The 56,095-nt window shown below is 50.5% G+C and carries 59 protein-coding genes and 1 tRNA gene (2 of these 60 cut by a window edge); 24 read left to right on the forward strand and 36 right to left on the reverse strand.

Features of this window, described 5'->3' with window-relative positions:
* Together B9G79_RS16460 and B9G79_RS16465 are read right to left on the reverse strand one after the other, a co-directional pair.
* Positions 1–577, reverse strand: the 5' portion of a protein-coding gene (locus tag B9G79_RS16460) for a hypothetical protein (RefSeq protein WP_088566460.1). Its footprint begins 515 nt before the window's first position; 577 of the gene's 1,092 nt are visible here — the first part of the coding sequence; the start codon lies at positions 575–577; its stop codon lies off the left edge, out of view.
* A 169-nt stretch (positions 578–746) separates the two neighbouring features.
* Positions 747–1,403: an O-methyltransferase gene (locus B9G79_RS16465; protein WP_088566461.1), complete on the reverse strand. Its 657-nt coding sequence runs from the start codon at positions 1,401–1,403 to the stop codon at positions 747–749.
* A 112-nt stretch (positions 1,404–1,515) separates the two neighbouring features.
* On the opposite strand from B9G79_RS16465, the gene B9G79_RS16470 reads away from it, so the two are divergent.
* The 4 genes from B9G79_RS16470 to B9G79_RS16485 all read left to right on the forward strand — a co-directional run bounded on the left by B9G79_RS16470 (position 1,516) and on the right by B9G79_RS16485 (position 5,049).
* On the forward strand, positions 1,516–2,031 hold the full coding sequence (locus B9G79_RS16470; protein ID WP_088566462.1) for an OmpA family protein: 516 nt from the start codon (positions 1,516–1,518) through the stop codon (positions 2,029–2,031).
* 26 nt (positions 2,032–2,057) lie between these two features.
* Positions 2,058–2,720, forward strand: coding sequence for an HAD family hydrolase (locus tag B9G79_RS16475; protein WP_088566463.1), 663 nt, complete (start codon positions 2,058–2,060; stop codon positions 2,718–2,720).
* Between the two features lie 95 nt (positions 2,721–2,815).
* Positions 2,816–3,673 (forward strand): PilZ domain-containing protein, encoded by an 858-nt coding sequence (locus B9G79_RS16480; protein ID WP_088566464.1) that lies wholly within the window; start codon positions 2,816–2,818, stop codon positions 3,671–3,673.
* 245 nt (positions 3,674–3,918) lie between these two features.
* The gene (locus tag B9G79_RS16485; RefSeq protein WP_088566465.1) at positions 3,919–5,049 is read left to right on the forward strand and encodes a hypothetical protein; all 1,131 of its coding nucleotides are present in this window, start codon (positions 3,919–3,921) and stop codon (positions 5,047–5,049) included.
* Here B9G79_RS16485 and B9G79_RS16490 read toward each other — a convergent pair.
* The 4 genes from B9G79_RS16490 to trxB form a co-directional block, all read right to left on the reverse strand.
* The gene (locus tag B9G79_RS16490) at positions 5,046–6,779 is read right to left on the reverse strand and encodes a S8 family peptidase (protein WP_232468824.1); all 1,734 of its coding nucleotides are present in this window, start codon (positions 6,777–6,779) and stop codon (positions 5,046–5,048) included. The two genes, B9G79_RS16485 and B9G79_RS16490, sit on opposite strands and share 4 nt — an antisense overlap.
* Positions 6,766–7,503, reverse strand: a complete 738-nt coding sequence (locus B9G79_RS16495; protein ID WP_088566466.1) for a hypothetical protein — start codon at positions 7,501–7,503, stop codon at positions 6,766–6,768. Before B9G79_RS16495 ends, B9G79_RS16490 begins: the two co-directional genes overlap by 14 nt.
* Before the next feature lie 181 nt (positions 7,504–7,684).
* Positions 7,685–8,182 (reverse strand): response regulator, encoded by a 498-nt coding sequence (locus B9G79_RS16500; RefSeq protein ID WP_011162963.1) that lies wholly within the window; start codon positions 8,180–8,182, stop codon positions 7,685–7,687.
* Between the two features lie 7 nt (positions 8,183–8,189).
* Entirely contained in the window at positions 8,190–9,134 is a 945-nt protein-coding gene (trxB, locus tag B9G79_RS16505) for a thioredoxin-disulfide reductase (RefSeq protein WP_088566467.1), read from the reverse strand.
* Positions 9,135–9,241: 107 nt separating this feature from the next.
* Here trxB and B9G79_RS16510 point away from each other — a divergent pair, with 107 nt between their 5' ends.
* A complete protein-coding gene (locus tag B9G79_RS16510; RefSeq protein WP_088566468.1) occupies positions 9,242–9,529 on the forward strand; it encodes a 2Fe-2S iron-sulfur cluster-binding protein in 288 nt (95 codons plus the stop codon).
* A gap of 3 nt (positions 9,530–9,532) precedes the next feature.
* On the opposite strand, the gene B9G79_RS16515 is transcribed toward B9G79_RS16510, so the two are convergent.
* From B9G79_RS16515 to B9G79_RS16530, 4 genes are all read right to left on the reverse strand, one after another.
* The gene (locus B9G79_RS16515; RefSeq protein WP_232468826.1) at positions 9,533–9,841 is read right to left on the reverse strand and encodes a hypothetical protein; all 309 of its coding nucleotides are present in this window, start codon (positions 9,839–9,841) and stop codon (positions 9,533–9,535) included.
* 251 nt (positions 9,842–10,092) lie between these two features.
* A complete protein-coding gene (gene trmB, locus B9G79_RS16520) occupies positions 10,093–10,791 on the reverse strand; it encodes a tRNA (guanosine(46)-N7)-methyltransferase TrmB (protein WP_232468828.1) in 699 nt (232 codons plus the stop codon).
* Positions 10,760–11,797, reverse strand: a complete 1,038-nt coding sequence (locus tag B9G79_RS16525) for a cation diffusion facilitator family transporter (RefSeq protein WP_088566469.1) — start codon at positions 11,795–11,797, stop codon at positions 10,760–10,762. The genes trmB and B9G79_RS16525 overlap by 32 nt, the downstream gene beginning before the upstream one ends.
* 44 nt (positions 11,798–11,841) lie before the next feature.
* A complete protein-coding gene (locus B9G79_RS16530) occupies positions 11,842–12,840 on the reverse strand; it encodes a GGDEF domain-containing response regulator (RefSeq protein WP_232468830.1) in 999 nt (332 codons plus the stop codon).
* 502 nt (positions 12,841–13,342) lie between these two features.
* On the opposite strand from B9G79_RS16530, the gene leuS reads away from it, so the two are divergent.
* Together leuS and speA are read left to right on the forward strand one after the other, a co-directional pair.
* Entirely contained in the window at positions 13,343–15,733 is a 2,391-nt protein-coding gene (leuS, locus tag B9G79_RS16535) for a leucine--tRNA ligase (RefSeq protein WP_088566471.1), read from the forward strand.
* An 83-nt stretch (positions 15,734–15,816) separates the two neighbouring features.
* Entirely contained in the window at positions 15,817–17,721 is a 1,905-nt protein-coding gene (gene speA / locus B9G79_RS16540) for a biosynthetic arginine decarboxylase (protein WP_088566472.1), read from the forward strand.
* A 65-nt stretch (positions 17,722–17,786) separates the two neighbouring features.
* Here speA and B9G79_RS16545 read toward each other — a convergent pair whose 3' ends face one another.
* The 5 genes from B9G79_RS16545 to B9G79_RS16565 all read right to left on the reverse strand — a co-directional run bounded on the left by B9G79_RS16545 (position 17,787) and on the right by B9G79_RS16565 (position 23,240).
* Complete coding sequence (locus tag B9G79_RS16545; protein ID WP_088566473.1) at positions 17,787–18,665, reverse strand: hypothetical protein; 879 nt, start codon at positions 18,663–18,665, stop codon at positions 17,787–17,789.
* Positions 18,666–18,772: 107 nt separating this feature from the next.
* Positions 18,773–19,366, reverse strand: coding sequence for a hypothetical protein (locus B9G79_RS16550; RefSeq protein ID WP_088566474.1), 594 nt, complete (start codon positions 19,364–19,366; stop codon positions 18,773–18,775).
* 157 nt (positions 19,367–19,523) lie between these two features.
* Positions 19,524–20,543, reverse strand: coding sequence for an ABC transporter permease subunit (locus tag B9G79_RS16555; protein ID WP_088566475.1), 1,020 nt, complete (start codon positions 20,541–20,543; stop codon positions 19,524–19,526).
* Positions 20,540–21,571 (reverse strand): ABC transporter permease subunit, encoded by a 1,032-nt coding sequence (locus B9G79_RS16560; protein WP_232468832.1) that lies wholly within the window; start codon positions 21,569–21,571, stop codon positions 20,540–20,542. Before B9G79_RS16560 ends, B9G79_RS16555 begins: the two co-directional genes overlap by 4 nt.
* A 52-nt stretch (positions 21,572–21,623) precedes the next feature.
* Positions 21,624–23,240 carry a peptide-binding protein gene (locus B9G79_RS16565; protein ID WP_232468833.1) on the reverse strand — a complete coding sequence of 539 codons (1,617 nt, stop codon included), beginning with the start codon at positions 23,238–23,240 and terminating at the stop codon, positions 21,624–21,626.
* A 154-nt stretch (positions 23,241–23,394) separates the two neighbouring features.
* Here B9G79_RS16565 and B9G79_RS16570 point away from each other — a divergent pair, with 154 nt between their 5' ends.
* Both B9G79_RS16570 and B9G79_RS16575 read left to right on the forward strand, forming a co-directional pair.
* On the forward strand, positions 23,395–24,450 hold the full coding sequence (locus B9G79_RS16570) for an agmatinase family protein (protein ID WP_088566477.1): 1,056 nt from the start codon (positions 23,395–23,397) through the stop codon (positions 24,448–24,450).
* Complete coding sequence (locus B9G79_RS16575; protein ID WP_088566478.1) at positions 24,443–24,802, forward strand: arsenate reductase family protein; 360 nt, start codon at positions 24,443–24,445, stop codon at positions 24,800–24,802. Before B9G79_RS16570 ends, B9G79_RS16575 begins: the two co-directional genes overlap by 8 nt.
* A gap of 27 nt (positions 24,803–24,829) precedes the next feature.
* On the opposite strand, the gene B9G79_RS18170 is transcribed toward B9G79_RS16575, so the two are convergent.
* The 5 genes from B9G79_RS18170 to B9G79_RS16590 form a co-directional block, all read right to left on the reverse strand.
* Complete coding sequence (locus tag B9G79_RS18170; RefSeq protein WP_157678802.1) at positions 24,830–24,979, reverse strand: hypothetical protein; 150 nt, start codon at positions 24,977–24,979, stop codon at positions 24,830–24,832.
* Positions 24,980–25,046: 67 nt separating this feature from the next.
* Entirely contained in the window at positions 25,047–25,217 is a 171-nt protein-coding gene (locus B9G79_RS18175) for a hypothetical protein (protein WP_157678803.1), read from the reverse strand.
* Positions 25,218–25,430: 213 nt separating this feature from the next.
* Positions 25,431–26,501, reverse strand: coding sequence for a DNA polymerase IV (gene dinB, locus B9G79_RS16580; RefSeq protein WP_088566479.1), 1,071 nt, complete (start codon positions 26,499–26,501; stop codon positions 25,431–25,433).
* 32 nt (positions 26,502–26,533) lie between these two features.
* Positions 26,534–27,370: a lysophospholipid acyltransferase family protein gene (locus tag B9G79_RS16585; RefSeq protein ID WP_232468834.1), complete on the reverse strand. Its 837-nt coding sequence runs from the start codon at positions 27,368–27,370 to the stop codon at positions 26,534–26,536.
* Entirely contained in the window at positions 27,334–28,209 is an 876-nt protein-coding gene (locus B9G79_RS16590; RefSeq protein WP_088566480.1) for a GNAT family N-acetyltransferase, read from the reverse strand. Before B9G79_RS16590 ends, B9G79_RS16585 begins: the two co-directional genes overlap by 37 nt.
* A gap of 103 nt (positions 28,210–28,312) precedes the next feature.
* Here B9G79_RS16590 and B9G79_RS16595 point away from each other — a divergent pair, with 103 nt between their 5' ends.
* The gene (locus B9G79_RS16595) at positions 28,313–28,864 is read left to right on the forward strand and encodes a hypothetical protein (RefSeq protein WP_198298024.1); all 552 of its coding nucleotides are present in this window, start codon (positions 28,313–28,315) and stop codon (positions 28,862–28,864) included.
* Here the strand turns inward: B9G79_RS16595 and B9G79_RS16600 are convergent.
* From B9G79_RS16600 to B9G79_RS16630, 7 genes are all read right to left on the reverse strand, one after another.
* The gene (locus tag B9G79_RS16600; RefSeq protein WP_088566481.1) at positions 28,861–29,877 is read right to left on the reverse strand and encodes an L-threonylcarbamoyladenylate synthase; all 1,017 of its coding nucleotides are present in this window, start codon (positions 29,875–29,877) and stop codon (positions 28,861–28,863) included. The genes B9G79_RS16595 and B9G79_RS16600 overlap by 4 nt on opposite strands.
* Positions 29,878–29,923: 46 nt before the next feature.
* A complete protein-coding gene (locus tag B9G79_RS16605) occupies positions 29,924–32,473 on the reverse strand; it encodes an ABC transporter permease (protein WP_088566482.1) in 2,550 nt (849 codons plus the stop codon).
* Positions 32,473–33,138, reverse strand: a complete 666-nt coding sequence (locus B9G79_RS16610; protein ID WP_088566483.1) for an ABC transporter ATP-binding protein — start codon at positions 33,136–33,138, stop codon at positions 32,473–32,475. Before B9G79_RS16610 ends, B9G79_RS16605 begins: the two co-directional genes overlap by 1 nt.
* Positions 33,135–33,734 carry an arylesterase gene (locus B9G79_RS16615; protein ID WP_088566484.1) on the reverse strand — a complete coding sequence of 200 codons (600 nt, stop codon included), beginning with the start codon at positions 33,732–33,734 and terminating at the stop codon, positions 33,135–33,137. Before B9G79_RS16615 ends, B9G79_RS16610 begins: the two co-directional genes overlap by 4 nt.
* A 66-nt stretch (positions 33,735–33,800) precedes the next feature.
* Positions 33,801–34,157, reverse strand: a complete 357-nt coding sequence (locus B9G79_RS16620; protein WP_088566485.1) for an RNA recognition motif domain-containing protein — start codon at positions 34,155–34,157, stop codon at positions 33,801–33,803.
* Positions 34,158–34,284: 127 nt separating this feature from the next.
* Positions 34,285–34,770 (reverse strand): YajQ family cyclic di-GMP-binding protein, encoded by a 486-nt coding sequence (locus B9G79_RS16625; RefSeq protein WP_011162934.1) that lies wholly within the window; start codon positions 34,768–34,770, stop codon positions 34,285–34,287.
* A 197-nt stretch (positions 34,771–34,967) separates the two neighbouring features.
* Positions 34,968–35,441, reverse strand: coding sequence for an FKBP-type peptidyl-prolyl cis-trans isomerase (locus B9G79_RS16630; protein WP_088566486.1), 474 nt, complete (start codon positions 35,439–35,441; stop codon positions 34,968–34,970).
* A 160-nt stretch (positions 35,442–35,601) separates the two neighbouring features.
* Here B9G79_RS16630 and B9G79_RS16635 point away from each other — a divergent pair, with 160 nt between their 5' ends.
* From B9G79_RS16635 to B9G79_RS16675, 9 genes are all read left to right on the forward strand, one after another.
* Positions 35,602–36,135 (forward strand): HNH endonuclease, encoded by a 534-nt coding sequence (locus B9G79_RS16635; RefSeq protein ID WP_088566487.1) that lies wholly within the window; start codon positions 35,602–35,604, stop codon positions 36,133–36,135.
* A complete protein-coding gene (locus B9G79_RS16640) occupies positions 36,132–36,587 on the forward strand; it encodes a GNAT family N-acetyltransferase (protein ID WP_088566488.1) in 456 nt (151 codons plus the stop codon). Before B9G79_RS16635 ends, B9G79_RS16640 begins: the two co-directional genes overlap by 4 nt.
* 22 nt (positions 36,588–36,609) lie before the next feature.
* A complete protein-coding gene (locus tag B9G79_RS16645) occupies positions 36,610–38,253 on the forward strand; it encodes a hypothetical protein (protein ID WP_088566489.1) in 1,644 nt (547 codons plus the stop codon).
* Positions 38,250–39,590 carry an AmpG family muropeptide MFS transporter gene (locus B9G79_RS16650; RefSeq protein ID WP_088566490.1) on the forward strand — a complete coding sequence of 447 codons (1,341 nt, stop codon included), beginning with the start codon at positions 38,250–38,252 and terminating at the stop codon, positions 39,588–39,590. The genes B9G79_RS16645 and B9G79_RS16650 overlap by 4 nt, the downstream gene beginning before the upstream one ends.
* Before the next feature lie 176 nt (positions 39,591–39,766).
* Entirely contained in the window at positions 39,767–41,038 is a 1,272-nt protein-coding gene (locus B9G79_RS16655; RefSeq protein ID WP_088566491.1) for an NAD(P)/FAD-dependent oxidoreductase, read from the forward strand.
* A gap of 44 nt (positions 41,039–41,082) precedes the next feature.
* Positions 41,083–42,192 (forward strand): 3-oxoacyl-[acyl-carrier-protein] synthase III C-terminal domain-containing protein, encoded by a 1,110-nt coding sequence (locus B9G79_RS16660; protein WP_088566492.1) that lies wholly within the window; start codon positions 41,083–41,085, stop codon positions 42,190–42,192.
* Positions 42,189–42,695 carry a hypothetical protein gene (locus tag B9G79_RS16665; protein WP_088566493.1) on the forward strand — a complete coding sequence of 169 codons (507 nt, stop codon included), beginning with the start codon at positions 42,189–42,191 and terminating at the stop codon, positions 42,693–42,695. The genes B9G79_RS16660 and B9G79_RS16665 overlap by 4 nt, the downstream gene beginning before the upstream one ends.
* 78 nt (positions 42,696–42,773) lie before the next feature.
* Positions 42,774–42,864: transfer RNA gene (locus tag B9G79_RS16670), tRNA-Ser, on the forward strand.
* A gap of 202 nt (positions 42,865–43,066) precedes the next feature.
* Positions 43,067–43,462, forward strand: coding sequence for a four helix bundle protein (locus tag B9G79_RS16675; RefSeq protein ID WP_088566494.1), 396 nt, complete (start codon positions 43,067–43,069; stop codon positions 43,460–43,462).
* Here the strand turns inward: B9G79_RS16675 and B9G79_RS16680 are convergent.
* Genes B9G79_RS16680 through B9G79_RS16690 form a run of 3 tightly spaced genes read right to left on the reverse strand, consistent with a single transcriptional unit; the run spans position 43,437 to position 46,158 of the window.
* Entirely contained in the window at positions 43,437–43,769 is a 333-nt protein-coding gene (locus B9G79_RS16680) for a nuclear transport factor 2 family protein (protein WP_088566495.1), read from the reverse strand. The two genes, B9G79_RS16675 and B9G79_RS16680, sit on opposite strands and share 26 nt — an antisense overlap.
* Positions 43,769–45,406: a CRTAC1 family protein gene (locus B9G79_RS16685; protein ID WP_088566496.1), complete on the reverse strand. Its 1,638-nt coding sequence runs from the start codon at positions 45,404–45,406 to the stop codon at positions 43,769–43,771. The genes B9G79_RS16680 and B9G79_RS16685 overlap by 1 nt, the downstream gene beginning before the upstream one ends.
* Positions 45,403–46,158, reverse strand: a complete 756-nt coding sequence (locus tag B9G79_RS16690) for an SDR family NAD(P)-dependent oxidoreductase (RefSeq protein ID WP_088566940.1) — start codon at positions 46,156–46,158, stop codon at positions 45,403–45,405. Before B9G79_RS16690 ends, B9G79_RS16685 begins: the two co-directional genes overlap by 4 nt.
* 149 nt (positions 46,159–46,307) lie before the next feature.
* Here B9G79_RS16690 and B9G79_RS16695 point away from each other — a divergent pair, with 149 nt between their 5' ends.
* The 3 genes from B9G79_RS16695 to B9G79_RS16705 are packed head-to-tail and all read left to right on the forward strand — an operon-like array spanning position 46,308 to position 48,101.
* Complete coding sequence (locus B9G79_RS16695; protein ID WP_088566497.1) at positions 46,308–47,165, forward strand: class I SAM-dependent methyltransferase; 858 nt, start codon at positions 46,308–46,310, stop codon at positions 47,163–47,165.
* 37 nt (positions 47,166–47,202) lie between these two features.
* Positions 47,203–47,751, forward strand: a complete 549-nt coding sequence (locus B9G79_RS16700; protein WP_088566498.1) for a glutathione peroxidase — start codon at positions 47,203–47,205, stop codon at positions 47,749–47,751.
* Positions 47,752–47,753: 2 nt separating this feature from the next.
* Positions 47,754–48,101, forward strand: a complete 348-nt coding sequence (locus tag B9G79_RS16705) for an ArsC/Spx/MgsR family protein (protein WP_088566499.1) — start codon at positions 47,754–47,756, stop codon at positions 48,099–48,101.
* A 9-nt stretch (positions 48,102–48,110) separates the two neighbouring features.
* Here B9G79_RS16705 and B9G79_RS16710 read toward each other — a convergent pair whose 3' ends face one another.
* The 3 genes from B9G79_RS16710 to B9G79_RS16720 are packed head-to-tail and all read right to left on the reverse strand — an operon-like array spanning position 48,111 to position 52,568.
* On the reverse strand, positions 48,111–49,496 hold the full coding sequence (locus B9G79_RS16710; protein WP_088566500.1) for a sigma-54-dependent transcriptional regulator: 1,386 nt from the start codon (positions 49,494–49,496) through the stop codon (positions 48,111–48,113).
* Complete coding sequence (locus B9G79_RS16715; RefSeq protein WP_088566501.1) at positions 49,496–51,292, reverse strand: sensor histidine kinase; 1,797 nt, start codon at positions 51,290–51,292, stop codon at positions 49,496–49,498. Before B9G79_RS16715 ends, B9G79_RS16710 begins: the two co-directional genes overlap by 1 nt.
* A gap of 46 nt (positions 51,293–51,338) precedes the next feature.
* Positions 51,339–52,568 (reverse strand): DEAD/DEAH box helicase, encoded by a 1,230-nt coding sequence (locus B9G79_RS16720; protein ID WP_088566502.1) that lies wholly within the window; start codon positions 52,566–52,568, stop codon positions 51,339–51,341.
* Between the two features lie 183 nt (positions 52,569–52,751).
* Between B9G79_RS16720 and B9G79_RS16725 the strand changes: the two genes are divergently transcribed.
* Together B9G79_RS16725 and B9G79_RS16730 are read left to right on the forward strand one after the other, a co-directional pair.
* Entirely contained in the window at positions 52,752–53,336 is a 585-nt protein-coding gene (locus tag B9G79_RS16725) for a dihydrofolate reductase family protein (protein WP_232468835.1), read from the forward strand.
* A gap of 78 nt (positions 53,337–53,414) precedes the next feature.
* Positions 53,415–54,662 (forward strand): NAD(P)/FAD-dependent oxidoreductase, encoded by a 1,248-nt coding sequence (locus B9G79_RS16730; RefSeq protein ID WP_088566504.1) that lies wholly within the window; start codon positions 53,415–53,417, stop codon positions 54,660–54,662.
* Between the two features lie 34 nt (positions 54,663–54,696).
* Here B9G79_RS16730 and infA read toward each other — a convergent pair whose 3' ends face one another.
* The 3 genes from infA to B9G79_RS16745 all read right to left on the reverse strand — a co-directional run.
* Complete coding sequence (gene infA / locus B9G79_RS16735) at positions 54,697–54,918, reverse strand: translation initiation factor IF-1 (RefSeq protein ID WP_011162918.1); 222 nt, start codon at positions 54,916–54,918, stop codon at positions 54,697–54,699.
* Positions 54,919–54,982: 64 nt separating this feature from the next.
* Positions 54,983–55,288, reverse strand: a complete 306-nt coding sequence (locus tag B9G79_RS16740) for an RNA recognition motif domain-containing protein (RefSeq protein WP_088566505.1) — start codon at positions 55,286–55,288, stop codon at positions 54,983–54,985.
* A 256-nt stretch (positions 55,289–55,544) separates the two neighbouring features.
* Positions 55,545–56,095: the final stretch of a DEAD/DEAH box helicase gene (locus tag B9G79_RS16745; protein WP_232468836.1), read on the reverse strand. It continues 805 nt past the right edge of the window; only the last 551 of its 1,356 coding nucleotides appear in the window; the start codon falls outside the window, past its right edge — the gene reads right to left on this strand; the stop codon is at positions 55,545–55,547.

A 56,095-nucleotide genomic window follows, 5' to 3' on the forward strand; every position in this document is an offset into this window, starting at 1 on the left:
ACATGTCTATAGTCACAATGTCCTTACCCTGATAGGAAAGCTCAAATGTTTCAGAAACCGACTGCACCACCGTCGTATTCAAAGCACCCACAAGGCCCATGCGACCGTCTTCATCCAGCTTTTCACTTTTCACGAATTCCATCATCAGCTTGTGTACAATCTCGGTGGCCTCTTTCACGTCTTCATCATAGTTATAAATTGTGCGATATTCTTTATCGGCCAAGAGCAAAAGGCGACTTTGAGCCTGATATCTTTTCAGATCCTCGGGAATATGTTTTTTAAAGGACTCTGCTGAGCCGTCAAACTCTTCCGGCAATGAAAGTTCTGCCTTCAGAGCTTTAACCGCAGCTTCAAAGCCGTTCTTTTTAATGTCGGCAGTAATCGGCAATACGGACTTTTCACAGATATTGATTTCAGGGGTTTCGCAGATCGGAGCGGATCTTGCGCCCGGAACAACTTGCTCCGTTTTGGCCTTGTCGCCGGTCTTGTTGCGGTACTTTCTTGCGTAATCAGAATCCTTTTCCGCACAAGCGGCCAAACCCAAACTGATCGCAAGGATAACGCTAAGCTTTTTCATAACTGCTCCTTTTCTTTACGCGTGAGTACTGAAAAACGGCACTTCCGCGGGCCGGATCCTCGATGTTCGAGGCGGACCTGACAGAGAAGAAACAAAGCAAAGGCAGGGCCAAGCCGCTGTCTCAGAATGAGATAACGCGGCGTAGGTGTAAAAAGTCACCAGGCACCTTTTATTTTTTGAGGGCTATGTAGAGGCCTTCGAAGGTGGGGATGATGGCGGATTCAAACAAAGTGGGGTCGGCCAGGCGCTTGTTGAAGTCTTGCATGATGCGGACTTGTTTGTCCGAGAACTTCTGGGCGGGTTCACCCCACACGGAGCCCGACAAGAAGATATTGTCGGCCAGAATCAGGCCGCCTTGACGCAAGTTTTTTTCGGCCCAGGTCAGATAGTCAAAGTAAGCGGCCTTGTTGCCGTCGATAAACACGCCGTCGAAAGGCCCCAGAGCTGCGATTTTTTCAAGCTCCTCACGGGCATCACCCATCACCAGATGGATTTTCTTTTTCGACTGATCCAGTTGCGCGAAAATCTGGGATGAGTATTCGCCGTGCTTCGGGTCTTTTTCAAGAGTCCACAACTCCCCACCCTCCGGCAGGGCATCAAAGATGTACTGCGCCGACAATCCGGTCAGCGTTCCGATCTCGACAAATTTGCGGCAGCCGTGTGTGCGCACCAGCGTTTGGATCAACTTTGCTTCCGCTGCATTGATGCTGATTCTTCCCAAATTCAGTTCATCAGCAAACTGACGGGAACGTTTTTTCAGATCACTTTCTTCAGAAAGAAGTGAAAGCATATAATTGTCTTTGTGGCTTAACACGGATTCACGCATGCCCTATCTTCGCACATCCCTCTTGTGAAGTTAACAGGAAGTTAATTTGCCCGGCACTTACGTCGCCGCTTAGCCTTAAAGGACCTGTTTCTATTAACACGGAGGTATTTTCATGCATTTGTCTTCAGCACTTAAAATTGCCGCATCTTTGACCCTGGTGTTCGCCCTGGGTGCATGTTCCAGCAAATCCAAAAAAGAGGATGAAAACGTCATTGGCCAGCGTGGCAATCGCGGTCCTGACTCAGCCCTTTCCGGAGCCGCGGGTGACTTAAGAAAATCAACCAAGTTCTCAACTCTTTCCCAGAACATTCGATTCAATGTCGGAAGTTCCGAACTCAACGCCTCCAGCCGCCGGGCTTTGGATGAAATTGCCAGCGAGTTGAAGAAGACCTCGAACTCTTATGAGAAAATTCGCATCTCTGGTCTGACGGACCCTCAAGGCGATGCTGATCGCAACCTGCGCCTGTCAGAAGCCCGTGCGATGCGCGTGCGCGACTATCTGGTGTCTCGCGGAGTGTCCGAGGATAAGCTTGAAACCATCGGCAAGGGGGCCGTAGCCCGTGAAAGCCTGGGAACGTCCTCTCAAATGGCGCGGGATCGTCGCGTGGACTTTGAGATTGTCGAATAACGTCAGAAACGGCAAGATAGTGGCTTATGAATCCACTTCTTGTCTTTGATCTTGACGGCACTTTGATTGACTCGGCCCCGGATATTATCGTGGCCGTCAATCGCACTTTGGCAAACCATTCCAAACCCACCTTAAGCGATGAACTGATCATCGCACACATCGGCGAAGGCATTAAAAAGCTTATCGCCGATTTATTTAAAGACGACTCACTGGAACCCGCCGACATCATCGCTCTGGAAATGGAGTTCCTGAAAACCTACGAAGAAGAGATGCTGCAAAAAACCCGCATCTATCCTGGTGTGGAAGACTTCCTGTCCCGCTATCAGGGGCCTATGGGTATCATCACCAATAAAAATGAAATTCCCGCCAAGGTCATTTTGAAACATCTGGGTCTGGACAAGTATCCATGGGTGAATGTTTTTGGTGCTGATACACTTGAAGAACGAAAGCCCAGCCCGCTTCCTTTAAGAACCATGATGAAGCTGGCCGGCCGTCTGCCGGGGAACACCCTGATGATCGGCGATGGCATTCCGGATATGGTTTCCGCCCAAAAAGCCGGCGTGGCCTCCATTGCCATCGGCTTTGGTTATACGGCAACTCCCCTTCTGGAAAAGTACGAACCGCTGGCCGTTTTGGAACACTATCAGGATCTCTCAGCTCTGGTTGAAAGAATCTCAGTCCGGGCCTGAGAACGTGCTGGACCTTAGTCCCATTCGTGGGAGCAGTGTAAAGGATTAACCAAAAAACTCCGATAACTTCTATAGGAATTAGTTTGAGGAGTGGAATGAAGACCCAAGGTAAAATCTGGATCATTTATGATGCCGAGGCGAAGACGCAGACAAAGCCTATGTCTGTTGTGCAAGCTCAAGTGTCGATCCTGTCCATTCCCGAACATGCTCATGCCAAATTCTTCCTGTGGACACCGGGCTGGGAAAGCTGGTTGTCTATCAAGGACTTCCTGGAATCTGATCAGAACTATTTCGTTATCGTTCAGCCTCCGAAGCCAGGCGGTATGCCTTCTCTTCCAGGTGAAAATGAAAACACCCTGACGGCGACCAAGAATGCGCCGGCCACCAATGGGGGTGCTGACAGTCCCTACACCCAAGTGGTTGTGGGCGACATTCCGCTGAAGCACCGTGAACTCGGCGGCTATCACCAAAAAGATTTCAACGGAGATGATCTGGATCTGGCCAAGATCCGCAAAGACAAATCCGACATGCCAAAGCCCAAGAAGAAAAACGACGAACCCGAAGAAGTGCCACAAGCACAAGCCAAGTCAGAGCCGAAGGGTTCTGACCGTCGTCGCGATCCCCGACACAATTTCAAAATTGAAGTCGTGCTGGTTTCCAAGGTTCGTTCGTTCCGCACTTATTCCAAGGACATCTCTTTAAGCGGGACCATGCTTGAAGACGAAATCCCAAGAGACTTCCTGAATAAGCCTTTCGATTTGATTATCGTAAATCCATTTGAACCGGATCCATCCAAAGCCCGCCTGCTCTTCCGCGCCAAAATCGTGGGTGACCTGGCAGACCCTCGCCGTTTGATGTTCATCGAACAGGATGTCACCATGACATTGCGTCTGGATGCTTTGCTGAAAGCTTACGTAGCTTATCAGGATCAAGTTCGTCGCAGCGCCGGCTAATCTTACTCTATACTCTATCAAAAAATGCTGTTTCGCAGGACTGCGCATCTGCGCCCATTCACGACTATCGTCGTATAAATTGCGAAGCTGAATTGTTTGCTCCTTAATTATCTTTCAAATTTTCAGAATAATTATTGTGTTAAAGCCTCTTAATGAAACATCGAGGCCAGTTTTCTCACATCACCGTCAAGACTCTTTAACACAAAACCGATATCTAATTTTGAGAAATCCATCAAGGAGTCTTTATGAGTACACTGAAGTACGTTGTTGTGATGGGGACCACACTAGGTCTGCTGACGGGTTGTCAGAAAGAATTGGAAGAAGCTTCCAAACCCCGCTATCTGTACATCGCAAGTGGCGCCTGCTATTCCGGCACCGGCAACACCACTTACAGTGCGACGACTTCCTCCAATGTGATCTTCCGCATCGGCCTTGAAACTGCCCAGTACGAAGGGCGCATCGCCGATTTTTCTTCCGTCCTGGATACTCCGGGCACCACCCCGGTCAGCATTGTGGATCACGACGATGAACATCTGCTGGCGTTGCTTGAGCACACCGGACAACGTCGCATCGAGCTGATCAAAAAAGACCTGCTTGGCGAAAGACAGACTTTCTATAACAACACCTCCGCAACGGCCCCTATCGGCGCATTACAATCGGCCGCTCGCTATTTGCTTTCCGTCGTCGATGGTCTTTTGATCAGCCGCACGACCGCCATTGAGAAACTGGACACCGGTAAATCCCGCGAAACCGGAACAGGCACCAATGCCTGGGTTCAGGGACCCGGTGGATCTTGCAGTGCTTCGGCCACCAACATCACGTCCCTTGCGACCTATCCAACGTCTTCCAATGCCGCCGGTTACAACATCATTTACACTCATTCCCAGAATGCCTCCAGTGCCAACAACCGCATCGGCATCATGAATGGACTGACCGGCTGGAATGGAACGACAGGATGTCTGGCGGCACAATCAGGACCTGCCTTGACGGCTTATCCGACCGCTTCAGTGTATATGCCTGATTCCGGGCGCATTGCGGTTGCGTATGCGGGGATCTCAGGCTCCATGCTGAATTCTATTTACACTTATGAGGTCGATGAAACCGCCAACACCATTTCAGATCCGGTGAATGCCTATGAGGTTCCAAGTGTGATCTACGGGGCTTCAGCGATGGTCTATGACGAAGTAGAGGGGCATCTGTATGTCGCCACGGGCGGTGCCGTGACCACGAACTTCACGACCGGAAATATTCCGTACAACATTGAAAAGTTCACCTATGACAGCACGACAAAGACCTTCACCCGTGTAGGCTCCACGTCGTATTACAGCGGGAATCTTGAAACCCGCTGCATTTCATCCATGTTTATTGGAAATTAAGGCGTTCCGATAATCTGAACGCCCCAACTGACCAGATCGCCATTGAAGGTCGAACCCCCATCAATGACCTTGATCGTCCAGGTGCCGTTGGAACGTTCCTGGAAGAAGGCGTTGCTCAGGAAAACTTCGTTGTCAAAATCAACCTGACCCAACAAAGAATTTCGCATATTCAAAATCATGCTTTTAGTCCCGGACGGCGACGTCAGTTCCACGCCCAGATCACCCACCCGGTCATGATCCACCTTCAAGCGGATACGAACCCCTTCGATGCGCAAATTGTCTGTCACCGTCACGGTGTTGCTGACGCCGGTTGCGCTGTAATCAGGAATTGCGACGCGTGTGGTGTTTTCAATCCAGGCCGTGCTGGAAAGGCTGGTGGTGAATGTCGAGGTATAATTTTTTGCCAACGAAACAGCGGCGTCCACATTCACCCGGCCAAATCCATACCAGTTATGGAATTTGAATCCCGCACTGTTGGTGACCCACGCATTTTCCCAGACCGCACCTGATGGCAAAATCACATTCTTGGCAGAGTTCCCCGGATAATTTCGCAAAGGATGATTACTGATGGCGCCAGAGTTCGGACGAACCTGCACTGCCGTTTTCGCCAGAATGTATTTCACATCACGCCAGTTTAAATTCGGATTTGCCTCCAGAAGCAGCGCAATCGCCCCCGTCAAAACCGGAGCCGCCGAAGAAGTTCCGTTGAAAGTCGTCGTGTAATTGCAATTGCTGTTTCCGTTGCTACCCCGTTCGAACTCCACTTTGCCAGAGATACTGGTCTGAGCATAACCTGCGCTGCAACCGGTGCGGTCGGTGGTCACCATCGCCGGAGAATCATCGCCGGACTCTCCCCCGAAGGACGAAATCCACACATTCGAACCAACAGAAGAATACGAAGCCGCATCACCCGTAGAATTTAAAGCCGTCACCAGAATTGTGTAAGGCGTGCTGTTGTCCGGATCCAGATTCGAGTTACCGATGCAGTAAGTGTCCGTCGAGCCTTTGCATTCCACCAGGAAGTCATTGCCGGCAGACTTTACATAGATGGAACCTTTGCCACTGCGACCATTGAGCACCCCGTTCAGCAATGCTGTTTCCCAGGCGGCCACAGGATCCGGCAGATAATTCTGCGAGTTCCCCCAGCTCATGTTGTAAACGTCATAACCACCACTCAGTTGCTCGGCCATGCGACTGTAGGTTTGCGAAACACCCGTGGACAGGAAGTTATAAGCCAGCAGTTTGGCTTTGTAAGCAACACCCTTGCTGCCCACGCCGTTATCGCCGACGGCCGCCGCCAGACCCGCCACGGATGTGCCGTGATTGTCATCGGAAGAACTTGGAGGCGCATTGCTGGAGGTGTACGGAGCTGCGTTGTGATAATTCTTGGAAACCCCATACAGGAAGTTGTCCTTCAAATCCGGATGGGCATCCTGAACACCGTCATCGGAAATCACAATTTTGATTCCGTTTCCAGTAAGCCCCGCCGTCCATGTCTGCAACAGATTCAAATCCACACCGGCGGTCCCGGCATCGGCGGCAAAAACTTTTTGTCCGGTGTTATTGATATGCCAGGCGTAACCTAACAAAGGGTCCGCGCCCGTACCGGCCAGTTCTTCACCAACTGCCGTGAAGCTGTTTTTCGCGCAGTTAGTAAATAAAGTCCCCGTGATAGCAGCTATCACCGCAAGGCCCATCAGCATTTTGGCTTTAGGACTAAAACTTTTCATACTTCCTGCTCAAAATTTCCAGTTGGGCCTGACTGATACCAGGTTCACTGCTTAAACGTTCTTTCAAAGAGGACAAATTGAATGTGTCCTGTGCCGAGGTCACAAAATACATATTCGCTTCCGGCATCGAACCCACAACCTTTAGGTCATATTCCTGAATCAGAGAATCGATATTCACACCTTCATTCACAGTGATCTGAATGGTGCCCGTCACAACGCCCGCAATCCCTTTGCGCTCGTTGTAAACGGCCAGGGGCTGTGATGCCGAGAAGTGACGGTCATCGCCACGGAAGCCGTCTTCTTCGACCAGATAGTAACCGTTGATTTCAGCCAAGTAAGCACTGCGTTTGCCCGCAGACTGCGGATAGGCGGCCACACCCTCCCACACTTTCCAGGAAGTGCCGGACAAAACAGATGACTGCGCCAGACGGCGATCATCCGGTTTTGGCAAAACGGTCTGCTTTCTTTTTGGCTCCAGTAAACGACGTGATTCTTCCGCCTGATTCTGGCCGTGCGAAGGGATCTCGGTCACCTGCATTTGCGCGCCCGGGGACTGCATGGCGATGTCTTCTTCGCTTAAACGGTCTTCAGAGGATTCAACAACATCGACGGCCTCTTTCAAGGATTCCGCCAAAGTCGGCTCCTGATCCTTTTTAAGGAACAGCGAAAGCGCAACAACCGCTGTGATTACAATAAGTAAGATGATGACGTGTTTACGTGCCATGAGTCCTTTAATTCTATCGCTAAAAGGGGGGCCACGTTCACTATTTTCTGCAAGAAGTATTGGGAAAGTATGGAAACAGACTGTGTTCCCGTTTTGAGACAGAACTTTGGTCTGTAATAAAAAACCCCTCAGCAATCACTCGCTGAGGGGTCCATATTTTATTCAATCAGTTTGGTTTCGATTACGGATTCAGCTTCAAAAGCGTTTCCACGGTTTTTTTCAGCTTTTCAACGTCGAATGGCTTTTTGATGTAGTCATCAGCGCCGATCTCAAAGGCCTTTTTCATGTCTTCTTCGGAAGCTTTGCCGGACACGAACACCAGCGGGATTTTTTTCAGATCGCGGTGCTCTTTCAGAAGTTGCGCCAGTTCAAAACCGTTGATCCAAGGCAGTCCCACGTCCATCAGAATCAGATCCACCGAGTGATCATCCAGCACTGTCGAAAGCTCAGTGCCATCGGCCGCAAGCTTCGTCACATAACCTTCACTCTCAAGGATTCTTTTCATCGCCAGGCGCATGGTTTCGTCATCCTCGATCACAAGAATGATTTTTGGATCCAGCTTTTTCTTGGCTTCGCGGAACTGATCCAAAGGCACCACTTCCTGAGAAGCGATGCGGGCCTTGGTCATCTTTTCGATCTTTTCGATCAAATCCTTGGTGTTGATTCTTTTGTCCTTCATATCTTCCTTAGTGAGCTTCCTGGGCTTCCAGCCATCTTTCAGCATCGATCGCCGCCATACAACCTGTACCGGCTGCCGTGATCGCCTGACGATATACGTGATCTTGCACGTCTCCCGCCGCAAAGACACCTGGAATATTAGTATACGTGGTGTTGGGCTGGGTGATCAAATAGCCTGTCTCATTCATATCCAAAACACCTTTGAAAAGGTCGGTGTTCGGCTTATGGCCAATGGCCAGGAATAGACCTGTGATCGGAAGTTCTTTGACAGCGCCATCAACAGTGCCTTTGATTTTCGCACCGGTCATACCCTTGCCGTCACCCAGAACCTCGGTCACCTCGGTGTTGTAAAGCACTTCGATTTTTGGGTTCTTAAGCGCACGATCAACCATGATTTTGGAGGCACGGAAGTGGTCACGTCTGTGAATCAGGTACACCTTGCTGGCAAAGCGAGTCAGGAACTGCGCTTCTTCCATCGCTGTGTCACCACCGCCAACAACGCCGATTTCCTGATTGCGGAAGAAGGCACCGTCACAAGTTGCACACGCAGAAACACCACGGTTGGCGTAAACTTTTTCAGAAGGCAGACCCAGATACTTGGCGCTGGCGCCAGTGGAAATGATAATGGATTTTGCCAAGTGAAGTTTGTCACCGATCCACACTTTGAACGGACGCTGGGAGAAATCCACCTTCGTCACATTGCGAGTGATGAAACGAGTGCCGAATCTTTCGGCCTGTTTTCTCATGACTGTGATCAGGTCCGGACCCGTGATCCCGTGGTCAAAGCCTGGGAAGTTTTCAACTTCGGTCGTGGTCATCAACTGACCGCCGGCCTCTTCACCTTCAATCATCAAAGGCTCCAGATTGGCGCGGGAAGTATAAATAGCGGAAGTCAGGCCTGCAGGGCCGGAACCGATGATGATGACGTTTTCAACTTTTTGATCCTGAGTCATAGATTACCTCACAATTGGTCGGGACAATAACGGATCAAGGCTACCACAAATAGCCCCGTTTTCATTAGTTCTTTGCACGTTTTGGACTGCGTCAGCTACAATGGGCTATGCCCGTGATTTCTTTTAAAAAGAACATGCCTGCCGTAGAGGTTCCTGCTGACACCGTCCTGATGATGGCGCTACTGGATGCGGGCCTTCCCGTGGCTTCCAGTTGTGATGGCGACGGCGTTTGCGCAAAGTGCAAAATCATTATTGTGGAAGGCAAAGAGAATCTATCTGCTGAAAACGACACAGAAAATTTTCTGCGCGAAAAAAACGGGCTTTCTTCGGATGTTCGCATCAGCTGCCAGACCCGCATTCAGGGCAACATCACGGTCGACGCGACATATTGGTGAATCTTACAGTTCACGGTGTTTAAATTCCTTGCCGGGATCATCCACTTCGTGATCCGGGCGATCCAGACGACGGGCTTCCACCGGCTGCGGAACCGAGCAGCGCTCCCCTTCAACCCGGGACATATTGGTTTTGCGCCCAATACCGGATTGATTTCGTCCATAACAGGGAATCACAGAGCTGCGTAGAACCGTGGCTGGCTCTGCCGGAGTCACAAAATCAGTTTCACGAGTGATCGCACCAAGAATCGGCTCTAATCCAAAAAAGAAAAATACACCAATGAAGAATAAGGAAAAACGAAGAAAGGATGCCATAGAATCCCCCTGTTCCCAAAACTCTCTCAGTATACCCCAAGGAAATTTAAAACGAGGACTTCTGCCACCCAACACCAGCCCAAAGTGCGATTCACGCAGTAAAGCCCTCCCAAAAAGCCGGGAATCAAGGTCGGTCAAAAGGGTTCGAATGCAAGGCGGAGGTTCTTTTGCGAAACGGAGGCGTGCTCCAAGCACGTCGGAGAGAAGCAAAAGGCCCGACAACGCAGCAGGCGGGCCCTTTTCACCGACCGCTAGACCTTCTGCAGTCTGACGAAATTGATTTTGATCCCTTCACGCAGGAAGATTTTCTCAAAAGCCGTTTCGAAGTTCTGATCTTTCATTTCTGAATTGTGCAGATCCTGAGTTTCAAAAATGATCTTGTACGGAGACTGACGGATTTCATCCATCGCCCACAGGAAATACACCAAAGAATCGGTTTTGAAATTGATGAAAGAACCCGGCTTTTGCAGACGGTACAAAAGCTCCAGATTATCTTTGCACACGAAACGGTTCTTCGGCTTTTTCGGGGACGTCCATGGATCCGGGAAATGGATATAGACGTTGTCGATCTCGCCCTCAGCAAAAAGATGATCAATGTTGAAAGCGTGGAAACGCGTGATCGCCGCATTTTTGCAGCCAGCATTCACCGCGCGACGGATGGACTGAATCAAAGGTTTGTATTTCAGCTCAAGGCCCACCAACAGGCGGTCAGAATGGGTTTTGGCGTGATGAGCAAAGTAAGTCCCGTTCCCGGTGCCCACTTCCACGTCCATCGGCATGCCAGCATCAGCTTTAAAAACGTCCGAACGCCATTTGCCCTTGTTCAGCGGAGCACGCAGCTCATCGAAAGCCACATGCGCATATTCGCCGTTCAACGCCAGGGTGTAGGCATTCTGGTTGGGAAGGTCTTTGGTGATATTAATTTGTCTTCTTAGAGCCTGATCTGTCATGGGTCCCTTGATTAGTCGGAGCCGGGTCGTCGGTCAAGCTTTTCACAGAGAAGTCCGGCCGGTGGCGGAAAGGCTGCAAACGAATCGGGCACTGAGGCACCTCACAGCTGTCACAGTAGGATTTTTTACAAGGATCCACATGGAAAGCCAGCTCCCCGTCAAACTCATAATCCTTTACCACCGCAGCCTCATAATCACTGGTCATGGCGTGAACCTGAGAAACATCCCAATATTCCGGCACCACCATATGGGCATCCACGTGATGGAATCGGCCAGAGCGAATCACGCGCAGATGGTGAATATTGATCACACCAGGCACACGATTTTTCTCCAGCGCACTGGCCAGAAGCTCGAGTGACGCCATATCCTGCTGGTCCATCAGGCCACCCAAAGATTCGCGCACAATTTTAAATCCTGAATAAGCCAGTTGCAAACCCACCAGCATCGCAATCACCGGATCCAGCCACTGAATTCCGGTCAGCAAAACCAGCCCCAGACCAACCATCACTCCGGCGGTGGTCAGAACGTCCGACAGCACATGGGCCCCACTGGCCTTCAGGGCATCCGACTGATGAGTCGTCCCCACGCGCTTCAAATACAAACCCAAAGCCAGATTCACCAGGGCGGCTCCGCCCACGATCAACAAACCCATCTCCAGCTTCTGAGTGGGTTCATGATAAATCAACGCTTTGGCGGCTTCGGCGATAATCATGATGGCGGCAAAAAAGATCATACCGCCTTCAAACGCTGACGAGAAATACTCGGCCTTGCCGTGCCCATAGGGATGATCCTCATCCGCGGGCTGAGCGGCGAAACGAATCACAAACAGCGCCACGATGGCGGCTATGACGTTCACGATACTTTCCAATGCATCAGACAGCACGGCGGTCGAGCTGGTAAGGCGATAGGCCACCACCTTCATGGTGAATATCACGACACTGGCAATGGCAGAAATCCACGCGGCACGATTACGGATTTTTTCAGCAGATGAAATAGAACTTTGCATATAAGAGCGTTTTCTTAGATACCCCGGGCGAGGTCAACGACTAATTAGCCAGCAGCCTTACGGCGCTTATGAATGGCAGATTTGATTTCCACCACAGGAGCGGCATCCAGTTTGTAATGAGCCACCTGGTTGCGCCCGGCCCGTTTGGCTTCATATAAAGCGTGGTCGGCACGACGGACCAGCTCACGGGCACTGATGTTTTCACCCGGGATCGTAATGGCAAAGCCCAAAGAGGCCGTCAGCTTCATTGAGTCCTCACCATTGCGGAAAGTGGTCTTTTCGATGTTTTCACGCAGGCGCTCGCAGAAGTACATGGCACCGGCATGATTGGTCTCTGTCAGCACCATCAGGAATTCATCCCCACCATAGCGGGCCGGAATATCAATATTGCGTGTGTTGGCGCGAATGATCTTACCCACTTCGGACAGCACATAGCTTCCGAACAGATGGTCATGCCCGTCATTGACGGTTTTGAAATAGTCCATATCCATCATCACGACACAGACATCACGGTGGAAGCGACGACCGCGCTCCATCTCGAAGTCCAGACGTTGATACAGCGAACGCATGTTGTACAGACCCGTCAGGTCATCGGTATCAACAAGCTCTTTGAGTTTCTCGTTGGCGAAAAGCAGTTGCTCGTGCAAATCGCGAATACGCAACTGTGAGCGAATGCGCGCCAGAAGCTCCAGCGGCACAAATGGTTTTACGATGTAGTCATCCGCACCCGAGTCCAGAGCCTCGATGATAGCTTCAGTGCTGGAGTTTTCCGACACAAACACGCAGGAAACGTGAGACAGACGCTCACGCACGGATTTCAAAACCCGCAAACCCGCCATGGAAGGCGCCATCCAGTCCAAAATGACAATGTGAGGAATCCAGGATTCGATCAGCTTGTGCGCTTCAGATTCGGTGGTCACACCGCGCGCGTCGTAGCCCTCCCAGCGCAAAGGCTCCAGGAGAATTTCCAGGCTATCCTTATCGTCGTCGATTACTAGAATACGGCGACTTTTTGGTTGTTTAGGGCTTACTTCAAAACTCATCTTACATACCAGTGTAACTTCTGCCCTACTCATCGGTTAATTCCGGGAATTATTTAGACAATTTTCTAATCATAAGACCAGACTACCAAACTTTAATCCTGCCTCCGTGGGAGCCGGGCTGGGGGCTGGGCTCCGGCGCTTCGAACAGTCCTCGCTCGGGTGGTTTTTTTCTTCCTTACTAGCCCTTTGGCTCGTCGGGAGCTATTGCGTTCCACGATTACCCCCGGACCTGCGGAACTTGCGGCGGAACCCAGCCCCCCAGCCCTCCTTCCTCGATCAGGACCTTGTTGGTGCGCCCGTGCGCGAAGTATTGGGAATCTAAAACAATGTGGATGGCATTCGGGATTTTGTGGACTTTGGGCGGGGGAGACTTTCTTACATTTTCTGTGTTTTGTGGAAGGGTCTGATGTGGGCGCTAAGGGGGTCTTATTCGTTGAATTGTCTGGGGATTTTGGCTATTTATGGTTGTGGTGTTTTTCTTTGAATTTTGAAGGATGTTTTTATGAGTTTGAACTTCACCGAGTACGAGAAAAAATGGCAGAAAAAGTGGGCGGACGCCAAGGCGTTTCAGGCTGAGACAAACAGTGTGAAACCAAAATATTATGCGCTGGATATGTTCCCCTATCCATCGGGCTCCGGTTTGCATGTTGGGCATATGGCCTCTTACACTCCGGCCGATATCATTTCCCGTTACAAACGCGCCAAGGGGTTCAACGTTCTTCACCCGATGGGATACGATGCCTTTGGTCTGCCGGCTGAGCAGTTTGCCATCCAGACCGGGATCCATCCTGCCATCACGACCAAAAAAGCAATCGAAAGCTTCCGCACAACTCTGCAGTCCTTTGGGTTCAGCTTTGACTGGAGCCGCGAAATCTCCACTTGTGAGCCTAACTACTACAAATGGACTCAGTTCATTTTCCTGAAACTGTATGAGCGCGGCCTGGCTTACCAGAAGGAAGTTCCGGTCAACTGGTGCCCGGCTTTGAAAACCGTTCTGGCCAATGACGAAGTCATCGACGGAAAATCAGAGCGCGGCGGTCACCCGGTCATCCGCGTGCCGATGAAACAGTGGATGCTTAAAATCACCGACTATGCCGAACGCCTGTTGAATGACCTGGACAAAGTCGACTGGCCGGAAAGAACCAAAGAGGCGCAGCGCAACTGGATTGGAAAGTCCGAAGGCGCGCGCGTCACCTTCCAGGTTCATGGCGAACAGGACAGCTTTGAAGTCTTCACCACTCGTCCGGACACATTGTACGGTGTGACCTTCATGGTGATGGCTCCGGAAAATCCGCTGGTCAAAAAGATCACCTCCCAGCCGCAGCACACGGCGGTGGAAGAATACATTGCCGCCACGGCGAAAAAATCAGAAGTCGACCGCAAGGCGACGACTGAAAAAACCGGCGTCTTCACGGGGGCTCACGCCATCCACCCGATCACGGGCGAAAAGATCGAGATCTGGATTGCCGACTATGTCCTGATGGATTACGGCACCGGTGCAATCATGGCCGTTCCTGGTCACGATGCGCGTGACTTCGAGTTTGCGACCAAATTCAACATTCCAATTAAAACCGTGCTTGAAAGTGACCAACTGCCATTTGAAGGCGACAGCGTCATGATCAACTCTGAATTCCTGAACGGCCTGAATAAAGCCGACGCCATCAAAAAAATGCTGGCTTATCTGGAAGAAAACAAATTGGGCGTTCGCGAAGTTCAGTACAAGCTGCGCGACTGGCTGTTCAGCCGTCAGCGCTATTGGGGCGAGCCGTTCCCGATCGTACACTTTGCCGACGGTTCCCGCGGCGTTCCCGTGAACGAGCTTCCTGTCGTATTGCCGGAAGTGGCGGACTATGAACCCGCCGACACCGGAGAAGCTCCACTGGCCCGCAACGCGGAATGGGTGAAGTACATGGACGGCAACAAAGAAGGCCGACGCGAAACCGACACCATGCCGGGAGCTGCCGGATCTTCCTGGTACTTCCTGCGCTATATCGATCCAAACAATGATGCAGCTCCGTTCAGTGCGGAAGCTGAAAAGTACTGGATGCCAGTGGATCTGTACGTGGGCGGTCCTGAACACACTGTCGGTCACTTGCTGTATTCCCGCTTCTGGATGAAGGTTCTTTTTGATTGCGGTCTTGTGACCCATGATGAACCATTCCAAAAACTGGCCCACCAGGGCATGGTTTTGGGACCCGACGGTGAAAAAATGTCCAAATCCCGTGGCAACGTGATCCCAGCTCAGGAAATCGGCCAGACACACGGTTCAGATGCTGTTCGAACTTTCGTCAGCTTTATGGGGCCTTTGGATAAAGACAAGGCCTGGTCTCCGACCGGTATTGACGGCGTAAAACGCTTCCTGGATCGCATCGGCCGCCTTGTTGTCAGCGATGACGGCAAATATGTGGCGACCGATGCCGCTTTGACTTTGGAGATCGAGAAATTAGTTCACAAAACCATCAAAAAAGTCACAGAGGACATCGAGTCCATGAGCTTTAACACGGCGATCAGCGCCATGATGATTCTGGTGAACGAACTTTACCGCGCGGAGTGCCGCTCTGTTTTGGCTCTGAAACCGCTGGTACAGATTCTGGCTCCGTTTGCCCCGCATTTGGCTGAAGAATTGTGGGAAAAAATGGGCGGACAGGGACTTTGCTCTTTGGCTCCTTGGCCAAAATATGATAACACCCTGTGCGCTGACGACACTGTGACAATCGGCGTGCAAGTGAATGGAAAAATGCGCGGCACGATCGAGTTGGGCGTGGCGGCTTCCGAACAGGAAGCGGTCGCGGCGGCGAAAGCCGTTCCACAAGTGGCAGCTGTGCTTGGCGACAAGAATCCCGACAAGGTGATTTACAAAGCCGGCAAAATTTTGAACTTGATCGTTAAATAACTGGGTTCTTTTACCGAAAAGGACCCCTGAAAAACAACATGGGGTCCTTTATCCGGGCCCCCTAGTCGTGAGGGCCAGAAGAGATGTCTAATTGGAGTCCTGAAAAAAGCGCTGAGCTTTATGGGATCAACAACTGGGGCAACGGTTATTTCAGAATTAACAGCGCAGGCAATGTTGCTGTCACTCCGATGGGCGCCGCGGGTCCGACAGTGGATCTGCATGAGCTGACCCAAGATCTTTTGGACCGCGGTATCCGCGTTCCCATCATGATTCGTTTTCCGGAAATTATTAAATCCCGCGTGGAGCTTTTGAACGGCTGCTTCCAAAAAGCATTTGCTGATCATGGCTACAAAGGCCAGTATCGTGGCGTTTACCCGATCAAGGTAAACCAACAGCGTCACCTGGTTCAGGAGCTGGTGAAATACGGTAAAGACTATTCCATGGGTCTTGAAGCAGGTTCCAAACCTGAGCTTCTGGTGGTTCTGGCTTTGATGAACACTCCAGATGCACTTATCATCTGCAACGGTTTCAAAGACTGGGAATACATCGAAACAGCGATCCTGTCCCAGAAACTGGGCCGCAACACCATCATCGTGGTGGATCGTAAAGAAGAATTGAAAATGATCGTGGATGTGGCGAAAAAGTTCAACGCCCGTCCAAAAATCGGCTTCCGTGCGAAGCTGAACACCCAAGGTGCCGGCAAGTGGGTTGACTCCTCTGGCGCCCGCTCCAAGTTCGGTCTGACTTCCACTGAAATCGTGGAAGGCGTTGAATTCCTGAAAAGCGAAGGCATGCTGGATTGCCTGGAACTTCTGCACTACCACATCGGTTCTCAGGTTCCTCAGATCCAGTCCATCAAGTCCTCTTTGAAAGAGGGCGCACGCTTCTACACCGAGCTGTACAAAATGGGCGCAGGCCTGAAGTACATCGACGTGGGCGGCGGCCTGGGCGTTGACTATGACGGTTCCGGCCACTCTGACAGCTCTGTGAACTATTCTGAGCAGGAATACGCCAATGACATCGTGTCTGTACTTCAGACCCTGTGTGATGAAAAAGGCATTCCACATCCAAACATCGTGACTGAGTCCGGCCGCTTCCTGGTGGCTCACCACTCGGTTTTGGTGTTCAACGTGATGGGCGTGAACGACCTTCACCGCCACGAGCCGCCTCGTCCAGCGACGAAAACGGATCATTCCATCATGCAGGACATGCAGTACATCTTTGAAAAGGTGAACAAAGACAATATCAACGAGTGCTTCAATGACCTGGAACAGGCCAAACAGGAAACTCTGCAATTGTTCACTTACGGCGTCTTGAGCCTTGAACAACGTGCATGGTGTGAATCCATGTACTTTGCGATCGCAACCAAGATGATCAAACTGGCGCGCGCGACTCCGGATTGTGAAGACATCGTGGCAGCTCTGGGTAAGGAACTGTGCGACACTTACTTCTCCAACTTCTCTGTGTTCCAGTCTGTACCGGATTCATGGGCGGTGGGTCAGTTGTTCCCGGTGATCCCAATTCACCGTCTGGGCGAAGAGCCTAAACGTGAAGCGACTTTGGCGGATCTGACTTGTGACTCTGACGGTGTGATTGAAAAATTCATCGACACGGCTTCCGGCGAACCGAAAGAAACCATCCGCTTGCATCAGTTCACTGATGGCCAGCAGTACTATCTGGGCGTGTTCCTGACCGGTGCCTACCAAGAGATCCTGGGCGATTTGCACAATCTGTTTGGGGACACGGATGCGGTTCACATCTCTTTGAACGGCGTGGGTTACACTATTGACCATTACGTTCCAGGTGACACGGTGACTGAAGTTCTGTCTTACGTTCAGTACGGCCGCTCTGAAATGGTCGACAGCGTTCGTCAGGCAACAGAGGAATCCATCCAGAAGGGCTCGATCACAAAACAAGAAGCCAAGCTTCTGATCAAGCACTACGAAGAAGGTCTTTCCGGTTACACCTACCTGGAAGAAGCCGAGTAACCAAAAAGGTTCCTGGTTCTTTTTTAGCAAACTTCAAAGCGGCGGATGAAAATTCGCCGCTTTTTTTATTCAACCACTTCTGCGTCAGCCTGAGTGATCGCAGGCTTGCCACAGCCAGAGTAAGTCACCGTCGTGATCTTTTCCGAGGATCTCATCGTCACTATGCCGTCATCAAACCCGCAAACCCCGCGATGCAAACCATCCGAAGACACACTGTACACATTCTGGGTCACGCCACCCTTAAGGTGACTGACGTTTCCGCTGATCTGAACAAAGCCCGCTCCTTTGGCGGCATCTTCATCGGGGATAAAGTCATAAAAGGAAACCCCGGTGATCTGATGCTGAACACCCTCCACCGTCGAAGTCTCCTCGAACTCACGATCAATCTGAATTGCCCCACTGCCAAGACGTGTGTGCGTATGAGTGGACTGAACGTTTCGAATCAGTCCCGCCTTACCATAGACATCAACATCGGTGTCGATCACAGATACCACCGCGCCGTTTTCTTCTTCCCGGGTGCTGATCAAATTCACGACGCCTTTGACTTCGCGACACGAGTATTCATACAAAATCTCGCGGCGAACATCCGAGTCCTCTTTCACCGTGCGCTTTACACAAGGACCCTGGGGCAAAACAAGGCCCTTGCCGGAAGCAAAAGATATGTTCAAGAAAGGATCCTGCATGATATCGCCCTGAGAGGCGTTGTGAGAATCGGAATCCAGTTGGTCGCAGACTTCGCCCACGACTTCAGAATCCGGCACAGTTTCGGAATCATCGGCGGAATCATCAGCACTGTCGTCACTGGGGGAAGCGTCCGTTGTGGTGGTTTCTTCAGAGGTTTTGGAACTGAATTCCTCAGTGAAAGACACCGGCGTCTTACAAGAGCTCAGTATCAGAGCCAGAAACAATACCCAGATTCCCGCGTACATCCGTTTGGACATCATAAGATCCCCCCGCACAAACAAGTGCGCCTGATGGGATCAGATTAGGGGGAAAGTATTGAGGGACTATGCAAGCCCCTCAATAATGAAAAGAATCTCGAACTGATATATTACTTTAGACCCGCATTGAGACTGGAGGTCATTTTTACCGCCGTCGGGATCACAACCGCTGGGCAGCGTGGATAATCACGGCGGGACTTATAGGCCAGGCGGTCTTCAGAAACCTCGCGGTTCATCTGGTAACCTGTCGCTGTTTTCACAAACGTGTATTTGATCACGGTGTCCAGATTCAGGGTCTTTTTATCCATGGAATACAGACGGCAGAAGCCATCGTACTTCTCGTCATGATAAGTCACCTGAGAGCGGGAAAGACTTGTGAACTCAATAGTGCCGTCCGCATAAATACGCCCCTGCTCGATGCCTTTGGAATTTACCAGCTTGTTGCCATCAATTTTCAAGGACACTGGCAGATCATTCCAACCACCCAGTTGTTCACACTCATAGAAAGAAAAACCAAGCTCAACCACGTCGGCCGTTTGATCCAGATTCAAAGCGACCGTGCACTTTACATTGCGAACATCAGCCGAGCCATCCAAACGGAAGTACTTCGCCGTCATTTCGCCAGAACCTTTGATTTTACCCAGAACCTGCGCCTGAACAGACAGACCAAAAACAGAGACTAGAATGCACACGAAAAACTTCATGATTCCCCCGGAAATAGATTGGTTGTTTGGACCATATCGGCGGAAGAAAGGGGTATCAACTTTAAAGACAGAAAGAATGATGCGGTGTAGGTGTAAAAAGTCACCAGGCACCTTTTTGGGGATAAAAAAAGGTGGCCTTAAGCCACCTGTTTTTTATTTACATTTTGGAGTCGAAGGCGTCGCGGACTGCAAGACCGATGTTGATCAACAGGGTCAGAGTCAGAACCAGAGCCACCATCGGGCCCCAAACTATCCACTCTGCAATCGTGAACCATTTTTGAGCCTGAGCCAGCAACTCACCCCAAGAAGGAGTCGGCGGACGAAGACCCAAGCCCAGGTAATCCAGGAAGGACAACGTATTCACGCCACCTGCGATAAAGAACGGCGCAAAGGTCACAATCGGAGTCAGACCGTTCGGCAGGATGTGCTTACCGATAATACGGGTGTGATCCGCACCAATGGCTTTAGCTGCCTCAACGTACTCACGCTTTCTCAAAGACAGGAACTGGGCACGCATATAAGCAGAGATCCCGGTCCAGCTGAAGATCGCAAAGAACCCGATCAACAACGGCAAGCTTGGAGTAAAGATAGAGATGATCGTCAAAAGAACGATCAGAATCGGGGTGCTTTCCACGATCTCAACCAGACGCTGACCAACCAAGTCGGTCTTACCACCCATGTAACCCATGATAGCACCCATGGTGATACCAATCGCATAAGTCGCAAGCCATGAACCAATCGCGAACAACATCGTGTAACGGAATCCGTACAACAGACGCGTCATCACGTCACGACCGCTCTCATCCGTACCCAACCAGTTTACTTTGGTAGGAGGAGATGGATAGGTTTCAACGGTTTTATTGCTTTCATATGGGTCCCACTGAATGATCGGCCATACCGCCCAGTCGCCCTCTTTCATTTCCAGCTCACGATAATCCATCACATAGATGTCATCACGGCCGAAGGCAGTTGGGTGATAATCCTTGAACAACGGGAAGAACAATTTCCCATTGTAGCTCATCACATGTGGGTGATTGTTGGCCCAAAGTTCCGCCGTGAAGCTCACGAAGAACATAGCCAAAAGAATCCAAACAGAGACAACAGCGACACGATCGCGCTTAAATCGCTTATATCTCTTCAGCGTCAATTCATTGCGAATAAGATATTTTTCGATCATTTGAAGTCAATCCTTGGATCAATAAGAACATAAATGATGTCAGAGAAAATACGTCCGAACATCAAAAGCAAAGACGAAATGAAGGTCAGACCCATGATCACGTTATAGTCACGTGCCATGATGGACTGATAGCCCAGCAAACCGATACCGTCCAAGTTGAACATCTGTTCGATGATCAAAGAACCCGCCAGGAAAGCTCCGAAGAAGCCGCCCAAACCGGTTGCGATCGGAATCAAAGCATTGCGAAGAGCATGTTTGAAGATAACCACGTTGTCAGAAAGACCCTTGGCGCGTGCCGTACGAACAAAGTCCGACTTCACAACATCCAGCATGGAATTTCGCATCAGAGTGGAAAGCTCCGTGAAACCACCGATCATGTAACAGATCAACGGCAGCACGAAGTGGTGTGCACGGTCCACGATCTTGCCCCAGGTGGTCAGAACTTCATAATCGTCCGAGTGCAAACCGCCCAGTGGGAACATGTTCAGTTTCCCGGCGAACACAACGATCAGGAAGATACCCAATACCAACGGTGGAATCGAATACGTCAGATTCAGAATAATAGTGGTGATACGGTCAAAGGCGCCGCCAGCCTTGATGGCCTTGCGAACACCGAGAGGGATACACACCAAATAAGTCAGGATCAAAGAGGCGATACCGAACTGCAAAGACACCGGGAACTTACTTTTGATCACATCAATGACCGGTTCCTGGTAGGTGAAGCTTTCACCGAAATCCAGACGGGACAAATTTTTAAGCCAGATGATGTAACGTTCATGCAAAGGCTTGTCGAAACCGTATTGTTTCTTCAAGGCCTCAATCACTTCTTCGTTAACCGCGGAATCACCGCGACTGTTAACGCCAGCAGCGCCACCGCCAGCTCCACCAGCAGAGCCGAAGCGAATTGCCTGCAGCTTCTGCTCAATGGGGCTGCCCGGAGCCAAATTGATAAGAACGAAAGTCATGATGGTGATCCCGAAGAATGTCGGGATCATCAGTAGTAATCGGCGAATCAGGTAGACGATCAAAGCCCTACTCCCAAACTAATAAGAGACAGATGAACAACTCAGAGGAAGAAGCCTATTGAGGCTTCATCCACCAGTAGTCTGTACCAATTTCGTACTTAAATGTCTCTGCAGGAGTGCCCATGCGTGAAGAATTTGCATAGAATACGTACTTGTCGTTGAACAGGAACGCGTATGGAGCGTCTTCAGCGATTCTTCTGTAAACTTCTTTCAACTTAACAACACGTTTAGCTTTATTCGGCTCAACGCGAGCTTCGTCGATCAGCTTGTCCACTTCAGGGTTTTTGTAACCGATGAAGTTAGAACCACCTGGGATCGCACCGGAAGAGTGCCAGATTTGTTTTGGATCCGGATCAACAGAACCACCACCCCAAGCCATAGTCACAGCGTCGAAGTTACCTTCGTCAACCAGCTTCAGGAAGGAGTTCCACTCAAGATACTTAAGTTCCATGTCGATACCCGCTTTTTTCAGGTCTTCACGGTACATAGTCCAATATTTCTCTACGTCTTTATTAGGGTAGATCAAAGTGAACTTGAACTCAGATTTCTTGCCGTTAACGGTTTTCTCTAGAACACCGTTTTTGTCAGCGTCAGCCCAACCGGCTTTAGCCAGCAATTCCTGAGCTTTCTTCGGATTGAATTCCAAAGCTTTGTTGCCTGGGTTGTATTCGGATTTGATGTAAACCGCACCGTTGGCAAGGTCAGACATGCCGTAACGGAACTTTTTGTTCATCTCTTCGCGGTTCAACAGGTGAGCCAAAGCCACACGTACGTTTTTGTCCTGGAACAATTCTTTGCGGAAGTTCCAGCCCACGAAGCCGTAAGACTTAGGAGCGCTGTTGGCAACTTTGTGTTTAAGAACAGTTTTGCCCCAAGGAGCGCCTTCAGTTTTTTTCATGAAGGATTCGATACGCAGGTCAAGGTAATCAAGCTCACCTTTTTTAGCGCGCTCAAGCTGAACGTTTTCGTCTTTGTAGAAACGAAGAGTCACAGTGTCGAAGTTGTAAGCGCCTTTGTACAATGGCTCGTTCAGACCCCACCATTTGTCGAATTTCTTCAACTGGATCATTTGACCACGGTCGAATTTGGACATGGAGTATGCGCCCGTGCAGATCAACTGACGGTTCATTTTTTTGGATTTTTCAACATCGCCGTAGATGTGCTTAGGGATGATGGTCAAACCCGCAGCGGATTCGAAGTTTTTGAAGTACATGTCTTTAGCGGTGAATTTCACAGTGTGAGCATCAACCACTTCAACTTTGGAAAGACCTTCATAGTATGGACGAAGGTGAGCCGCTTCATATTTTGGCTCGAAGATCGCGTCGAAGGAGAATTTAACGTCTTCAGCTGTTACCGGCTTGCCGTCATGGAAGACTGCATTTTTACGAAGGAAGAAAGTGAAAGTTTTGTTGTCTTTGGAGACTTCCCACTTCTCAGCCAAACGAGGTTTCCAGTCATAAGTCTCAGAATCACGAGACAGAAGACCTTCACACACCATCGCTTGTACGTTGGAACCGTACACGTCAGTGCTTGTGATCGGATGAACTGTTGGTGGTTCACCGCCAAGATTGTTTACGAAATTTCCGCCTTTTGGTGCATTCGCATTTGGTGCGGCTGCAAAAGCGGGAGCTGTCAAAGCTGAGCTCAGTGCAAGAGCCAGGAGTCCCTTCATATTCATTGTGTTTCCTCCAAAGAATTTCGCTGGGAATTTAAGTGGTTCCCAAAGTTGGGTTAAAATGGGTTATGCGACAAAAATAATCAAGTTATTGCTCGATTGACGCCGCGCTTAAATGCTATACCATGGGGGCTAATTTAAGGAGTAAAAAATGTCTGAAAAGACTGTGAAATTCGACCCGACGACCACCATTTCTGCAGAGTTCGGAATCTTCGGAATTCCCATGACAGAAGAAGAGTCCAAGGTCGTTCTTGTACCTGTTCCCTGGGAAGTCACAACCTCTTACGGTGAAGGCGCCTCCCGCGGGCCTCAGATCATCCGCCAAGCCAGTGAACAGATTGACCTTTTTGACATTGAAGTGGGCAAAGCCTACGAAGTCGGCTACCACATGCGCGACTTCCCGGAAGACCTGTGCAACATGAACGACAAGTTCAAGGCTGTGGCTCAGGAGCTGATCGGAATGCGAACCAACCTCAGCGAAGACGAAGCCAAAATGAACAAGCTGGCCGCTCAGGTGAATGAAGCCTGCGAAGAGATGACCCAATGGGTTTACGACCAGTGCTCTGACGTCCTGAAAAAAGGAAAGCTTCTGGGTCTGGTGGGTGGTGATCACTCCACCCCACTGGGAGCCATTCGCGCCGTCAGCGACAAATACAAAGGCGAGTTCGGCGTTCTACACATTGATGCTCACGCGGATCTGCGCACGGCTTATCAGGGCTTCAAGCAGTCCCACGCTTCCATTATGTATAATGTGATGACTGATGCTAAAAAGCCTCAGAAGCTGGTTCAGGTTGGCATCCGTGACTTCTGCGAGGAAGAATACGACTTCAGCAACTCCCGCGAAGACATCAAGACCTTCTACGACCTGGAACTGAAACGCCGCATGCTCAAAGGCGAAACCTGGGAACAAGTCTGCAAAGACATCATCAAAGAGCTTCCACAGAACGTGTACATCTCTTTTGATATCGACGGTCTGGATCCGGCCTTCTGCCCCCACACCGGCACTCCGGTTCCGGGCGGCTTGAGCGTGGATCAGGTCTTCTTCCTGTTCCGCGAAGTTCATGCTTCCGGCCGCAAGATCGTGGCTTTCGACCTGAATGAAGTTTCCACCGGCGGCCTTTCTGAAGAGGAAGTTGAATGGGACGGCAACGTGGGCGCGCGCATTTTGTATAAAATGTGCGGCTGGCTGGTGAAGAGCCATGCTTAAGGTTTACGAGTACGCGAAGTGCTCCACCTGCGTAAAGGCTTTGAAGTTTCTGGATGGGAAAAAGGTCAAGTACGACAAGCTTCCCATCGTCGACAAAGCCCCTTCTCAGAAAGAGCTGAAAGAAATGCTTTCTGCACTGAAAGAGCGTGGAGGCAGCATCCGCAACCTGTTTAACACCTCAGGTGTGATGTACAAGGAAATGAAATTAAGCGAAAAGCTTCCTTCCATGACGGAAGCAGAAGCACTCAAGCTTCTTTCTGAAAACGGCAAGCTGGTGAAGCGTCCGTTCGTCATCGGCGACGACACTCATCTGGTCGGATTTAAAGAAGATGAATGGAAAAAAGTTTTCTAAAGCAAAAAGGTCCCTTGCGGGACCTTTTTATTTTGTTCGATGGTGTGGACGAAATCCTGGAGGATGCTTCTTGCCGATCTCTTCTTCAAAGAAGCCGTTTTTACGACTGCGAAGAATGAAATAGAGTCCTCCGAAACTCAAAGCCAACACCAAGATCACGACTGACAGGCTTATCATAAATACCTCCCATCGCTGACTTCATCTTTTCATAAAGAAAAGTGAGCAAATAGAGAGGATTCCTTTTTCAGCGTTTGTTTCTCAACATATCAGCGAGCTTGACCAGCCATTTTTCCACAGACTTACGCAGGGACTGACCTTCAGTCAGATCCTCTGCATTTACCAGAACGTGCAAAACCACGATCATCACCGTGATGACCGCCATAGAGCCAGGAATCAATGCCAGAGCCGGCGACAAACCCGACAGCTCCTGCTGTAAAGCCCTAACGGTGAAGGCCTGAATAACGAAACAAGGTGGCTATGAGCAGGCCGGAAAATACGATTTTTCTCATAGTGGTGTCCTTTCTTAAAACAAACGAAGCCGTTGTGGCCCCGCTGGTGGGCAAAGGACTGTTAAAGCAACAGTGATGCCAGAAAAAATGCACCACCTGTTTCCAACCGTGATTTACAACTAAATGGCAAACTTCAACTGAGAAGAATCGGATTCCGAGGAAGATTTCTTTTGAGTGCCCAAGCGAACACCCAGACCCACCAGGCGCACCGGCACACCCCGGCGATTCCAGGCCTTTTCCAGCAGGCGTTCAAAATCCTGCAACATGGGAAGCTCGCTGATGACTTCTTCATGCGTGGTTTGTTTGAAATCGAAGAACTTCAGTTTGATCACCAGACCCTTGATGCGATCGTGATACTGACCACGATCCATCCGGCGCACAAAGTCCTCGTAAAGTGACGGCAACGTCTTTAAACAATCCTGCAACGTGGGAAGATCCCTGTTGTAAGTTTCCTCCACCGTCAGCGATTTGCGCTCCCACTCGGTGATCACTTCGCGATGATCTATGCCGCGGGAAAAATCATAAAGCTCCGCCGCGCGCGATCCAAACCAATGCGACAATTCAAGGACGGTGTATTTCTGAATATCACCACACGTGCGAAGCCCCAGATCATGCATCTTCTGGGCGGTGACTTTGCCCACTCCGAAGATCTTTTCAACCGGCAGGTCCTTCACAAAAGTTTCCACATCCTGAGGTCGGACCACGAACTGCCCGTTGGGCTTTTTCCAGTCACTGGCGATCTTGGCCAGAAACTTGTTCGGGGCCACCCCGGCGGACGCCGTCAGGTTCAGTTCGGTGAAGATCAAACGACGGATTTCCTGCGCAATCAAGGTGGCACTGCCACCGAACTGCTCACACTCCGTCACATCCAGATAGGCTTCATCCAGGGACAAAGGCTCAATCTTGTTCGTGAATCTTTCCATGATTTCACGGACTTTGCGGCTTTCAGCTTTATATAAGTCAAAATGTGGAGGAATCAAAACCAACTGCGGGCACAGACGTACCGCTTGCGAAGAAGGCATCGCCGAACGCACGCCGAACTTGCGGGCTTCATAGCTCGCGGTGCACAGCACACTGCGGGTGTTCGGTGGTCCGCCGATTCCCAAGGGCTTCCCCTTAAGCTCAGGACGGTACTTCACCTCCACAGCCGCGTAAAAGCAGTCCATGTCGATGTGAATGATCTTCCTCATTTACACATTATTTACATATCAGAGGGACTAAATCAAGTCGGATCTGCCTGCATCTCGGCTGGAGGCTGGGGTTCGGCAGGAAGACCTTTCACCGGAACGAACTTGGCCGAGATCGCCGCGTGGGCTTTGTCGGCGATCAGACCACGGTCATCTTCCGGGGTCGAGTAAATCGGTTCCAGGAACTCGATCTCACCTTTTACAGACCTCAAAACCGCAGACTTCCACATCGAGGTCGCAAAGGGAATGTCACCATACCAGCAAAGATGATCACGCCATTTCAGGCTGAACTCTTCACCATTCACTTCGCGGAAGTTGATCACCACCGGCTGAATCGGCACACCGGCCTGCGCCGCCGCCATCATCAGGGTTTTCTTAAACGGCAACACACGTTCACCATTGGTGGAGGTCGCTTCCGGATAAAGCACCACACGGAATCCCGCACGCAGGGCATTCACGATGGACTTCATTTCATCCAGGATCTTCGTGCGACTGCGGCGCTCAACGTAAATGCAACCACCCATCTCAGTCAAAAGACCCAGGAACGGGGTTTCGCGCATTTCATTGGAAGTCACAAACAGCATCGGGTTGCAGGACGCCAGCATCAGAATATCAACAAAGCCCATATGATTGGAAACGATCAAACACTTCTGATCATCCGCAGGTTTGTTGATGACAGTCAGATCCAGATTGAAAACCTTCAGAATCAGGCCCGAGAAAAAGCGCGTGTTTTTAGAAAAGCGCTGCAGTCTTTTCTGCGGGTCGCGCACCACCAAATGGCAGACGTACGACCACAACATGAATGTCAGGATAATCAGAACAAAGACAGTAAGTTTTAGGACTCCGCGGAGTCCAGCTTGAATCGCTTCCACAGGGTCCTATTTAAATCTTCCCGATGAAGAATCGTCAAGAAGTCAATGCACTGGAATTCACGATCCCATGCCGGCTCCCCGCCGATATATGCGCCGGCTTTCAAATAGGCGCGGCACAAAGGAGGAAGAAGTTCCTCAGCCTGGGCTCTCTGAATCTCCGTGAGAGGGCTTCGGACTTCTTCTAAAAAGTGATTCAGCATCGGCATCGTGTAGGCCAGCGTCGGTCGGGTGCGAAGCCCCGGCACAATACGCCCTTCCTCTTCAAAGTACCGAGTCAACAGGGCCGCATCGCGGGGATCATCCGTCTTCACCGTCGCGCAACCAAAAAGCATCTTGGAATCTGAGGCCGCCATGTATTCGGCAATTCCGCGCCACAAAAGCGAGATCAAAACCCCGCGGCGGAAATCCTTGTGAATGCAGGCACGGCCCAGCTCCAGCTTCACACCCGGCTGAGCCAGAATCCCGTTCATCATGAACTCTTTGCCGGAATAAAACTCGTCCGTGAACAACGAACAATTCATTCGATAAGTGCCAACGATGCGGTTGCTGCGTTTTTCCTTGATGATCAGATGGTCGCAGTCAAAGTCGAATTCATCAACGTCCACCCCTGTCGGGTTTCTTTTACCCTGCATTTCGCGGTGGAAGACTTCGTATCTCAGGGTCAGTGCCTCTTTCAGCTCTTCCACATCCGTGACGGTCTTGATTTCAAAAGGACCGACGTCAGACTGAATATGTATTTTAGCTTTGAATTTATGAATACGATTCAGACGCAGTTGATAGAAAGACTGCAGATTCGTGGAAACACGCTCAAGACTTGCGTAAGCCAGTGAGTTGATCATCGAAGGCCCCCCTTAAGATCAACCTCAGTGTAGCGGGCTTTAAATGTGAAGATTGTCAGAACTCCGACAGGATATTGTTGGTGTTATCTTGAAACTCCGTGATATGAAGAAGTCATCTATGGAAGCCACCGCGTTTCGCACACCACTTTCCGGAATATCATTAAACAAGGAAGCTGAAAGCTACCTGAAGGAGATCATTCAGAATCTTCCGCAGGACCTTTCTCCAGATCGTCCGGGATACTATTCACATGAAACAAAAGATTTACTGCTGAAAGATGCGTCCGAGCGCCTGGCGCTGTACCTGCGAGGCTGCCCAGAGCCGATAAACTTTGAAGATCTGCGCTCTGGCTGGAACGCTGTGATCGTGGACTATCATCGCCAAAACAACTGGAACTATCCAACGCAGCCTCAGAAGCCGGAAAAGAAAATCACCCAGGATCAGAAGATCTTCAAAGAGCTTTTTTCCTATGTCTGGATGATGATGCGCTCTTTGATCCTGCTGAAGACCGTCGTCTATTATTACGGCATGCACACTGCGACCGACCCCGGAACCTATCACACCGTCATGTTGTATGGGGCTTTACTGCTGCTGCTGGCAAACATGGTTCATTTTATCTGGAAGAAGTCCCGCAACAGTTCAGCTGATAAAAACTAAACAATCAAAGAGGCCGCTTTATTCAAGCGGTCAAACAGAGATTCCCAGCGTTCGCCCGTCTGATGGGGTTCGCGATAGAACAGGATGCAGTCTTTTCCACGCGCTGCCACTTCACGCAAGTGACCATAGAATTCACGGGTTGCCAGCAGAGGGTCTTCAGACAGCTTCAGGATTTCACAGGAATGAATGCCCGCTTTGGGTTTGATGATCTTGATACTTTCAATCTCATCCGGCAGTTCGCCGATCTTTTCATTCACTTCCTTCAGCACGCTTTCCGGGCTGCGGGAAGGCTCCAGACACACCACCATCGGGACAGGCGGCATATAGTGATGTTTCATGTGACCCGGAGATTCACGCTTGTCCACCTGTTCGATGAACTCGTACTTAAGTCCCTTGTCTTCCAGAACACGCGCCAGATCTGACTTCAGAATATGCCCGCGACGAAGAATGGACAGCACCACACCTTCCGGGCGGTGACGGACCAGCAGCACTGTGGATTCGATGCCGATTTCACAATCGCCACCATCAACCACAAAAACATTTTCATTTTTGAATTCCACACGCACGTGCGAAGCCGACGTCGGCGAAGTGCGACCGAACTTGTTCGCACTGGGTGCCGCCAAAGGAACGCCCACCTGCTGCAGCAGTTCCAGCGCCAGCGGATGATTCGGCATACGAATTCCCACAGATTCAAGACCCGAAGTGATCATCGCATTTACAGAAGGATCCCTTGGCAGAACCAGAGTCAACGGACCTGGCCAGAAAGCTTCAGCCAAGGTCTGGGACGCCGGGCCCCAGAAGGCCGTGACCTTCTTGGCTTGTTCAATGGACGCCACATGCACAATCAAAGGATCAAAAAACGGACGCTCTTTGGTGGTAAAGATCTTTTCGATGGCCGAAGGGATGTCAATACGGGCCGCCAGACCGTAAACGGTCTCAGTGGGGAAGCCGATGACTCCCCCTTCTTCCAGAATGATTTTGGCTTTGGCCAAGGCCTCGTTCGGCGTCATCATGGATACTTTTGTACATCATCTCAGACGGGATTAAAAGGACTCCCGTCTATTTTTCTTCGCGCAGGATGCTTAAAGCACTTTCCCGGACGATATCCAGACTGGCCAGCAGTGAAATCACCAGACTTAAAACGGTGATAATCACCACCGACAGCAGCGGCTGTACCAGCGAGAACTTGAAATCACTTTCAAAGATGAACGTATTCAGAGCAAAGCTCACCACCACGCTGAGGGCCGCCCCGAAGAACGATGCGATAAATGCCAGGAAAGCAAATTCCGTCAGAATGAAGCTGGCGACTTCCCCCCAACTGGCACCGAGGATTTTTAACATGTTCAGCTCCCAACGGCGCAGCTTGATCTGACTGCGCACAATCGAGAACAACACGATGTATCCGGTCAAAAGCGCCAGACCCGCCATCAGCTCCAGGGACCAGCTCATTTTTTCGGCGGTCCTTAGGACATCATCCACCGTGCGCACAACATCAATCACAGACACGTTGGAAAATTCTTTGGCAATGGCGTTTTGCAATTCAGATCTTTGCTGATCCGGCAGGAACGGAATCGCCGCAATCCAGCTTTTCGGGGCCTCGTTCAAGACGCCGTTTTGCACCAGAATAAAGAAATTCGGCTGGAAGCTTGTCCACTTCACCTTGCGCAGGTTGATGATTTCGCCTTCCACTTCCACACCCTGCACATCAAAGACCAGCACATCACCAATCTTAAAGCCCATGCGATCTGCAAAGCGGGTTTCCACCGAGAGTTCGGCGCGCTTTTGTTTTTCCGGATCAAAGGGACCCGAGAACGGCCGGCCATCAATCATGATTTCGGAATCAGAAAGCCCTTCACGGAAAGACAGGTTCATCCCCCGGTTGCGGAAACGGGCTTCACGCTCTTCTTCCCGGGTTTTAAACCCTTGGGTTTCGAGCTTTCTTTCATAGTCCTGATCGTTCACCTTCAAGATGCGCGCGCGCACCAGCGGAGATCGGCCCAAAGGTTTCACTTCACGGTCCGCCAGAATCTTTTCCAGACCCGTCCATTGTTCATCCTGAATATCGAACATAAACAGAGACGGGATCTTGCTGTTGGCATCCATTTGGAATTCCGCCTGCAATGAGTTTTTCAACTGCGGCAGGATATTGATCAGCAAAGCCCCCAAGCCCAGCGCCACAAAGATCGCAAGGCTCGCCCCCGCCCGGCGGGACAGACTTAAGAAGCTGAATTTCAGGAACCAGCGGTTCAAGCCCCGTATCCAGCCAGCCATTTTAACTGTCCCATAACCGATCAAAAGCAGCGCCAGCACCACGGCGACCATTGATCCGACAAACAGACTGCCGATTTTCCAGGAATGAGCCTGGTACACTGAAAGGGCATAGAACAAAGCCACACAAGGCAGGAATGTCCAATAGCGACGCTGTCCTTCGCCCACCGCAAACTTTTCTTCACTGAACAGTTTCGCCGCACGCAGATCAAAGATCTTCATCAGGAACGGGATACTGACCACGAAGCTGCCAAACACCGCCATCAAAAGACAAATCAAGAACGCTTCCGGCGTCACCGTGGGACTTAGATCAAACGGCGTGAAGTTCGCCAGCAGTTTACTGAGCAAAGGCAACACCAGCAGACTGAACAGCATCGTCGGAATGGTCGCCAACAGCCCCAGCATGGAGGCCTGCAGAATATAAACACTCACCGCCTCGCCACTTTGCAGACCCAGCGTGCGCAAAATGGCGATTTCTTTCATGCGGGTCGACAGGAACAGACGATAGATGTAGGCCGCTCCCAGCGCCGACATAAACAGCGCTACGATCGCCACCAGGCCCAGATAGTCAGACAAATAACCCAGTTGACGGCCGGAATCTTCACCCGCCGTTTCAGGGGTTTCGACATTAATCTGCGGATCGGTCAAAACATTATAAAGCTGATCTCGCACCAGCTTGTGATCCGTGGTTTCTGGCAGCTTAAACAAGTGCGCCAGCGAGAACGTGCTTCCGTACTGCAAAAGACCTGACTGCGGCAAGAGTTCGCGGTTCACAAAAACTCTTGGCGCCAGACTGGCCATTCGGAAAGTTTGGGTCGCGTCTTTTTTTACAACATCAGAAATATTAAGCTTCAGTTGACCCAGTTGAATCTCATCCCCAACATCCAGTCCCAGTTGGGACTTCAGCTCGGGATAAATCCACGCTTTGGGCGCTGAAAGAATATCTTTGTTGTCACTGCCTGCGGTGATCTGGCGGCCGGATTCAAGATCAAGCTCCCCATAAAACGGATAGGCCTGATCCACGGCTTTGACCAAAACCAGTCTTGAACCCTTGGACGAACTTAACATCGCAAAGAATTCATAGATCTTGCCTTCGGTGGCCCCGGCGGGAACCAGTTCCCGCATTTTCCTGGCTTCGTCCTCGGTCAGCTCGCGGCGTGCCGCCACGGCCAGATCCGCGGAAAGAATGGATTTGGCATTGGCCTGAATTTCAGTTTCCAGCGCCACATTAAAGGCCTGCAGGGACACGAAGCCCGTCAGCCCAAGACTTAGATTGAATATGAAAAAGAGCCCAAAGCGCCAGCTACGCAGAAGCTCCCGGCAAGCAAGTCGGAAAATCATTAGGCTTCCTTCAACTGGCCTTCTTCAAGGCGCAAGGTACGTTCACATTTTTTCGCCAAAGCTTCACTGTGAGTGACAAGCAGCGTGGTGATCTTGTGTTTGCGAACCACATCAAAAAACACATCCATGACTTTATCACCTGTATGGATGTCCAGGTTTCCACTGGGTTCATCAGCCAGAAGAATTTTGGGCTTCACCACCAAGGCCCGCGCAATCGCCACACGCTGACACTCGCCCCCGCTCAACTGACTTGGGAAGTGATTCAGACGATGCCCCAGGCCCAGTTCTTTTAGTGCTTCTTCAGCACGGGCTTTGGGATTTTCCATTTTCAGAATTTCCAGCGCCAGCATCACGTTTTCCACTGCCGTCAAATGGGCAATCAGATGGTACTGTTGAAACACGACGGCGATGTTCTGGGCGCGGAACAAAGTCATTTGCTGTTCGCTCATCGGGGTCAGATTGATATTGTCGACCAGAATCTCGCCGCTGTCAGCGCGCTCCAGCCCCGCAAGAATTGAAAGCAAAGTGGACTTGCCACTGCCAGACTGACCCACGACGGAAACAACCTGTCCCGGCTGGATGGTGACGTTAAGGCCTTTCAGCACCTGAATCTCGGACTCCCCTTGCAGGAAACCTTTTCTAACATCTTTCAGGATCAAACTCACAACGCCCCCTTTAGAACTGAAAACACATTGTCTGCGATTATCTTGTGACCTTCTTCGTTGGGATGAATCCCATCGGCCAGATTGTATTTTGGATTTCCCGCCACCTTGTCCAGAATGAAGGGAATGAAAGTCAGTTTGTATTTCTTGGCCAGTGACTCGTACATTTTTTTGAATTTGTCGGTGTAGTCTTTGCCGTAATTCGGGGGCATGTACAGACCACCCAGGATCACTTTCACCTTTTGTGACTGCGCATATTCGATGGACTGAGCCAGATGCTTTTCGCTGTCTTCGACTTTCAGACCGCGCAAACCATCATTCGCCCCCAAAGCCAGAAGCACCACATCGGGTTTTGACTTGAACACCCACTTCATGCGACTCAACCCCGAGGCGGTGGTGGAACCACTGACCCCGGCATTGATGATGGTCCATTCTTTTTTGCCGGCCTCATGAAGTTTCTTTTCAAGAACCGCCGGGAAGGCCGCGTCTTTGGCAACGCCATATCCTTCGGTGAGCGAATCACCCAGAACGACCAGTTTTTTTTGTGCAAAGGAAAGAGAACTGCAAAGAAGAATGAGGAAAAATAAAAAAGGTCTCATAGGGTTCCTATGAGACCTTAGTTTTTAAGACAATGACAAGTCCAGCTTCGTCAAAGTATGGGCTGCTTAGCGAGGACCACCGCGACCACCGCCGCCGAAGCCACCGCGTCTTTCGCCGCCGCCACCGCCGCGACCACCACCGAAGCCGCCACGACGTGGACCGCCTTCGCGAGGAGCCTGAGGACGAGCCTCAGAGATATTGATCGGACGACCGCCCAATTCAATACCGTTGCCTCTTTCGATAGCTTGATCAGCAGCAGAATCATCGGACATCTCTACAAAGCCGAAGCCTTTAGAGCGACCAGTTTCTCTGTCCATGATCACTTTTGCTGAATCTACCGCACCGAACTGTGCGAAGTGTTGGTGAAGTGCCTCATCATCTACAGAATAAGGCAGGTTGCCTACATAAAGTTTCTTAGCCACAAAGACCTCCTATGGTTGGGCCATATTACCCGAGGAAGCCTTCGAACAAGATGAAATCGAGTACACTCACACGGGGACTTAACTAGCATTAACGCTAGCATAGCCCAAAAAACGTGCAAGCCCAATTTTAAGCGCGCATATTATTAAATTGTAAGGGAAGAGGGAAGTTTCCACCACGCACCAGACTGATGCATTCTTGAAGCTCATCAATACTTTTTGACGTCACTTTCAATTTATCATCTGCAACCTGAGGCTGCACTTTCAGCTTGGAATCCTTAATCAATTTAATGATATCCTTGGCGATCTCGCGGTCAATTCCCTGTACCAAAGTGACCTTCTGGCGAAGCATTCTGCCACCAGCCTCTTCGATCTTTTCGAATTTAATCGCTTTGATATCAATCCCACGACGATGCAATTTGGTTTGCAGAATCCCGGCCATCGCCCCAATTTTGTAATCATCCTCCGCCAGAAGGACCATTTCTTTTTTATCCCATTGAAGCTCAGCCTTGCTGCCTTTGAAATCGTAACGAGCTTCAATCTCTTTACGCGCCTGATTTACGGCGTTGTCCACTTCCTGAACATCAATCTCAGAAACAATATCAAACGAAGGCATCGCAACTATCTCCAAAAAAATAAAAAAGGAAATTTAAAAAAACCAATCAGCCAATTCCAAGAACCACAATGAGGCTGATCAAAAGGGCCCGATCGCAAGGCGGAGGCCCTTTTACGAAACGAAGGCGTACTCAAAGTACGCCGAAGAGAAGGAAAAGGGCCGACAACGCAGTCGAGCGGGCCCTTTTCATCGGCCGACTAGTGGCCACTGTTGCCGTGTAGGCCGTGCGGGTGTCCATGCAGAACTTCTTCCGCCGTCGCCTCACGAATCAAAACCATCTCGATTGCAAACTCAAGATCCTGACCAGCCAATGGGTGATTGCCATCCAGGGTGACTGCTTCGTCAGTGATTTTTGTCACACGAACGATGTGAGCGCCTTGGCCCAGCTCCAAACGCAGGTGAGCACCCACTTCCAATTGTGGAAGGTGTGCAAGCTCAGCTTTAGGAACATCCATGAACATGTTTTCTTTAACTTCGCCGTAAGCGTCTTTCGCCGCCAGCTTCACAGTTTTTTTATCGCCCTCTTGCAGGTCTTTGATTTCTTCTTCCAATTTCGGAATGATTTGGCCAGCACCTTCAAGGAAAGGAAGTGGTTGGTTGCGCTCGGAAGCGTCCAATACAGTGCCGTCAGGTCCTTTAAGAACGTAGTTAAATGCCAAGACTCTTTTCATAAATATGCCTCCTGTAGCGCTTAAAACGTCGGTATCCCATTTTGGCCCTATTCAGGCAACCGAAAAGACCCAGTTCTTTTGAATATTTAACGAGACACTTGAAATTGAGACGCAGAGCTAGATATAATCATATTTAGGATCGCGCCTGAGGGGGGAAAGCATGATGCACATGTCCTCGCTGAGGTCCTTGTTGCTTAACTCCAGCTACGAGCCGATGCAGATCGTAGGTTGGCAAAAGGCCTTGGTATTGTGGTTTCAGGGAAAAGTGGAGATATTGGAATATCACTCTGCGTTTGCCCGGTCGGTACAACGAAGGTTTCAGCTGCCCAGTGTTTTGCGGCTGAAGACTTATGTTCGACCCCGGACTGCCGGAGCCGTCCGATTCTGCCGGGAAAACGTTTATATCCGCGATAATTACACCTGCCAGTACTGCGGCACCAAACTCGCCGCCAAGTTACTCACTCTTGATCACGTTGTCCCCGCCTCACATAACGGTCCGAAAAACTGGACCAACGTTGTCGCCGCCTGCCGGGACTGCAATCAAAGAAAAGCGAATCGAACGCCCCGCACTGCCAATATGCCTTTACTGAGCGAGCCCCGTGCTCCATCATGGTTGCCGACACTGCAACTGGAGATCGGCGAGGATCATGTGCCTCCCGACTGGTCGCCCTATCTAAGGCTAAATACTGGATGACGACAGAGTACGAATTTAAAACCATCTCAACCACCGACACTCTTCCCATCCGTCAAAGAGTTCTTAAGCCTCACCTGCGCGCCGAAGAATGCGTGAATCCGGGAGACGACCTTCCGACCACGTTGCACTTCGGCCTGTTTATTTCCGGAAAACTTGTCTCGGTCGCGACTTTCATCCAGGAATCACACCCTGCATTTGCTGCCGGCCATCCGTATCGCCTGCGTGGCATGGCCACCGATGACAGCTATCGCGGCCAGGGCCTGGGACAAAAGCTTGTGCGTTTTGGTGTTGAAGAACTAAAAAGCCGCCGTTGCGACCTTGTGTGGTTCAATGCGCGCATCAAGGCTTTTTCATTCTATGAAAGACTTGGATTTTCATTCTATGGTCCGCTGTTTGATATCAAGGATATCGGGCCCCATAAAACCATGTACAAGCATCTTATTCCCCGTTAACCTTTTCTCTTAGGAGGAATCGGTGAATAAGGATGTTCACAATCAGCTGACCTCAGCACTGACCACCATCATCAGCGAAACCAACGGGATCTCACTTTCTGACACTGTTGATCTGCTTTTGTCTTCAAAACTTAAAACAGAGAATCTGGATGCCTACGGCCTGGTGGTCGAGTTCCGTGATTTACTGAATCGTTTTCAGATCAATCAAGTGACGATTTCATCGCTGCTAAAGCACCCGGTGTCCGCCGCCTTGTTTGAGTTCTTCAAAAACTTCCCGCTGAAATACAACGAAGAACACATTCACCTGACCGGCGCGATCACCGCAGAATTCATCTATCCCAGACTGAAAAAACTGCTGGAAGGCCCCGACAAAGACATCTATGAACAAAAGATCAAAGAAGTCTATGGCGACAAAGCCCTGCCTATTCGTTCGGTTGAAGATGTCGACCGTCTGATCCGCCTGCAGGAAAATGAAGGCTTTTCGCGCTATCTGAAAATTCTGTATCTTCCAAAATTGATCTTCATCAATCGCGAAGTTCACAAGGAAGCGGCCTATTCCATGGCCGAAGAGCTGTACTATAAATTCAACGTCGGCCGTGTACGTTTGAAATTCTCGCTGTCCCGTTCGACGGCAAGCTCCTCCGAACAGATTCCGGGCATCGACAACGTGACCTCGGAAGACGTGGTGCTGGGCCTTTATGACGGTTTCCGTGCCTTCCAGGAAAAACATCCGAACTTTGATTTCATCCTGTCGCCGTCTTTCAGAAAAGAAGCCAACCACTTTGATTCTGAAAAGTTCAAAAACCGCCAGGAACACTTCATGGAACAGATCAACGAACTGGTCGACATGATCGACAAGTATCCGTTCCTGGAGCGTCATTTGCGAGATGTCGACACCGTGGGTGATGAGCGCGAACTTTACCGTAAAGAGCATTTCAACGAAATGCAGGCCGGCTTCCGCAAACTTCAGTACCGTGGCTTTAAAATCCGTTCGCACCATGGTGAAACCTGGCACACTCTGAAAAAGGGCATCCAGGCCGTCGACAATGCCATGAACATCTGGCACATCGACACCCTGGAACACGGGATCAGTCTGGGTATCAACCCAAACAAATACTTCCACCGGATTTATCAGGACATTCTGGCCAAAAACCAGCAAGGCCTGCCGATTTCTGAAAAAGATCCGTTGTATCGCGAACTGACCGAGCTGGATTGGGGCTTCAACCGTCACGTCCTGGATAAAATCCTGAAAGGGACCAAGATCACGGCGGAAGAGGACATTTTGTTTGTAAAAGCCAAGTTCCACACTGCCCGCGAAGTTGAGCACTATCAGCACGACGTTTTAAATCGCATGATTCAAAAAGGCGTGACCCTGGTGTCCCTGCCGTCCTCAAACAACAAGCTGACCGGCAAGTTTGAAGACTACAAGGACCATCCGTTTTCGTGGTGGGAGAAAAAAGGCGTGCAACTGGGCGTTGGCACCGACAACCACGTGACATTGAACACGAACTTCATTTATGAAATGTTGATTCTTCTTTACACCGATGCGGTGAATTTGAAGATCACAAAACTATTGATGGTAACCACCGGCGAAACCCGCCGTCCTTACATCAGCCATCTTCTGTGGAAGATGCGAAAGCAACTTGGAAAGACCGCGCACCGATGACGACTGCAAAAAAATCTCGCCGCCTTAGCTGGATGGACACTATCAAGTCCCTGGCTCGTCCCAAAGTTTCTATTATGCTGGCCCTGGGCTTTTCCTCAGGCCTGCCGTTTATGCTGGTCGGAAACACGCTGGGGTACTGGCTGCGTGAAAGCGGCATTGCGCTGGCGACCATCGGGTTTCTTTCCTGGGTGGGCCTTGCGTACTCGCTGAAGTTTGTCTGGGCACCCTTGATTGATAAAATGAATGCACCGATTTTCGGGGCTTGGCTGGGACGCCGTCGCGGCTGGATGATCATCTCGCAAATTCTGGTGGGGATCTGTCTGTTTGGCATGGCGTACGTCAAACCCGAAGGGGGCCTGGCCTTGTTCACGCTGTTGGCGGCGATAGCGGCCTTTGCTTCCGCCACCCAGGACATCGTGGTCGATGCGTGGAGGATTGAAGTTTCTGATGCCAGCGAAGACATGGCCTTGCTGTCGTCATCGTATCAACTGGGTTACCGCGCCTCTTTGCTGGTGACAGATGCCTTGATTCTGATTCTGGCCGGTGCGATTGGCTGGTCGGTTTCTTATTCTGCCATGGGCGCTCTGATGGCCGTGGGTGTGATTGCGACATTGTTTGCCGCAGAACCCAAGCACGGACCGGCGAATGTGGCTGGTGCTGTGTCTTTGTGGTCTGCGCGAGGTTTGTTCGATGCCGTTGCTGGTCCGTTTATCTCTTTCTTCAAACAGCACGGTCAGCGCGCTTTATTGATTCTGGCGGCAGTGTGCCTGTATCGCCTGTCTGACTTTGTCATGGGTCCGATGGCAAATCCGTTCTATGCAGATCTGGGACTGAGCAAAGAAACTGTGGGCGCTGTTCGCGGGTCCGTCGGCTTGATCGCCTCGGTAGTGGGCGTGGCTGCGGCCGGCCTGACCGCCGTGCGTTTTGGCTTTATCTCGACGTTGCTTATTGGTGCGGTGATTGGTCCGGCTTCCAACCTTGGCTTCTCGGTTTTGGCGATGATGGGGCCAAGCACTGAAGTGTTTACAGGTGCCATGATCGTGGATAACTTTGCTACGGGCTTTGCAGGAACTGCGCTGGTTGGTTATATGTCCAGCCTGACAACGCTGGGGTACACGGCCACGCAGTATGCCCTGCTCAGCTCCTTCTATGCGTTGTTAGGAAAGGTGCTGAAAGGCTTCTCGGGACTTGCGGTTCAGAAACTTAGCGAAACCCATGCTCTGATGGAATCCTATGCACTCTTCTTCCTGGGAACGGCGCTGATCGGGGTTCCAGCACTGCTGTTATGCATCCTGCTGGTTCGCAGTAACACAAAACTAAAATCCAGTACCAACTAGAAAGAGGCCCCAACGGGCCTCTTTTAGTTTTTGCTATCTGAAATTGCGCAAACAAAAAAACAACAGTGTTGCATTTTCAGCAATACTTCTGACACCGATCTATTATGCAGCCTCTATCTGCATGATTCTTATTCTTTCTGATAAAGCAAAATGCTAGAGTGCTCTCAGAGGTTCATATGCCAAAAAAAGTCGTCATCGTCGGTGGTGGTTTTGCGGGGCTGAAAGCCGCGCGCGCTTTCGGAAACAATGAAGATGTTTCCGTCACTCTTATTGATCGTCGCAACTATCATCTGTTCCAGCCATTGCTTTATCAGGTAGCTACAGCGGGACTTTCCCCAGCAGAAATTTCCGGACCCATTCGCGGAATACTTTCCAAATACAAAAATGTCTCAGTCTTCATGGACAATCTTGAAAGCGTTGATCTGCAGAATAAAAAAATTCAAGTGCAGGATCGCAGCATTGAATACGACTATCTGATTCTGGCCTGCGGAGCCAAACACAGTTACTTTGCGCATCCCGAGTGGGAGGAAAATGCCCCGGGATTAAAAACTCTGGAACAAGCAACCGAAATTCGCCGCCGTCTTTTGATGGCCTTTGAAAGAGCCGAAAAAGAAACCGATCCGGATAAACAAAAGCAACAACTGACCTTCGTGATTGTGGGTGCAGGCCCTACAGGGGTGGAGCTTGCCGGCACCATTGGTGAAATCAGCCGTCACACTTTGACGAAGGACTTCCGCCACATCGATCCGTCCCGCACGCGTGTGATTTTAATTGAAGCGGGCCCACGAATTCTTGCGGCCTTCCATCCGGATCTTTCCCGCAAAGCCGCCGCCGATCTGGAAGATCTCGGTGTGCAGATTTGGACCAACACACGAGTCACGGATGTGAAATCCGATTCCGTGGTGTTGGGTGACGAAGTGATTAAAGCCGCCACCATCCTGTGGGCCGCGGGTGTTCAGCCCTCCAGCATCAACAAAACAATGGGTGTGCCACTGGATCGCGCGGGCCGAGTGATTATCGAGAAGGATTTAAGCTTGAAAGAACACCCGGAAGTGTTTGTTTTGGGCGATCAAGCTTGTTACCTGACCGAAAACGGCCAAGCCCTGCCTGGACTTGCTTCGGTGGCTATGCAACAAGGGACCCATGCTGCGAATCAGATTCTGCGCGAAATTGACGGAAAACCCCGACTTGATTTTAAGTATCTCGACAAGGGCCAAATGGCGACAATTGGCCGGCGCAAAGCAATTGCACAAATCAGTAATCTGAAATTCAGCGGATTCTTCGCATGGATTTTGTGGTTATTCATCCACGTCTACTATCTGATTGGTTTTAAGAACAAAGTCTTCGTTATCTGGCAGTGGGCCTATGCCTACTTCACATTCAAACGTGGAGCCCGGTTGATTGTCGATAAGGAATGGCGCTCCAAACCTAAGCCGCCTGTTTCGTAACACTGGATCTATTCAAGTCTTGAGGCTGTCCTTAGCCTCAAGGCATGTACTTACAAAACTTCCACTCCATTCAGCCTCCATATCAGAAAAACCAGAAGGAATGCCTTGAATGGCTTTCCGAAGCCCACAAGCTGGCACAGAAGAATCAGGGATACTCGCAAGAGGACTACCTGAAGATGCTGCAAAGGGTGGGCTGCCCGGAAACGCAGATTGAAAAAAGGTACTTTTTCATTCCCGACGTCGAACGCTCGAACTGGGACGACAAGCCGATTTATCCCGTCAAGGCCAATTCCCACGGCGTCAGCATGCACATGCGCCACGAGTACTATCACAAAACCGTGAAAGAACTTTTTGAGCGCATCTATTCAGAGCGCGCGTTTCCCGATGATCTGATTCACGTCAGTTGCACGGGATATATCTCGCCAAGTGCGGCGCAGATGACGGCGGTGAAGTCGCCCAAACCGGTGACGGTGACTCACTCTTATCACATGGGTTGCTACGGCGCCTTCCCGGCTTTGCGCATGGCCTCGGGTTTTTTGGCGAATGAAAATATTCTTGGCAAAAAGCTGACCGTGGATCTGGTACACACTGAACTTTGCAGTCTGCATCTGAATCCGGAAGATCCGACGCTGGAACAAATGGTGATTCAAAGTTTGTTCGCCGATGGATGTATCGCTTATTCGATGTCGACTCAGCAACCTCAGAAGGGGTTCAAGGTTCTGTCGTTATATGAAGAACTGATCCCCAACACCACCGCCGCCATGGAGTGGATGGTTTCGGACTGGGGCATGAAAATGAGCCTGTCCAAAGATGTGCCGATGATGGTGGGCGATAAGATTCGTGATTTCACCACACGATGGTTGAAAGAGCGCGGATACGATCTTGCCCACGTGGTTAAAAACGGCTTGTTCGCCGTTCACCCGGGCGGACCCAAAATCATCGATCAGGTTGTGAAGCACCTGGAGCTGGATCAGTCTCAAGTGGCCCACAGCCGGGCCTTGCTGCGCCAGCGCGGGAACATGTCGTCGGCAACACTTCCGCACCTGTGGGAGCAGATACTTCGCGACGACAGCGTGCCTTCCGGAACCCCCATCATCAGTTATGCTTTCGGTCCCGGTCTTACAGTGTGCGGAAGTTTGATGGAGAAGTTATGACAGTCAGTGCATTTTTGGTTGTGTCAGGAATTCAAGGGGCTGCTATTTTATTTGATGAGTTCGTGTTTCATCGCCGTCGCGGACTGCCACGGTGGGAACGTATCGGCCACCCGATCGACACCATGTCAGTGATTGCGTGTTTGTTGTTCCTGGCCTTTGTTAACCGGACCCCTACCACCGAAGTTATTTATTATATTATGGCGGGCTTTTCCTGTGTGCTGGTGACCAAGGACGAATGGGTTCACCGCAAGTTTTGTTCAGCCGAAGAAATGTGGCTGCATGCGATTCTCTTCCTGATGCATCCGCTGGTGCTGTTCACCGGGATGGCCGAATGGGAGGACAACCGCCCCCTGTTCCTGGCTGTTGCCGGAGGAATCTTCGTCTTTTTCGTCTATCAGGTGGTCTATTGGAATTTCGTGGAGGCTCAAGCCCGCAAAGCCAAGCAAAAGGCCCACTACGCCCGGGTTCGGCAGGAAGAACTGTACGAATACTTCGGAGAATAGGCCCAATTTTTTGGTACAAGTCCTTGCATTGCCGCGTTGCGCTATGATACTTTGGCTTCTCTTTACGTTCCTGTTTGCGGAGAGGTGGCCGAGTGGTTGAAGGCGCACGCCTGGAACGCGTGTGTAGGTCACAAGCCTACCGAGAGTTCGAATCTCTCTCTCTCCGCCATTTTTGCGCCAGCAAAAATCATCTAATCTTCCAATTTCTAATTTCCTTGCGACGCCGATAGGCGAGCTAGTTTTCACGTGCGTAAAAATGGCTGGAAATTGGAGATTGGAAATTAGAGTTCGGCCGGGGAACGGATCTTAATAAGGCTTCTTGAAACTTCAAATGTCTTTGCTTCGCTACGGAAATTGCTTCCGTAAATTTCATGAAATTCTCTTTTGAAAATCTGGAAGTTTATCAGCGCGCAATTAAATTCAACTTGGTAATCGACGACATTTTAAAGCGTGAAGGTGTGACTCGAACTTTGGCGGATCAATTATCACGTGCTGCGATCTCCATTCCGTTGAATATCGCGGAAGGTAACGGTCGTTGGCACAAAGGCGACAAACGCCAATTCTTTTGGATTGCACGGGGATCTGCCTTTGAGTGTATCCCGGCGATCGAAATTCTATCTCTCAAAAATGCCATTTCTGGACAAGAGAAGGACAGTCTCCGATCAGACTTGGAGGTTATAGGAAGGATGCTAACGAAGCTTGCACAAGCCCAGGATGGGCGCAGCCAATCTCTCTCCCGGCTCAATACACAAACCAAATATCCTTAATCAACCCATCCTTAAAGTCATAGATGGCAACCACATGCGACCCACTGGGAACCACGGACTCCTCATCCAGCACCTTTCCATTCAAAACAATCCGGCTTTTCAAAGTGCAGTGCAGATCCGGCGTGTTCTTAAACTTCTCGCCATAACTTTTGCGAAAAGCCTCCATCCCCACCATGAACGGAACATCCTGCCCCAGCCGGTACGCCATGACGTCGGCATGATAGAACGAACAAAACTTTTCAATGTCCCGAGCGTTGTAAGCCTCTAGCTGCCCTTGAACCAAAGCGACTCGTTGTTCGGTTGTCATTAGCGAGGCTCCTCAATCTTCAAAGTGCTGTTCACTGAAACATTATCAAGGACCTGAACTTTTCCTGAAGGCCAACGAACCTCCACCTTGGAAATATTCTTCACCGGACCCAAACCAAAATGCAAAGTCGGATCATTCTGCTGATTCATCGTCCCCGTCACACCATCCACCTGGCGCAAGAAAACCCCATCAGAATGATAGACTCGCACCTGGGCCGCCACTGCCTGAGTCCCGGAACGAGTTCCCTTGATCTGCACCCGCAGATAGTTGCTTCCATCCCCCATCACGTTTTGCAAAACGCGAATGGCCGGAGCTTCCTTGTTCTTCGCTCTGCCTGACTGAACCAGATCCATCTTACCGTCGTTATTCAGATCCGCCCAAGCCGCCGCATAACTGTCAAAGACGCGAGTTCCGTGAAGAGCACTGACTTCCTGAAACTTGAATTTGCCAAGATTTTTGTAAAGCACCGAGTACGAGTACGCCAAATCATAAACCTGACTGATGTAAACATCGAGCAGGCCGTCATTATCAAAGTCCGCGGCCGTGGTCTGCGCCCACAACTCATCGCCTTTGTATTTCGAGAAATCACCGATAGGGCGATAAGGAATACCGGATTGCGCCCTGACGTCAATCAACCGGTACAACGGATGACCGGTATTGCGATAGATTTTGGAATCATCACACAGATAGCCGCGCTGATCGAAAGTGCCTTTCGGGGTCATACCCACAAACTTGTGCACCAGATTGGAAACCCACAAATCCAGATTGCCGTCATTATCCAGATCCACCCAGATCGAAGCAATGGTATGTCCGTACTGAGGCCCATAATACGCCTTGCGGGTGCTGTCATAGAACTTCTTGGGATCGTGATCACCCTGCACATTCAGCAGTGGCGCCTTATCCACCATGATCGTGGGATTCAAAGTATAAAAATTATTCGGTCGCAAACGATAGTTAGAAAAATACGCATCGGTCTGCCCGTTATTGTCATAGTCAGCAACGGCTATCCCACGCAGATAGTTGGGATTCTGCGTGAACACCGAAGGTGTTGCATCCTGAAAATATCGCCCTTTGATATTCAGATACATTTTGGGTGGCAACAAAGGGTCGCCGAATTTTGGTTCGGCAAAACCAACCAGGACATCCATCAGGCCGTCTTTATTAACATCGACAATCGCCAGATCGTGGGCATGATCTGGCACGGCAAACTTAAGGGCTGCCGAGGACTCCACAAAGCGACCCAAAGACACCTGCACAAACGCCTGTCCTTTGGTGGTCAGAATATCCAGCAGCCCGTTATTGTCGATGTCCACAAAGAGCGGGGCCCCTTTTAAATCCTGAATCCCCACCGAGTCAGTCACCTCGGTAAAACGGATGTTCCTTTCGTTACTGACATTGCGGAAAAGCCTTCCCGCCGCCAGCATATCCACCCAACCGTCACCATCATAATCTCCGAAGACGATAGTCCCGGAATGAACTTTGGGAATTCCCGACAATTCGGTCACATCCTGAAACTGGGAGGCTGTAGAACTGAGGTCTTCCCTTCCAGCCTGAAAAGAACCTTCCGGAGAAGAAACTTTAAAGCCGACAACAAAACATCCAACAATCACTGCGGCACAGAAAAAAGCACGATTCATTTCAAAGACCCTTCTAAATCCTGAACAGATAGCAGACACGACTGACTTTTGAACGCTTGCGAAGACAAACAGAATCTGACGACCAACGAAGCCACGTCTGCCGGATCACGCAACTGGTGATCTGATTTCAACTTTTTGAAATTCGCGACATCCGGAAAGTCCTTCTTCTTCAGACCACGAATGGTCTGCTGCATCTGGGTGTCCAGAACTCCGGGACTGAAGTGGTAAATTTTGATTTTCTTATTCTTGGCTGTCTGTAAATCCAAGTCCGTGTTTTCGGTAAACATCTTAAGACCTGCCTTGGACGAACAATACATCGACCAGCCCGCAATCGGGCGGAACGAGGCCCCTGATCCGATATTAAAGATCGTCAGCGGTTTTTTCTCTTCCGTCGTCAGACGTGCGCACACCTGCGAAAGCAACAGCGGAGAGATCAGATTCGTCACCAGATGGGTGTTCATCTCGGCCGGATCCAGATCCACCAACGACCCCACGGGATTAATCAGGGCGGCATTGTTAATCAGGTGAACTTTTTTAAAAGGCGAAAGATCCACATTCTCAAGAACCGATTCAACTTTTTGAATCGTCTTAAGACCCAGGCTGAAATCCGCCGTGATGTGTTTAAACTGCGAAGACCTGATGTTCGGACGAGAGCGTGAAAGGTTGATGACCTGATGCCCTTTTTCAAGAGCCTGCAGACAAACCTGCTCCCCCAGTCCCTTGGAACCGCCGGTAATAATAAATAAATCCATAATATAATTATGGATTCCCGTCTGAAGTTCAGCAAGGGCGACCGGACTGCAGGTCCAGAATTCGAAACACAAAATGCGTCCCACTTTGAAGATAGCTGGACTATGGGTGGAGCAATTTCCCATGGTAATCTTGGCGCAGGAGATTCATCATGAACAACGCACCAAAAACCATCCCTGATCACACCGCCGTTCGCGTGGCCTTGTGGCGCGCCATTCATCTGCAACTGGATGCTTATCCACCGGTCTTCAAAGATGATGTGGGATTGAAGCTGATCGCCCCGGAAGAAGGCTGGCAAAAACGCGGCGACATGCATCCAGTGGGAACAAAAGGCTATCGCGCCTCTATTGTAGGTCGGGCAAGATTTCTGGAGGATCTGGTTTTAGAGCAAATTCAAAAAGGTGTGGATCAGTATGTGATTCTGGGCGCGGGCCTTGACACCTTTGCCCAGCGCCATCCGGAAGTGGCTTCCAAAGTCCGCATTTTTGAAATCGACCAACCCGAAACCCAAGCCTGGAAAAAGAAGCGCCTGAACGAAACCCGTCTGGACACCATCGGCCATCTGCAGTTTGTCCCCGTCGACTTTGAAGCTGGCGAATCCTGGAGAGAAAAACTGATTCAGCACGGCTTCAATCCAAACAAGCCTGCGGTAATTGCCTCTACCGGCGTGACTATGTACCTGACCTTGGAGGCCAACATAGAAACCCTTAAAGAGGTCACTAAGTTTGCAAAAGGATCAACATTAGCAATGACTTACATGGTGCCACTGGATTTAATTGATCCAGAAGAGCGCCCCGGTCACCAGATGGTCTATGAAAAAGCCAAAGCCGCCGGAACGCCTTTCATCAGTTTCTTCCGTCCCGAAGAAATGACCGCTCTGGCCCTGCAGGCAGGCTTCCCGAACGCCAAACATGTGTCACGGACACAGATCATTGAAAAGTACTTTAAGGGCCGTACCGACGGACTGGAGCCTTCCACAGGGGAAGAATTCCTAGTCGCCAGCACCTAATTGAGTTATAAGCCCGGGTAACAGAGAAAGGATTCTTATGAGCACTCTTCATCAAATCGAATTCAGTACAGCAGATGGTAAAAAAGCGACTTTGGCCGACTATAGCGGAAAAGTTCTTCTGGTTGTGAACGTGGCTTCCGAATGCGGATTGACTCCGCAGTACGAGGGTCTTGAAAAGGTTCACGAGAAATACGAGTCCCAAGGACTGCGTGTTCTGGCTTTCCCGGCGAACGAATTCGGCGCTCAAGAACCTGGCTCCAACGAACAGATTCAGGAATTCTGCCGCACTCAATTCGGTGTGAAATTTCCGGTGTTTGCAAAAATGGTGGTTAAGGGCGAAGGACAACATCCGTTGTACCAGCAACTGACGTCCCTGCAGCCAGCAGCGCAACAAGTTCCGGGCGGCACATTGAAGTCTGTTCTGGAAGAGCACGGCCTTCTTTCCGGCGGTCCCTCTGACATCATGTGGAACTTTGAAAAATTCCTGATCGGCAAATCCGGCAACGTGGTGGCGCGTTTTGCTCCCGACATGACTCCGGAAGATCCAACAATCGTAAAAGCGATTGAAGCAGAGCTGGCTCGCTAGTCATGACCTGGGTTCTGCTTCACAATCCCGGTTGCAGTAAAAGCCGCGAGGCGATCGAAGCGCTTCGTTCTGTCGAAGGACTTGAGGTGCGCAAGTACCTTGAAAACCCCCTGAATGAAAGCGAACTGCGTTCCCTGATCCAAAAGCTCGACACCCCGGTGTCGAGCTTGGTACGCACGAAAGAAGCGCTTTTCACCGAAGCGCCTTTTGATGTGAATAATATGGACGAAGTGATTCAGCATCTGGTGAAAACACCCAAGCTGATGGAACGCCCGGTCCTGATCGGCAGTAAAGCCGCTGCCATCGGACGCCCTTTTGAAAAGATCCGGGAACTTCTAGGAAGGAAGTAGGCCCCTCGCCTACTTCTTGATTCCCGCCAAACGACGGCGGATATCACCCAGTGTACTGCGGGGAATACCCAAGTATCTCGCCGCTGCCGATTCAGAGCCTTTTTTCTTCAGCGCAAAATCAATCAGCTTCAGCTCAAATTCCGACACCACATGGCTGTAGCGGCCTTCAAGGGCGGCTTCGTCAATTTCTGCTACAGAAGAGCTTTTGATAACTTCTTCATATACCGGAGCTGATTGCACCAAGTGCGGAGTTAGATCGGACACCTGGATCTCGCTATCCTCAGCCAAAACACAGGCCACTTCAATCGCAGATTTCAGCTCACGAATGTTCCCCGGCCAGGAATAAGTCAGCAAAAGCTCTTCGGCTTTTTTGCTGAAGGATTTATCCCCATAGTTACCCGCACGCAGGAATTCGTTTGCCAGATCCAAGATGTCTTCTTTGCGCTGACGAAGAGGTGGCAAAGTGATCGTGAACTTTTTAATACGGAAGAACAGGTCTTCACGGAATTTCTTATCCGCGATCATTTCTTCCAGGTTTTCATTAGTGGCGGCAATCGTGCGGCAGTTTACTTTTTTGCCAAAGTCCTGACCCACCGGATAAATATCACCACTGCTCAAAGCACGCAGCAGCTTCACTTGCAGGTCCTGGCTTAGCGTAGCCAACTCATCCAGGAACAAATCCCCGCCATCGGCACTTTCAAACTTCCCTGCGCGGGACTCTGTCGCACCGGTGAAAGCACCTTTTTTGTGGCCGAACAGCTCTGATTCTGCCAGATGGGAAGGAATCGCCCCGCAGTTCACGGCAATGAACGGACGGGAGTCGTCGTTTTCAAGACTCCACAAATACTGCGCCATCACCTCTTTACCCGAACCGGACTCCCCGCGAATCAAAACCGACTGACCTGAACCACGGATTTTCTTGGCCGTGTCGATCACTGCCTTGAATGCGGGGGATTTGGTGTAAAGATTGATATGGGAAACAAGTTTTGATCCCGCCTGATGCTTCAAGGTCTGATTACGACGAAGCAGACGGTGCAATACCGGGGCCTTGCGCAGAACTTGCGTCAGCACTTTGCCATCAAAAGGCTTCACCAGATAATCAACCGCTCCGGCTTTCATGCAGGCCTCAACCAGATGGGATTCGTCGTGACCGGTCATCGCCACCACCACCGTGCTTGGATAGTGTTTGGAGATATGCTGAATCAACTCGATCCCCTGACGTTCGGCGGATTCATCCAGCGACAGATCGGTGAAAACAAGGTCGATAATCTGTTTATCCAGAACATCCACGGCTTCTTCCAAAGAATCCGCCAAGGCCACGGTGTGTGTCGGGGGAATCTGAGACTGCATGGTTTTACGAACAAGTGTTTCGTCATCAACAATCAGAATACGCATTAGGAAGTCCTTACTTTAAGTTCAAATTGTGAAATCCAAGGCTTCGGTATCAGGTGAACATTCAGCTTACGAACGCGGTCCTGCACCCATTTTTCGTCAAATTCAGAAGTACACAGATACGCTCTTTTTGCGAGCGCGGCCTGTTCTAAAATCTCAAGGCCCGTTTTGCTGCCATTCAGATTCTGATCAATGATCAGCAGGGCCGACTCTGACAGGGACGCCAACGGCACCTCAGCAATGAACTTATCCACTGAGCTGTAAAAAGCCGCCGCCGTCAATCCCAGTGCTCCTGCCTTCGCCTGCCACGCACTCAGCACATTCAGATCATCATCCACAAAGAATATTTCTTGATCCGTCGCCAGTTCAATGGACGGAGCCAGCCATGCCGGGTTCTTTTCTTTGGGAACCTTCAAAGTAAAGACCGTTCCTTCGCCTTCCACTGTTGCCACATCCAGCGTGCCACCTGTCCATTCGATCGCAGTTTTTGCCTGGAATAGTCCCAAACCTGACCCCCCGGTTTTTCCCGAGGTGAAACTGCGCTCAAAAATCTTATCAAGAATTGTGGCCGGAATGCCTTTACCATTATCGCGAATCTGCAAAGTCCACTTCTTGCCTTCAGCACCCAGAACCAAATCCACCTTGGTGGCGCCGGCTTCAAAGGCGTTATTGATCAGGTTTGAAACAGCGGACTGAAGTTCGTTGATCTGTAAAACACTCCAGATTTCAGGCAAGGGTGAAACACCCGAAAGGGTCAATTGCTGATCCGGCTTCAAACGCACACTGTGCTCATTCACCACAGTGGCGATCAAAGGCTCCACCAAGGTGAGCTTCGGAGCTTCCACCCCGGTTTCCTGATCCGGCTTGGCGATTGAAGCGGATAGCTTCTGCACGATACCAGCCACCCTGGCCACGGCGCTTTTTAAAATCGCCAGCGGTTCCATCGGCGCATTTTCAATCTGGCTTAACGCCATGTTCATGCTCATCAAGGGGCTGCGGATGTCGTGGGCCACCTGCGCTGCCACCTGACTGCGGGCCTTATCTCGTTCAGCTTCCAGCAAGCGGGACTGACTGGCCTGCAAAGTCTGCAACATGTGATTCAGGTTTCGTCCCAGTCCGTCCAGTTCGTCCCTGGATCTTCGGTCGGATTCTTCATCGGCCACATTCACACGTTTGGAATAATCCTGAGTCTGCGTGATTTCTGCCAGCAGGGAATAAATTGCATTCACCTTGCGCAGCAGGGTTGTCGTCAAAACGCGGGACAACCACAAAGAAAACAGAATCAGCGCCGCCGCCGTTCCCAACAACGTGTACTTGATGCGATTCAGTTCTTTCTCGATGGTCGCTGCCGATATGGTGGATACCATGCGGTACTCTTTGCCGCTTTTATCCTGCAATGATGTCAGGACCACCATACGCCCGTCTTTCCAGTAAGCGCCGTCCCCTTTGGAAAGCATTTCCACGGAATCGAACGTGGGCTGAAACTCGGGGCGAGTCACCTTCCCCATATTTTCATTATCGGGGCCGAACAGTTCCACATTCAGGTTATCCACATCGTGATGGATCATATCTTCCAGCAGATTGTTCAGGACCATGCGGGCCTGCGAACCTTCCAGGTTTTCCAGCGTCTGCGCCAGCAGGTTCATGTGATCGATATAAGATTCTTCAAACTCGATGATGCGATGACTGGAAAGGGCGGTGTTCAGGACCAGACAGACCGTCAACGCGGAAAAGACGGCCGTCCCAAAGATTGCCAGAAAGATCTTTTTTGAAAAGCTCATTTGGGAAATTCGACTCATGCTTCATCTTAAAACATGAGTCTTTTATGTCAAAACAATATGCGGGTTACTTGCGTTTCTTACGAGGCTTCATGGACGCTTCCGCAGCCTCGATGATCTCCTGCAGGCTGAGCTCGTGCTCCGGCTGGGACGCGATGATCTCATAGTCAGTCTTGCTGACTTTGATCACTTCAATAGGCTTACCCAGCAGGGTTTGGATTTCTTCCAGCAAAGGTTTTTCCTCGTTGCTGCAGAAAGAAACCGCCACGCCCTTATTAAAGCCACGTCCGGTGCGCCCGATGCGGTGGACATAGTTGGCAGACTTTTCAGGAAGATCATAATTAATCACGTGAGTGACATCCGGGATGTCAATACCACGAGCACTCAAGTCCGTGGCGATAAGAACCTTGCAGTCCCCTTTGCGGAAGGTTTTCATCACCTCAGCACGGTCGGTTTGATCTTTTTCCCCGTGCAGGGTCAAAGACTGAACCTCAACGCGGGCCAAAGCTTTGGCAACACGTTCTGCGCGAACACGGGTTCTGACGAAGATGATGAACTTGCCATCGGCATTCTGGCGCAGGTATTCCGCCAGGAAGAAACGTTTATCGTCCATTTCAACAAACATCACAAAGTGCGCGATGTTTTTGGAAACAGGGTCTTCCGGAGAAATCTGAATGCGGATCGCACTGCTGCGAACTTGAGAGAACGCCAGCTTTTTGATTTCCGGATTGATGGTCGCAGAGAAGAACAAAGTCTGATGACGTTTCGTCAGTTTGCGTTTCACGGAAGTGATGTCATCGATAAAACCCAGATCCAGCATGTGGTCAGCTTCATCCAGCACCAAAGTTTCGATGCGGCTGATATCAATATGCCCCTGGGCAATCAGATCAAACATACGGCCCGGTGTTGAGATCAAAATATCAATCCCGTCCTGAAGCTTCTGAATTTGTGCATCCTGCTCCACACCACCAATCAGGGCAAAAGGCTTCACTTTGGTGTGTTTGGAAAGTTTGTTGAAGACCTCGCCAATCTGCTGAGCCAGCTCCCGGGTGGGAACCAATACCAGACATTTGATCCCGATAGCACGTTTGCTGCTTTTTTCACTGTGGATCATGTTGATGATTGGAATGGCAAAGGCGGCAGTCTTCCCGGTGCCGGTCTGGGCGATCGCCAGCACATCTTCACCCTTCAAGATAGAGGGAATGGCCTTGTACTGGATGTCGGTGGTTCTGAAGAAACCATTGTCGTTCAGGTTACGCAGCAAATCTTCAGACAGATGGAACTTTTCAAACTTCACGGGAAACCTCTTGGAATTAAACGAAGCATCTACCACAGGGCCTGAAAAAGCGGGACCTTTAATTGAAAAAAGGAAGAAATTTCCAGAATTTACCCCTCAAACGGGTCCTAAATCGAAATGACAAATTGCAGGGTTTCAAAACCCCGAAACGGACTTAAAATAAGGGCACTTCAAGGAGGCCTTATGCCCACCATCACCGTCTTTAACTCCGTCTCTTTGGATGGCTATTTTGCGGATAAAAACTCAGACATGAGCTGGGCCCATAATCAGGAGCAGGATGACGAATTCACCGCCTTTGTCGCCGCCAATGCCAAAGGTGGAGGCGCTCTGCTGTTTGGAAGAAAGACCTACGACATGATGGCCGGCTTCTGGCCGACACCTTCCGCCAAAGAGGCCATGCCGGAAATTGCCGAGGGCATGAACCGCATGAAAAAATACGTGGTTTCGCACAGTCTGAACGAAGTGACCTGGGAAAACTCAGAACTGATCAAAGGTGATCTGGTCAGTGAAATCAGAAAACTAAAGAAGCAAAACGGCCCGGACATTGCCATCCTGGGAAGTGGTAGCATTGTTGCCCAGCTGGCCGAGGCCAAACTTATTGATGAATATTCCGTTGTGGTGCTGCCTCTTCTTTTGGGTTCTGGACGGTCCCAGTTTGACGGATTGAAGTCCCGCCGTGATCTGCAGCTGATAGAGTGTCGCAGTTTTAAAAACGGAAACGTATTCCTGCGCTATCGTCCAGCGGCCGTTCACGACGACCTTCACTAAACGCAAATATTCTCATGACCGAGAACTTTCAGGACCAGCACTCTTGCTTTTGGGTACGAAACTTCATCAAATAGAGAAATGCAAAATAAAGAAGTGGATATTCTGGTCGTAGGCGCCGGTATTATTGGCGCGTCTGTGGGTGCTGAACTTTCTCGTCGTGGCGCCAAAGTGTGTGTGATTGATAAAGGCACCGTGGGGAAAGGCTGCTCTTACGGCAATGCCGGATGGATGACTCCTTGTTTTGCCATGCCTCTGCCAATGCCGGGAATGCTGATAAAATCAATGAAGTGGCTGCTGAATCCAGAGGGTCCTCTTTACATAAAACCTTCTTTGTCTTTGGATCTGGCGAACTGGATGTACCACTTTATGAAGAACATGAACGCCACCCAGGCCCGCCGCGCGGTCGATGCCCTGGTGGTGCTTTCCCAGAAAAGCCTGACTGAATATGAAAAGCTGGGACAGCTTTATCCAGAAATCCGTTTCCAGCAAAAAGGTCTGATGATGGTCAGCCGCACCCAAGCCGGTGTGGCCGCCGCCGTTGAGGAGCTGGAATACGTCAAAGACATCGGTGTTACGGGCAGGATTTTGAATGGCGACGACATCCAGCAGATGGAACCCGCATTGAAAGGTCCCCTGTTGGGCGGCGTTTACTTTGATAAAGAAGCCATGGCTGAACCCTATCTGGTGGTCCAGGCGCTGGCCAAAGAAATCCGCAAACACGGCGGCGAGATTTTAGAAAACTGCGAACTGCAGGATATGGAAATCTCCGGCAACTGCATTGAGTCCGTAAAAACATCCCAAGGCACCATTCGCGCCAAGCAGATTGTCATGGCCACCGGCAGCTGGTCCAAATCCATGGCCAAGATGATGCGTCTGCGTGTGCCGATTCTGGGTGGCAAAGGTTATGCGATGATCGTTCCGAGCTTGGAAAAGCAACCGCAGTACCCGATCATGCTGGTCGAAAAAAAGATCGCCATCACCCCACGCGAAAACTCTCTGCGCATTGCCGGCACCCTGGAACTGGTCGATCAGGACTTCTCGATCACGCAAAGACGTGTCGAGAGCATTAAAAAAGGTGCGAAAGAATTCTTGCATTTGCCTGAAGAGCTTCAAGTCCAGGAACTGTGGGCGGGACTTCGCCCGTGCACTCCGGATGGTGTGCCTTTGATTGGATATCATAACAATCTGAATAATCTGGTTTTGGCCGTTGGCCACCAGATGCTGGGACTGCAAAGCGGCGCCGGCACAGGACTGCTGGTCGCAGATCTTATCGAAGGCAAGAAACCGTTTATTGATATGTCGGTTGTAAACGCGAATCGTTTCTAAATTCGATTCGCGCCTTAAGGATCCTGGAAAATTATTAGGCTTTAAAGCGATGAGTAATGAGTCCGTGGGTGGGGTCATAAGGTGACAAACCCACGGTGACACGGTCACCGACCACAACTTTGATTCTGAACTTTTTCATTTTTCCGCACAAGCGCGCGCGAATATCAACACCGTTATCAAGAGTGATGAAATAAACACCCCCGCCGGACATGTCAGATACTTTTCCGTCAATACTTACCAAATCGTCCTTTGCCATAGGCCTCCCTGCACTTTAAAAAAAACAAGGCCGGTCTTTTGAGGAACCGGCCTTCCCATGGTTCTTAGTAAGAACGGCGAGAGCCGCCGCCATTGCGACGTGGGCCGCCACCAGAGCGTGGCTCTTGTGGTTTAGCTTCAGAAATGTTCATTGCACGACCCGCCAACTCCATACCGTTCAATTTCTCAATTGCGGCGCGAGCTTCGGTATCAGTGGACATTTCAACAAAAGCGAAGCCTTTGCTGCGACCTGTTTCACGGTCCGTGATCATGTTGACAGAATCAACAGTGCCGAACTCCGCGAAAACATCATTTAGTTGATCTTGATCGACATTGAAAGAAAGATTGCCGACGTAAATTTTTTTTCCCATTTTTTGCCTCCGTTAAAAGCTTGGGGGCCATTCGCAGAAGACAAAAGGACATCTAATGAACTATGTGAACGACAGTGTGATCCTTAGTAGAACACACGCGAGTGGCGATAGATATAGCCAAATCGGCATATGAAGAAAGTATACAAAACACTGCCTCAAGTCGCTCACCGCCGAACTGACACTGAAATCAGTCAAAATACATCAAGCCGTTCATCGGGGTGAGTCACACTCGCTCTGTTTTCAGAGAGCCATTTCTTTATTTTCTCTTCGCAAATCCTGACTTCTTCGGTCCTGATTTTTGGGGCGCTACAGTTTTACCGGCAAAGGGATTGATTTTGCCGCCTTTGCTTTTAGGTTTTCCCACGGGGGTCGCGCTTTTCGCGGCTTGAGGTTTCCCCGGTGCATTCCGGCGAGGAGGTTCATTGCCTTTGGCAGGTTTGTTTTTATCAAACTTTTTCGAGCGATCAATGAACGCAAAAGTCGGATCGACTTTGATTTCCTGAGCGCCCTGCAAGTAGCCTTTGATTTTGGCGTACATGCGTGTGTCTGACGGCGTGACAAAGGTGATGGCCTCACCACCACGGCCCGCGCGAGCGGTCCGTCCGATTCGGTGCAGGAAGTCCTCTGACTGGAATGGCAGATCAAAATTCACCACGTGATCCACATGCGGTACATCCAGGCCCCGCGCCAGCAGATCGGTTGCCACGACGATGCGGATCTCGCCTTCACGGAAGCCACGAACCACACGGTTTCTTTGCCCTTGAGAAAGCCCGCCGTGAATCAGGTCGGTTGAAAAACCGTATTCTT

Source organism: Bdellovibrio bacteriovorus (assembly GCF_002208115.1).
Classification (GTDB): domain Bacteria; phylum Bdellovibrionota; class Bdellovibrionia; order Bdellovibrionales; family Bdellovibrionaceae; genus Bdellovibrio; species Bdellovibrio bacteriovorus_C.

Bases quoted from the DNA above. Each gene is read 5' to 3' on its own strand.
- B9G79_RS16635 (WP_088566487.1), top strand. From the start codon at position 35,602: ATGATGCACATGTCCTCGCTGAGGTCCTTGTTGCTTAACTCCAGCTAC.
- speA (WP_088566472.1), top strand. From the start codon at position 15,817: ATGTCTAATTGGAGTCCTGAAAAAAGCGCTGAGCTTTATGGGATCAAC.
- dinB (WP_088566479.1), bottom strand. From the start codon at position 26,501: ATGAGGAAGATCATTCACATCGACATGGACTGCTTTTACGCGGCTGTG.
- B9G79_RS16740 (WP_088566505.1), bottom strand. From the start codon at position 55,288: ATGGGAAAAAAAATTTACGTCGGCAATCTTTCTTTCAATGTCGATCAA.
- B9G79_RS16485 (WP_088566465.1), top strand. From the start codon at position 3,919: ATGAGTACACTGAAGTACGTTGTTGTGATGGGGACCACACTAGGTCTG.
- B9G79_RS16570 (WP_088566477.1), top strand. From the start codon at position 23,395: ATGTCTGAAAAGACTGTGAAATTCGACCCGACGACCACCATTTCTGCA.
- B9G79_RS16555 (WP_088566475.1), bottom strand. From the start codon at position 20,543: ATGATCGAAAAATATCTTATTCGCAATGAATTGACGCTGAAGAGATAT.
- B9G79_RS16615 (WP_088566484.1), bottom strand. From the start codon at position 33,734: ATGAGACCTTTTTTATTTTTCCTCATTCTTCTTTGCAGTTCTCTTTCC.
- B9G79_RS16700 (WP_088566498.1), top strand. From the start codon at position 47,203: ATGAGCACTCTTCATCAAATCGAATTCAGTACAGCAGATGGTAAAAAA.
- B9G79_RS16565 (WP_232468833.1), bottom strand. From the start codon at position 23,240: ATGAAGGGACTCCTGGCTCTTGCACTGAGCTCAGCTTTGACAGCTCCC.
- B9G79_RS16465 (WP_088566461.1), bottom strand. From the start codon at position 1,403: ATGCGTGAATCCGTGTTAAGCCACAAAGACAATTATATGCTTTCACTT.
- B9G79_RS16705 (WP_088566499.1), top strand. From the start codon at position 47,754: ATGACCTGGGTTCTGCTTCACAATCCCGGTTGCAGTAAAAGCCGCGAG.
- B9G79_RS16470 (WP_088566462.1), top strand. From the start codon at position 1,516: ATGCATTTGTCTTCAGCACTTAAAATTGCCGCATCTTTGACCCTGGTG.
- B9G79_RS16655 (WP_088566491.1), top strand. From the start codon at position 39,767: ATGCCAAAAAAAGTCGTCATCGTCGGTGGTGGTTTTGCGGGGCTGAAA.
- B9G79_RS16515 (WP_232468826.1), bottom strand. From the start codon at position 9,841: ATGGCATCCTTTCTTCGTTTTTCCTTATTCTTCATTGGTGTATTTTTC.
- B9G79_RS18170 (WP_157678802.1), bottom strand. From the start codon at position 24,979: ATGATAAGCCTGTCAGTCGTGATCTTGGTGTTGGCTTTGAGTTTCGGA.
- B9G79_RS16625 (WP_011162934.1), bottom strand. From the start codon at position 34,770: ATGCCTTCGTTTGATATTGTTTCTGAGATTGATGTTCAGGAAGTGGAC.
- B9G79_RS16630 (WP_088566486.1), bottom strand. From the start codon at position 35,441: ATGAAAAGAGTCTTGGCATTTAACTACGTTCTTAAAGGACCTGACGGC.
- B9G79_RS16685 (WP_088566496.1), bottom strand. From the start codon at position 45,406: ATGAATCGTGCTTTTTTCTGTGCCGCAGTGATTGTTGGATGTTTTGTT.
- B9G79_RS16530 (WP_232468830.1), bottom strand. From the start codon at position 12,840: ATGAGTTTTGAAGTAAGCCCTAAACAACCAAAAAGTCGCCGTATTCTA.
- B9G79_RS16605 (WP_088566482.1), bottom strand. From the start codon at position 32,473: ATGATTTTCCGACTTGCTTGCCGGGAGCTTCTGCGTAGCTGGCGCTTT.
- B9G79_RS16595 (WP_198298024.1), top strand. From the start codon at position 28,313: ATGAAGAAGTCATCTATGGAAGCCACCGCGTTTCGCACACCACTTTCC.
- infA (WP_011162918.1), bottom strand. From the start codon at position 54,918: ATGGCAAAGGACGATTTGGTAAGTATTGACGGAAAAGTATCTGACATG.
- B9G79_RS16680 (WP_088566495.1), bottom strand. From the start codon at position 43,769: ATGACAACCGAACAACGAGTCGCTTTGGTTCAAGGGCAGCTAGAGGCT.
- B9G79_RS16500 (WP_011162963.1), bottom strand. From the start codon at position 8,182: ATGAAGGACAAAAGAATCAACACCAAGGATTTGATCGAAAAGATCGAA.
- B9G79_RS16725 (WP_232468835.1), top strand. From the start codon at position 52,752: ATGCCCACCATCACCGTCTTTAACTCCGTCTCTTTGGATGGCTATTTT.
- B9G79_RS16695 (WP_088566497.1), top strand. From the start codon at position 46,308: ATGAACAACGCACCAAAAACCATCCCTGATCACACCGCCGTTCGCGTG.
- B9G79_RS16660 (WP_088566492.1), top strand. From the start codon at position 41,083: ATGTACTTACAAAACTTCCACTCCATTCAGCCTCCATATCAGAAAAAC.
- B9G79_RS16690 (WP_088566940.1), bottom strand. From the start codon at position 46,158: ATGGATTTATTTATTATTACCGGCGGTTCCAAGGGACTGGGGGAGCAG.
- B9G79_RS16675 (WP_088566494.1), top strand. From the start codon at position 43,067: ATGAAATTCTCTTTTGAAAATCTGGAAGTTTATCAGCGCGCAATTAAA.
- B9G79_RS16730 (WP_088566504.1), top strand. From the start codon at position 53,415: ATGCAAAATAAAGAAGTGGATATTCTGGTCGTAGGCGCCGGTATTATT.
- trxB (WP_088566467.1), bottom strand. From the start codon at position 9,134: ATGACTCAGGATCAAAAAGTTGAAAACGTCATCATCATCGGTTCCGGC.
- B9G79_RS16510 (WP_088566468.1), top strand. From the start codon at position 9,242: ATGCCCGTGATTTCTTTTAAAAAGAACATGCCTGCCGTAGAGGTTCCT.
- B9G79_RS16600 (WP_088566481.1), bottom strand. From the start codon at position 29,877: ATGATGACGCCGAACGAGGCCTTGGCCAAAGCCAAAATCATTCTGGAA.
- leuS (WP_088566471.1), top strand. From the start codon at position 13,343: ATGAGTTTGAACTTCACCGAGTACGAGAAAAAATGGCAGAAAAAGTGG.
- B9G79_RS16590 (WP_088566480.1), bottom strand. From the start codon at position 28,209: ATGATCAACTCACTGGCTTACGCAAGTCTTGAGCGTGTTTCCACGAAT.
- B9G79_RS16710 (WP_088566500.1), bottom strand. From the start codon at position 49,496: ATGCGTATTCTGATTGTTGATGACGAAACACTTGTTCGTAAAACCATG.
- B9G79_RS16575 (WP_088566478.1), top strand. From the start codon at position 24,443: ATGCTTAAGGTTTACGAGTACGCGAAGTGCTCCACCTGCGTAAAGGCT.
- B9G79_RS16650 (WP_088566490.1), top strand. From the start codon at position 38,250: ATGACGACTGCAAAAAAATCTCGCCGCCTTAGCTGGATGGACACTATC.
- B9G79_RS16665 (WP_088566493.1), top strand. From the start codon at position 42,189: ATGACAGTCAGTGCATTTTTGGTTGTGTCAGGAATTCAAGGGGCTGCT.
- B9G79_RS16475 (WP_088566463.1), top strand. From the start codon at position 2,058: ATGAATCCACTTCTTGTCTTTGATCTTGACGGCACTTTGATTGACTCG.
- B9G79_RS16525 (WP_088566469.1), bottom strand. From the start codon at position 11,797: ATGCAAAGTTCTATTTCATCTGCTGAAAAAATCCGTAATCGTGCCGCG.
- B9G79_RS16545 (WP_088566473.1), bottom strand. From the start codon at position 18,665: ATGATGTCCAAACGGATGTACGCGGGAATCTGGGTATTGTTTCTGGCT.
- B9G79_RS16715 (WP_088566501.1), bottom strand. From the start codon at position 51,292: ATGAGTCGAATTTCCCAAATGAGCTTTTCAAAAAAGATCTTTCTGGCA.
- trmB (WP_232468828.1), bottom strand. From the start codon at position 10,791: ATGACAGATCAGGCTCTAAGAAGACAAATTAATATCACCAAAGACCTT.
- B9G79_RS16640 (WP_088566488.1), top strand. From the start codon at position 36,132: ATGACGACAGAGTACGAATTTAAAACCATCTCAACCACCGACACTCTT.
- B9G79_RS16495 (WP_088566466.1), bottom strand. From the start codon at position 7,503: ATGGCACGTAAACACGTCATCATCTTACTTATTGTAATCACAGCGGTT.
- B9G79_RS16490 (WP_232468824.1), bottom strand. From the start codon at position 6,779: ATGAAAAGTTTTAGTCCTAAAGCCAAAATGCTGATGGGCCTTGCGGTG.
- B9G79_RS16480 (WP_088566464.1), top strand. From the start codon at position 2,816: ATGAAGACCCAAGGTAAAATCTGGATCATTTATGATGCCGAGGCGAAG.
- B9G79_RS16550 (WP_088566474.1), bottom strand. From the start codon at position 19,366: ATGAAGTTTTTCGTGTGCATTCTAGTCTCTGTTTTTGGTCTGTCTGTT.